Origin of the sequence: Pigmentiphaga sp. NML030171, from assembly GCF_002188635.1 — a bacterium.
GTDB lineage: Bacteria > Pseudomonadota > Gammaproteobacteria > Burkholderiales > Burkholderiaceae_B > Pigmentiphaga > Pigmentiphaga daeguensis.
Genome location: NZ_NINX01000029.1, coordinates 278271 through 332719, shown reverse-complemented (window position 1 = coordinate 332719; position 54449 = coordinate 278271). Strand labels below are relative to the sequence as shown.

Genomic DNA, 54449 nt, shown 5'->3' with positions numbered 1-54449 from the left:
CATGACTGTGCCAGCGCGGGCAACGCCACGCCATTGGCACATGCACCGATTGGCAGACAGCAGGCAAACAATCAGATTCAGAGCACGGTGATGACGCCACCGTCGCCCAGGCGCTGCCAAGGCAGGCCCAGCACCAGAGCGTCGAACTGCGAGCGGCTGAGATTGGCGGTCAATGCCCCCTCACGCGGCCAGACGAATTTGCCGCTGTTCAGGCGCCGCGCCGCCAGCCACACACCAATACCATCGTGCACCAGAACCTTCATGCGGTTGGCTCTCCGGTTGGCAAACAGGTAGGCGTGATGCGGGCGTGCAGCACCGAAGACCGCCACCACGCGGGCCAGGTGGCCTGCCCCCCACCAGCCGTACCACGGTAAACGAGAGAAGTCCGTCAACCCAGGAGAATGACGGACATGAAGAAGAGCAGGTTCAGCGACGAACAAATCATTGGCTTCTTGCGACAGGCCGAGGCCGGCATGGGCATCCCCGAGTTGTGCCGCAGCGGCGGCTTCAGCCAGGCCACGTTTTACAAATGGCGTGCGAAGTTCGGCGGCATGCAGGTCTCTGAGGCCCAGCGCCTGCGCGAGCTCGAGAGCGAGAACGCCAAGCTCAAGAAACTGCTGGCCGAAGCCCATCTGGACATCCACGCCCTCAAGAGCGTCTTCGGGGTAAAGCGCTAGCCCCACAGGCGCGGCGCGATGCCATCCGACAGATGATTGAGCAGCATCACCTCTCGGAGCGGCACGCCTGCCGCCTTGTGGGGCTATCCCGAGACAGCTACCGCCACCCGCCGCAGCCCAGCGAGCTCAACGCCACCCTGGGTGAACAGATTCGGCAAACGGCCTTGGTGCGCCGCCGATTCGGTTACCGGCGCATCCACGACATGCTGCGCCAGCAGTTTCCGGGGGTGAACCACAAGCGCATCTACCGGCTGTACCGGCAGGCCAACCTGACGGTGAAGAAGCGCCGCAAAGTCAAACGCCCAACGCAGGAGCGCGTGCCGCTGCAACTGGCCAGGAACATCAACGAGGTGCTGAGCATGGATTTCGTATCGGACAGCCTGTCCAGCGGACGGCGAATCAAGTGTCTGACGGTGGTGGATGACTTCAGCAAGGAGTCCGTGGACATCACGGTGGACTACGGCATCTCGGGCCAGTACGTCACGCGCGTGCTCGACCAAGTGGCCAGGTTCCGCGGCTACCCGGCAGCAGTGCGAACGGACAATGGCCCGGAGTTCACCAGTCGGGCGTTCCTGGCTTGGACGCACAAGAACGGGATTCGGCACATCCTGATTGAGCCGGGCAAGCCTATGCAGAACGGCTACATCGAGAGCTTCAACGGCAAGTTCAGAGATGAATGCCTCAACGAGCAGTGGTTTGAATCGTTGTCACAGGCCCGGGAGTGCATTGCACATTGGCGGCGGGATTACAACGAGGTCAGGCCGCACAGCAGTCTGGGACGCATCCCGCCGGCACGATTTGCCCAGCAGCACCGCCAGCGCGCTGGCGGTGCTGCTGGCAGTGAGCAAAAACAAAACTTCGATTAACCTTCAACCCCGGACTTCTCCAATCCGTTGGTACGGTCAATGGGGGCAGGTCAATGACGCCCTCATACGTGCTCGCGCCGCCGGACACCCGGGCCGTGTACGTCATGATCGGCGTGACGAACTGCATCTGCTTCTTCATGCCAAAGTCGCCGGCCTGTTTGATGGATATGCGGTTGTCGGCCCCGAAGTTGTTGAAAACCAGGACATCAGGGTTCATCGCCCGAATCCTCGGAAGGAAGGCAGAGTAGTCGCTGGCGCCAAGTGGGTGCTTGACCTCGCCAACCACCACGGCGCCGAGTTGCTTGGCGACGGCCGTGAACCCACGGGTCATCTCATGGCCATAGGCGTAGTCGGCTGTCAGAAACGCCACCTTGGTGCCGCTCTTGAAGGCATACCTTCCCACGGCCTGGGTCGTCATGTGGGGATTGAGCGCTTCATGGAAGGTGTACGGGCTTGCATCGGTCGCTTCATTGATCGCGTCCGATTGGCTGATGGAGATGTACAGCGTCTTGCGTTGCTTCGTCACGTTGTTGATGGACAGTTGCGTCGCTGCGGACAAGCCGCCGACGATGAAGTTCGCACCGTCCTTCTCGATGAGTTCAAGGGCTCGCGTGGCCGCCTCGCCGGGGTTGAGCCTGTCGTCACGCACCAGCAACTCAGCCTTGCGACCCGCCAGGCCTCCAGCGCCGTTGAACTCCTTGACCGCCAATTCGGCATTGCGAACCTGGTCCTGGGCCTCCGCGCCATAGGGTCCGGTCAACGGAACCGGCAACCCGATCTTGATGGACTGCGCCTGAGAGATCCCCGCCGCACCCAGCAGAGCGACTGCAGGGAGTAGCCGGAAGAGGCGAGGCAAGAAAGTGCGTGACAACATGATGGTCTCCAATGGTCGGGAGCGGGAGTGCTCCGGTTGCTGTTTATCGAATGATAACTTTGACTTCGAGCAACTTAGTTGTCAATCGATCAATAGATTGGGTAAACCCTGATCAAAAATCATTGACACCGATGCTTGCCCGTTGCGTCAGCACGGCTTACTATTTATCTTTCGATAACCTAATGTCTGGGGGCTCAGATGCCCATTAGCAAGCTGGCTCACTTCTCGGTACGTACCACGTCGCTCGATGCATCCCGACGGTTCTACACAGAGATCCTGGGGTTCAAGGAAGGCTATCGCCCCGCCTTCAAATTCCCCGGCATCTGGCTCTATCGCGGCGGAGACGAGGCCGACTTCGGCGTCGTCCACATCATCGGGATCGACAAGAACGATCCGAAGGGGCTGCAGGAGTATCTCGGCGACAAGGACGAGTCCAGCCTGCACGGCAGCGCCGCAGTCGACCACCTCGCGTTTCTGGCCACCGACCTCAAGGACATGCGCCAACGCCTGCACGCCGCGCAACTGGAGTTCCGCGAGCGCACGGTGCCCGACCTGGGCCTGCACCAGGTATTCGTTGAGGATCCTTCCGGGGTCACCATCGAGCTGAACTTCCCTGCGGCCGAGGCGCTGGCACTGGAGAATCGCAATGTCTGAATCCCGCAAGGCTGTTGTCGTCGGAGGCTCGCTGGGGGGACTGTTCGCTGCCAATCTACTGCTTCGTGCAGGATGGGACGTGAATGTCTATGAGCGCGTGGCCGAAGAACTGGAAGGCCGCGGCGCTGGCATCGTCACGCATCCCGAGTTGATGGAAGCCCTGGTCGCCGTCGGCATCCCCCCCGATGAAGCCATCGGCGTGGCGGTCGAGGAACGCGTGACCCTGGCGCAGGACGGATCCGTCCTGGCCCGGCGTCCCATGCCCCAGGTGCTCACGGCTTGGGGAAGTCTCTACGGCATCCTCAAGAAAGCGTTACCCAAAGAGCGCTACCACAACGGGTATGCACTGGAGTCGATCACACAGGACGACAACGAAGTCCAGCTCGCCTTCTCCAATGGCCACCGCGATCAAGCCGAGCTCGTCGTCGCAGCCGATGGGCTGCGCTCCACGACGCGGCAGGCGCTCGTGCCGGAAGCCAAACCCGTGTATGCAGGCTATGTCGCGTGGCGAGGCCTGGTCGAGGAATCCGTCCTCAGCGAGCGCGCCCTGACGGAACTCTTTCCCTACTTCGCCTTTGGCATTCCGCCGCAGGAACAGATGATTGCCTATCCCGTCGCCGGACTGGAGAACGGCATGTCGCCAGGCAAGCGCCGATTCAACTTCGTGTGGTACCGGCCCGCCGACGAAGCCACCACGTTCAAGGACATGGTCACCGATGCCAGCGGCCGCGTCTGGATGGACGGCATCCCCCCGCCGCTGATCCGCCCCGAGATCGTGGCCCAGGCACGCCAGGCCGCCCACGACGTGCTGGCACCGCAGTTTGCGGAGGTGGTCGAGAAGACGGAGAACCTGTTCTTCCAGCCGATCTTCGATCTCGAAAGCCCCCGCGCGGCCATCGGTCGGGTCGCCCTGCTGGGGGACGCCGCGTTCGTGGCCCGTCCTCACTGTGGTATGGGCGTGACCAAGGCCGCGGGAGACGCCATGGCCCTCGTCCAGGCCCTCCAGGCGCATGCCAGCGTCCAGGAGGCGCTTGCCGACTACGGACGGCAGCGTGTGGCCTTCGGCACTTTCATCGTCGGGCATGCCCGAGCCCTCGGCGCGTACATGCAGGCGCAACTGCGCACACCCCAGGAGCGGGAGATGGCGGAACGCTATCGGACGCCGGAAGCGATCATGCGGGAAACCGCGGTTGCCCCGTCCAATCACTAAAGGGCAGTGCAGCCATTGGCCGAGAACATGACGGATCCCACGACCGACGCAACCTATGACCACATCATCGTCGGCGCCGGCTCCGCCGGGTGTGTGCTGGCGAGCAGGCTGAGCGAAGACCCTTCGCGACAGGTCCTGTTGCTGGAGGCTGGGGCCGATGTGCCCAGCTTGCATCCGCCCGCCGACATCCAGACCGTCAGCAGCGACGCCTCCTTCGTGGGGTCCTATCGCTGGCCCCTGAAGGGGCGTTATCTCGACGCCGAGAACGCCCCCGATGCGGGCGCTCCCCAGGCGCGCCTGCTCGGCGGGGGGTCCAACATCATGGGCATGGTAGCGCTGCGCGGGCTGCCAGACGATTACGACCGATGGGAATCAATGGGCGCCACGGGCTGGTCCTGGACGTCGGTTCTTCCTTTCTTCCGCAAACTCGAGAGTGATGCCGACTTCAGCGGCGAACTGCATGGCGCGACCGGCCCGACGAAGATTCGGCGCACCCCCGTCGCCGACTGGCCACCGCTGAGTCGCGCGGCGCTGGCGCACGCGCGGGAACTGGGCCTGCCGCTGCGCGGCGACATGAACGGCGAATTCGCCGACGGGATTTTCCCCCTGCCTGCTTCCGCAAGCACCGAGGGACGGCAATCCAGTTCGATCTGCTACCTGCCATTCAGTGCCTCAGGAGGCGCCTTGCTGTTCCACCTGCTGTCAAAGCTGTACGAGCGCACCAGCGTTGTGATCACCACCAACCTGAGCTTCAGCGAATGGGCCAGTGTGTTCGGGGATGCCAAGATGACCACTGCGCTGCTGGACCGGCTCACGCATCACTGCCATATTCTGGAAACTGGCAACGACAGCTTCCGCTTCAAGAACAGTTCCGCCCAGCAACCACCACAGACCACCAAGAAGGAGAAGACCGCCAAGAACTTATCCACAACGTGAGCAGTAAGTTCACGAACCAGGGTGGGTCAGATCGAGATGGAACTGGTGGGTTACGGTTGCATGGAAATCAACAGGATAGCGTCCTGTAGATCAGCAACGCCGGTCTTGCCCGAGTGAGCCCAGGATTTTCAACACTCGCCTTGTTGAAAAGTCCTCCTGCAACTGGGTGGCCTTCGAGCGGTCAATCTCGCAAGTCGCTCGAGTGGTGCGAACCTAGTATCCCAAGCGCGTCATGGGAGTTCAGCCCTGCCGAAACGAGCGAGTAGACTGAGTTGGCAATAGTCGCGGCCATCGGCCGCAGTAGGTACCTGCAATGACGTCCATCATCGATCCCAAGTGGGAGCTATTCCTCAAGGTCGCACAACTGGGTAGCCTCACGCGCGCCGCGGCGAGTCTAGACTGTTTGCAGTCCGTTCTGAGTCGGCAGATTGCGCTGCTTGAAGCTCAATGTGGCAACCGGTTGTTTCACAGAACGGGACGTGGTGTCGTTTTGACCGATTTTGGCGAACTTGTGCTGGCTCGGATCAGACCTCTCATGGTGCAAGCGGAGCAATTCGAGGAAGACATTCGCTCGGTAGCGGGAGAGCCGATGGGAGAAGTTCGTGTCGGCCTCCTTCCTTCGACTGTACGCAGCGTATCAGGCCCCCTATTCCAGGCCGTAAGAGATGCTCATCCGCGCGTCAAGCTTCACTTTACCGATGGGGCGAGTGCTCATCTCGAAGAGTGGTTGAAGCAAGGGCGGCTAGACCTGTCACTGTTGCTGCGCGAGGATAATGAGGATAGGCCTGACGAGCCATGCCTATCTGAAGTTTCACTGCACCTCATTGGCCCGCCTGGTGACCATATAACTGACCGAAAACACGTGCGGTTCGCCAGCTTGCAGGGCTTATCTCTGATATTGCCAGCAGCACCCCACCTACTGCGCGCCCGGCTCGACTTGCTAGCACGTGAGCACGCGGTACAACTGAGCATTGCGATGGAAGCTGACTCCGTGCTTCTTCAGCAAGAACTCGTGGCCGCCGGCGCCGGCTACGCAATCGTCGCATCCACCACCGCACAAGCTGACGTTGCAGCGGGACGACTCAGTTCCTGCCCCATTGTTCAGCCCCGCTTAATGCGGCGCATCGTGCTCAGCAGCACGCCGTTGCGGCCCAGCACCCTCGCCACGCGTGAAGTGGCACGAATGCTCTTTGGGATGCGCAAACTAATCGCTTCTGCCCAGTGATGTCTTCACCTTAGGGAAGGTCTTATATGGGCGCCTCCCGGATCGCAAGGACGTTGATGCGTGATGAAGCAGGAGGCTGGGCTGCAGTCTTATATCCGGCCTGTTGTGCAGGCGGCAAGCCTGCTGGCCCTGATGGCATTCGCTGACGAGGCTCCCATCTGAACATCGAGCTCGAAGCTCAAGTTCCCTACCGGAGTGTTCCCGTCCCGGTTCGACCTGTTTGGCCCATCACACTGTGGCGTCGCTTGCTCTCCTAAACCGTGCCGATCATCCAGCTGCACTGGGTCGAGCCGGACACCGGCAGCATCGAGCGGCTGAAGCTCAAGCGTTCGGAAATGCTCGAATGGTTCGCCGCCAGGCAGCCGGCGGTGGTGGCGATGGAAGCTTGCGGCGGCGCGCACGAATGGGGACGCGAGTTGGTGAGACTCGGGCACGAGGTGCGACTGCTGCCACCGAAGATGGTGCGGCCGTTCGTGCAGCGGAACAAGACGGATGCCGCCGACGCGCAGGCGATCTGGACGGCCGCTCGCCAACCTGGCGTTCGCTTCGTCGCGGTCAAGACGGAGGCGCAGCAGGTAGTGCTTGCGCTGCACCGAGTGCGCGCGCAGTTGATGAAGACGCGCATCATGCAGACCAACGAGCTGCGCGGGCTCCTCTACGAGTTCGGCATCGTGCTGGCCGAAGGACATCAAGCGTTGATGAAGGAGCTGCCGGCGGCCCTGGAGCAAGCGCAACAGCGCTTGCCTTCGATGTTGATCGATAGCCTGCATGAACAAGTGTGACCTTGCCCCTGAAAACCGGAGTGCATAGCCCGATCATCAAGCGGCAGATCTACGCTGCGCCGCCAACCAGCGTTGTTCGAACTGCATCGGACTGAGGTAGCCCAGAGCCGAATGTAGTCGCGAGTGGTTGTAGAAGGCGATCCAGTCCATGACCGCTTGCCGTGCCTGCTGGCGTGTGGCAAACCGTTGGCCATGGACGCAGGCCGTCTTCAACCGCCCCCACAAGCTCTCCGTAGGGGCGTTGTCCCAGCAATTGCCCTTGCGCGACATCGAACTGCGGATGCCCCAGGCGGTCAGTGTGTCCTGAAAGTCCTGGCTGCAATACTGGCTGCCCCTGTCGCTGTGAAAGATCAAGCCCGGGGCCGGTTTGCGTCGAAAGCAGGCCATCAGCAGCGCGTCCTTGACCAGCGCAGTCTGCATGTGCGCCTGCAGGCTCCAGCCCACCACCTGGCGGCTGTGCAGATCCAGCACGGCGGCCAGATACAGCCAACCCTCGTCAGTGGCAATGTACGTGATGTCGCCGCTCCACAGCGCATTGGGCGCAGCCGGCGTGAAGCGGCGCTGCACCAGATCCGGGGCCACCGGCAGGCGATGCGCGCTGTCGGTGGTTACCACGAACTTGCGCTTGCCCTTGGCCCTGATGCCGTGGCGCTGCATCAACCGGCGCACCCGCTCCTTGCCCACACGCAGGCCGCGGGCTCGCAGTTCGCGGTGCATGCGGGGCCAGCCGTACTCGCCGCGCAACTGCCTGTGGATGGCTCGGATGTGGACCAACAAGGCCTCATCACTGTGCAGCCCACGGCCTCCCCCTGCACCGCTGCGTGTCGATGCATCCCAGTGGAAGTACCCGCTGGCGCTGACCTGCAGAACCTCGCACATCAGCACGATCGGCCAGCATCCCTTCATCGACCGTGAAGTTGGGGTCATAGCCGACCAGCGTCAACAGTGAACCGACATAGTAAAGGCCGAACTGGTTCATCAACCAGCGCTCCATCGCCGGGTCGCTTGGCAGCTTACTGTACGGTGGGATTGGGCCGTCGGTGCGAACCTGGCCGCTGGTTTTGCCGGAGATGGAAAAGCTCTTCCAGGTCAGCACGAAATTATTCGACTGTTTCGGCAGCTCCGGCGCGCAAAGCGACAGATTGCTGAAGCGCTCGGAGCGCTTGGCGTCGTGCCAGAGCACGGCGTCAAAGCGAATGCAATCACTGGCTTTGAGCGTGAGGCTACGGGTCAGCGTCATCTGATCCGCCGGAATTTGCAGATTGCTGATCACCACCTTGGGCCACTCCGGGGCGCGACCGTGGTAGACAGATTCTGGCGCAAGGCGTTATGCAGTGGAGTGCCCAGCAAGCTGTTGCGGTTTGCCGCGCTTGCGGGCGTAGCCGCTTGCGACAGACTGGTTCCAATGGAGTGTCCTATTCCGTTCAGGGAGTCCAGCGCCCCCTGCATGTCGGTTGTAGCACAACCTGTCAATACAAAAGGCAGAAGCAGCAAGCTCCGGTAGTGTTTCATCGCAGTTCCTCGCGAGGTCATCCGTTGAAGAGGGCATTGAGCCGGGCACACCAGGTTTCCGCCGCCCGACGGCTCATGGGAAAACTGAGTACTGGTCGTTGCGGATCGGCGGTTTGCAGCTCGATGGCGAAGTCTTTCGCGCGTACCGTGCGCTCGAAGGTCGGCACGCTCATGCCGCTGGCGTTGACCTGACGGCTACCGCCGTTCATCTCCATGCTCTCGACCTCGCGCCAGGTCATCCGCCAACCAAGCAGCCAGGAGAAGTCGTGGATGCGCCAGGCTTCATCCACGACTGAACAGACAGCCAGTTTGCGATGCTGCCGGTCAAACACCAGAAAGGCCGGCGCGGGGTAGCCCAAGAGATGTCCAGCATCGAATGACAGCCCCTGCTGAGCGTTGAGCTTGGCTACAAGTGCCTGACAGCGGGCCTGCAAGCGCGCCAGAAAGCGGAAGGACAACGTGAAGATCGCCAGCGAAATCAGCAGATAGAGCATCAGCTCACTGGTCAGCAGCCCCCACAGCGATGTCTGTGACAGGCGCGCAGGCCCCACGCCGAACATCGCCAGTACAAGAATCAGAGTAAGACCAGCGGCAGCGAGACCTGAAAGCCCAGCCACTGGAACAGCAAGCCCCGCAGCCGCTCCCATCCCAGCAGTCTTCCAGACGCTTGCCATACGTCATGATCTCCATTTTGTTACTCATAGAGGTCATTCTATGGCGCTTGAGTTAAATTGTCACTTATAGTACGGGCACTTATCGGGCGTAGCCCTATAGAGGGGGGACTCATAGAGTCATTTCTCTTTAAGAAGAGAGAAATATGGCCCTTGATCCCCGACTACGCTTCGGCCTGAAGCTGATAGAAATCAGAAAGACCAGAGGGTGGTCGCAAGAACGCCTGGCACTGGAAAGTGGCTTGGCGCGCAGCTACCTAGGGGGTGTTGAGCGTGGGCAACGCAACATCGCCTTACTCAACATCTTCAAGCTGGCCGAGGCACTGGGGGTGGAGCCTTCAGTACTGCTGGAGGCACCGGCTGCTGGACAGGAGCCAGCTCCGTAACATCGTAACGCTACGTTATCGTAGCGTTACGATGGTCACCGCATGATCGCTCGCGGCAGCTATCGCAGCCATCTGCTTTCAAGAATAAGTAAAGTCCACTAAAATGGCACTTACGCAATCTTTTTCGCGATAAGGGTCATAAAAGTGACTTTTCATCTCTCGACTCCCGCTGAGATCCTGCACGCGCTGGGTGCTCGTCTGCGGGAGCAGCGGCTTGCCCAATCGCTTACGCAGCGTGAACTGGCGCAGATGGCCGGGTTGTCGCTGGGGGCGTTGCGCAAACTCGAAAGCGACGGCCAGTGCTCGCTGGAAACGCTGGTCCGCGTTGCGCAGGCACTTGGCTTGCTGGAGGCGCTGGACGATCTCTTCGTGCTCAAACGGCAATCCATCGCCCAGATGGAGCAGGTGGACCTTGTCAGCCGCCGCCAGCGTGCGCCGCGTAAGAGAACATCATGAAGCTGCTTACCGTGCATTATTGCGGCTGGGGAGAAGACTGGCCGTTGGGACGCTTAGCCGATGACGGTCAATCCCTGCTCTTCGAATATTCTCCCGAAGCTCTGTCTCAGGGCTTGGAACTGTCGCCCTTGCACCTCAAGCTGCGTGCGGATGCCTACGGTAGTTTTCCGACCCATTTGCATCGCCTTCCGGGCCTGATCGCCGACAGTCTGCCGGACGGCTGGGGTTTGCTGCTGATGGATCGCTTGTTCCGTCAACACGGCTTGCGCCATCCCGGGCCGCTGGACCGCCTGGCCTTCATTGGTGAGCGCGCGATGGGCGCGTTGCGCTTCGTTCCGGCAAGCGACGCCGGCGCCCACGAGCCCGACTGGTCCTTGCTGGCGCTGGCCGAGCAAAGCCGTCTCGCGCTCGCGGGCGAGGCGGGGGCAGCCCTGCGCGAGCTAGCGCTCATCGGCGGCTCACCGCAAGGGGCCAGGCCCAAGGCCTTGGTGCAGTACGACGCAACGACCGGGCAAGTCAGCACCCGTCCGGATGCGTCCGGCAGTCCCTGGCTGGTCAAATTCCCGGCGCAGAACGAACACAAGGAGGTTTGCGTCATCGAGCAGCTCTATGCCGAACTGGCTCGGGATTGCGGACTGGATGTGCCCGAAAGTCGCTGGTTCGACCTTGGCCCCGAACTGGCCGCCTTCGGCGTCGCGCGCTTCGACCGGGAGGGAGGGCAACGCGTCCCGGTGCACAGTCTGGCGGGATTGTTGCAAGTGGATTTTCGCCTGCCCGGTGCCACCGACTACACCGCCTTCCTGCGGGCTACCCGTTTCCTGACGCGCGACGAGCGCGAAGTGGAGAAAGCCTACGCACGAGTCGTCTTCAATGTGCTTTTCCACAACCGTGACGACCATCCCAAGAATTTCGCGTGGCGTCTCGGGCCTGACCGGCGCTGGCGTCTGGCACCGGCATTCGACCTGACCTTCAGTGAAGGCCCGATGGGCCAGCATCACCTGGACGTTTGCGGCGAAGGTGCTGCCATCGAACGCCGGCATTTATTGCGTCTGGCGGAGGAAGGTGGCATCCCAAGGAAGCGGGTGGAAGAGGTCATCGACCGGATGCTGCCGCAGGCAAGCTCATTGGGTGAGCGATTTGAGCGTGTTCCGATCAGGCAGATGTTGGCGCAGCAGATAAAATCCACCATTGATACCTGTCGCAGGCGTCTGGAAAGTTGAATCCGAGCCGGCGCAACGGCGCCAGATCAGGGTTGAACGTACTCAATGCTGAGTTTTTTGAGTACAAACATGAGTATATTTTTTAATGGAGCAGCATGGTGAACTGTTCATTCAATGACTTGCAGTCACAATCGCTGTTTAACGTCTGAGCGTACGGCAGGATCCCGGCACGGTCATCCGCAGCTACGACCGCCAGAATTTCCAGGCCGGCGAGGCCGTGGGCGGTTGACCGGATTGCTCGGCGTCTTCCTCGACCGCTTCGGTGGGCGCTTCTTGCGAGGCCGGTTCGAGAGCGGTCTTGAAGCGCGAGAAGAACTCGTCGGCCAGTTTCCTGGCCACGCCGTCGATCAGGCGAGCGCCCACCTGGGCGATTTTTCCGCCGACCTGCGCCTGTGCGGTATAGCTGAGTTGCGTCGCGCCCTCGGGCGGTCCGGAAAGGACTACCGAGGCCTGTCCCTTGCCGAAGCCTGCAACGCCGCCGGAGCCGTCGAAGGTAAAGGTGTAGGACGTCAGCGGGACGACATCCGACAGCGGTTTCAACAGCAAGGTGTACGCGGTCGGCATTCTTCACCGCTTCTGAGGCAGGGGCGCGGGATGCAGCCGGGGCTGGGCAGCAGCCGGTTCCCTCTCCCGCCGCGCCCGGATTCGCGCGCCCGGATTCACGCGCCGTGGGTGGTGCACGCATCGGCTCGGACCCCTTTGCCTGACGTGGCGGGACTGAGCAGCAGCCAGGCAGCCAGCGCCGCGGCGACGGTAAGCGCCGCCAGCGCCAGCAGCAACGCCGCCGCTGCCGCCAGCGCCACCGCTTCGCCGGCCAGCCGCATGGTCGAGAAGATGCCGGTCGCCATGCCGGCGCGTTCCTTGGGCACGACGCTGACCGAAAGGTCATCCATCAAGCCCCATGGCAAGCCCGTGCCGATACCTATCAGCAGCATCGGCCAGATGATGGCCATCGATTGCTGCCCCACCGGCATCGTGGCCAGCCAGGCCAGGCCCGCCGCGGCTATCACCAGGCCTCCGGCCGAGAGGGCGCCGGCGGGATACCTGCGCGCCAGCAGCCCGGCCAGGAAGGGGACGATGGCCATGGGCAGCGAGAGCGGAATCATCATCATGCCGGCCTTCAGTTCGGAGTAGCCCTCCACGCCGATGAAGCCTATCGGGAGCAGTATCAGCAGGACGACATAGCACACGGCGGTCGCCAGGGGCAGCAGTTGCACGCCCACGAAGCGCGGATAGCGGAACAGCGAGAGGTCGAGCATCGGGCGGGCCCGCTTCAGTTCGATGGCGACGAAGGCCGCCAGCATGGCGAGCGCCGCGCCCAGCAGCGCGAGCGTGGCCGTGCCGGTCCAGCCGTACTGCGGACCGGTGACGATACCGAAGATCAGCAGGGACAAGGCGACGGTGAAGGTCAGGGTGCCCCAGCCGTCCATGCCTCGCGCGTCGGGATCGCGCGTCTCGCGCATGCGCGGCACGCCGAACAGCAGCACCAGCGCGCCGATGACGGCTCCCGTCAGGAAGATGGACCGCCAGCCGAAGTGTTCGATGAGCAGGCCCGACCAGATGGGGCCGAAGGCCAGGCCGACGCCGAACGTGGTGCCGAGCAGGCTGAAGGCCCGCGTGCGGGCGGGGCCCTCGAACTCTTGCGCCAGCGTGCCGGCCGCCAGCACGAAGCTGCCGAACGCGAGCACGAAGGCGTTCACCACCCACGCCAGGGCGACCGGGCTGCCGCCCAGGTCGCGCGCGATGGCGGGCGTCGCCACCGCGGGGCCCGTGAAGCTCAGGGGCATCATGAGTCCGGCCAGGCACACCGCGGCCAGCACGATGGTCTTGCCGGTATGCGCGGCCTTCATGTTCGCGTCCATGCCCTTGCCTCAGATGTTGTAGCCGCCGTCGATCGTGAGCGCGGTGCCGGTGACGAATCGGCTTTCCGCGCTCGCCAGGTAGGCCACCAGTCCGGCCACGTCCTCGCCCTCGCCGTAGTGCCCCAGCGCCATCAGCGCGCGCAGGCTGTCCGCGCGTTCGCCGTCGGCCGGATTCATGTCGGTGTCGATCGGGCCGGGCTGTACCAGGTTCACCGTGATGCCGCGCGGACCCAGGTCGCGCGCCATGCCCTTGGTCAGGCCGATCAGCGCGGACTTGCTCATGGCGTAAAGCGTCGAGCCCGGGGCCGGCACGCGATCGGCATTGCAACTGCCGATCGTGATGATGCGACCGCCTTGCCCCATGCGCGCCGCCGCGGCCTGGGCGCCGGTGAAGGCCGCGCGCACGTTCACCGCCATCACGCGGTCGAATTCCTCGATGGTGAAATCCTCCAGCGCCTTCCAGTAGCCGATGCCGGCGTTGCTGACCAGGATGTCGAGCCGGCCGAATTCCTCCACCACGCGCGCCACCGCCTGCGCGGGGGCATGGGGTTCGGCGCTGTCGCTGCGCAGGGCCACGGCGCGGCGGCCGGTCTCGCGCAGCGCGCCGGCCACCGTCTCGGCCTTGTCCGGCGAACTGGCGTAGGTGATCGCCACGTCCGCGCCCTCGCGCGCCAGGCGCAGCGCGATGGCCGCGCCTATGCCACGGCTCGCGCCGGTTACCAGGGCCACTTTTCCTGTCAATCGGGACATGCTGTGCTCCATTTCAGTAATGATCGTTATAAAATGATCCATGACCTCTTCGCGGAGCGTCAAGAATTTTTATATCGATCGTTACAAAAAAGGTGAAATATGGCTGAACGGGGACGCCCGCGCGGTTTCGACCGCGACGCGGCCTTGCAGCGGGCCATGGAGGTTTTTTGGGAGCGTGGTTATGAGGGCACGTCGCTGTCGGATCTGACGACGGCGATGGGCATCAACGCGCCCAGCCTGTACGGGGCCTTCGGCGGCAAGGAAGCGCTGTTCCGCGAGGCCGTGGAACGCTACCGCCACACCGACGGCGGGATGACCGACGTGGCGCTGCGCGAGGGCAGGACCGCGCGCGAGGCGGTCGAAGGCATGTTGATGGCCGCGGCGAAGGCGTTGACGCTGCCGGGCAGGCCCAAGGGGTGTTTCGTGGTGCTGGGGGCGACCAATTGCACGCCCGCCAACCAAGGCATGGCGGCCTTCCTGCGAACCCACAGGCTGGCCTCGATCCAGCGTGTGCGCGAGCGCCTGGAGCAGGGGGTGGCCGACGGGGAACTGTCGCCGGCGGCCGACCTGGATACCCTTGCCCGGTATTTCACGACGGTCGTGCAGGGGATGTCGTTGCAGGCCAGGGACGGCGCCAAGCGTGCGGAACTGGAGCGGGTGGCCAGCGCGGCGATGGCGATCTGGCCCAGCTAGGAGGTGGGCTTCCCCGGAAAGGGAAGCCTGGTCCCCTACGCCAGCTCGTACCCGTGCCGCGACAGCGGCAACGAGCGGAGGCGTTCCCCCGTCGCGGCGAACAGCGCGTTGGCCAGCGCCGGCGCCAGGCGCTCGGCGATCTCGCCGCAGACCTGGGTGAGGCCCCAGAGCTCGGCCTTGCCGCCGCGCACGTCGGCCGTGGCATTCATGGGCTCCATCGTGGCGTGCGCCAGGCCTGCATCAGCGTGTCGCCGTCGGGCGGCGGGACGGCTGGTGCGTCCGCTGGCTGCGTGTTTTCCGGCCAGCGTCAATTGCTACATCGTCTGGCGCGGGGACAATCCCAAGCAGGAACTGATACGCCGCTTCGCCCGGTGGCTGCGCAACGCGGCGCTTCCTCCCGGCGCGCCGCTCCCGTCCGATCGCGGCGTGTTCCCGGACCAGGCCTGACGGCCCGGCGCGATATCCGTCAGGCGCGCTCGCTGATCGCGGCGCGCCACGATTCATACAACTGCGGCGCGGGCGAGATCGGATAGTGGACGATGTGGATGGACTGCTCGGACAGGGGCAGGGCCAACTCGCGGTACACGGGCGCGGACGACAGTCCATAGGGTTCGGCGTCGTCGTTCGAGTAGGCGTAGAAGACCTCGCGCATGCCGGTCATGTGGATCGCCGCCAGACACATCGGGCAAGGCTGCGCGCTGGCATACACCACGCACCCGTCCAGCCGCGGCGAGCCCAGCGCGCGGCAGGCCGCGCGGATGGCCGACAGCTCGGCATGGGCGGTGGGGTCGGCGCACGACAGTATCTGGTTGACGCCGGTGCCGATGACCGAACCGTTCCTGACGATGACCGCGCCGAAGGGACGGCCGCCGCATTCCGCGTTCTTGCGGGCGAGATCGACCGCCATGCGCAGGAAATGCTCGGGCATGTTCATGTTGTTGTCTCCCTATGAGGACGGACCGGTGGCAGGACATCGATCTTACGTGACGCCACCAATAAGGTAAAAGACGGATTTATTATCTTTTCGATAATTTCCTCTTATAAGGTCCGTCCATGCTGCTCCGCCCCATCCATTACTTCCTGGCCGTGGCCGAGCACCGCAGCTTCACGCGTGCCGCCGCGGCGCTGCATGTCTCGCAGCCGGCGCTGTCGCAGCAGATACGGCAGCTGGAAGAGATGCTGGAGGCGCAACTGTTCGACCGCACGGGGCGCGCGACGCGCCTCACGGATGCGGGCCACGTCTATTTCAAGCATGCCCGCAAGGCCCTGCAGGACCTGGAAGAAGGCCGGCGCGCGATCCACGACGTGGGCGACCTGAGCCGGGGATCGCTGCGCCTGGCGGTCACGCCCACCTTCGCCTCGTATCTGGTCGGGCCGCTGGTCGAGCGCTTCCACGCCCGCCACCCCAACGTCTCGCTGATCCTGCGCGAGATGCCGCAGGAGCGCATCGAGGCGTTGTTGGCGGACGACGAGTACGACGTGGGCATAGGATTCGAGGAAGTGCGCTCGCCCGAGATCGCATCGCAGCGGCTGCTGGTGGAGACGCTGGCGCTGGTGGTCGGCAGCCGGCATCCCCTGGCCGGAAGGCGGCGGATGGCGCTGAAGGCGCTGGACGCCGAATCCCTGGTGCTGTTGACCGCCGAGTTCGCGACGCGCGAGCAGATCGACCGCTATTGCCGCCGGCACGGCCTGCGTCCCCGTGTCCTGATGGAGGCCAACTCGCTGGGCGCGGTCATCGAGATCGTGCGGCGCACTTCGCTGTCGACCTTGCTGCCGGCCACCATCGCCAGCGGCCGGGACGGCCTCGCCTCCATAGCGCTCACGCCGTCGCTGCTGGAAAGAACCGCGGTGCTGATGCAAAGGCGCGGCGCCTACCAGACGGCGGCGGCGCGCGAATTCGTCCGGCTCGCGCTGGAACACGGTGATGAAGGCGGGGGCGGGCGCAAGCGTGGCTAGACGGCCTCATGGGGGCTTGCATATCGAAAAGAACGCCTATACGATACACACAAACGATATATCGTTTAACTGTATCGAAGGAGTATTCTCATGTTTCACCCTCATAGAATGTGGGCCGCCTGGCCCGCGTGGATGGCGGGCCGGGGCGGCCATCGCGGCCGCGACCCGTTCGACATGGATGGCCGCGGCCGCGGTGGTTTCGGCGATGGCGGCCGCGGTTTCGGCCGGGCCGGACGCGTCTTCGGGCCGGGCGACCTGAGGCTGGTGCTGCTGGCGCTGATCGCCGAACGTCCCAGCTCGGGCTATGAATTGATCAAGGAACTCGAACAGCGCTTCGGCGGCGTCTACGCGCCCAGCCCCGGCTCGGTCTACCCGACCCTGACGCTGCTGGAAGAGCAGGGACACATCCGCGCCGCCGGCATGGAAGGCGCCAAGCGGTCGTTCGAGATCACCGGAGAAGGCCGCGCCTTCCTGCAGGAAAACCGGCCCATGGTCGACGCGGTGCTGAACCGCATGAACATCACCGCCCAGTCGATGTCCGGCCGCGCCATGCCGGGCTCGGTGCACCAGGCCATGCACACGCTGCGCGCGGCGCTGGCCTTCCATTCGCGCGGCTGGGACGAGGCCGAGACGCGGCGCGTGCTGGACGTCCTGGAGAAGGCCGCCCGGGACATCAGCGGGGGTTAGGATGAAGCCCACCCTGGCGCCACGAAGCCCGGTCGCGTCACGGCCGCCTGCGCTGGCCGGGATGCGGGCCACCAAGGGCCGGCAGGCGGTGCTTGCCGCGCTGGACGAGGCCTCCGACCACCCCACGGCCGAAGACCTGCTGATGCGCGCCCGCAAGACGGATCCGGCCCTGAGCCTGTCTTCCGTCTATCGCATCCTGAAGGAATTCCACGATCGCGGCATGGTCCGCCGCCACGTGTTCACCCAGGGGCGGGCCGTCTGGGAACTGGCGCAGCGCGCCCTGCACGCGCACTTGATCGATGTCCATACGGGCGAGATCGTCGAGCTGCCCGGGGCCGATCTGGTGCGCATGTACGAGGCGGCGGCCGAGACGCTCGGCTACCGCCTGCGGGATGTCAGGCTGGAACTGTACGGCGAGCGCATCGACGACGAGCGGGCTTCACCGCATGTCTAGGGCCCATTCCCGGCCTGTGCGAGCCTTCCTTTTATCGTGAACAGACCCTGGGCTGGCTGGCCTGGCCCGTGGCGGCCTGCCTGAAGTTGCCCTCCAGCGCTTCCAGCGTCCGCAACAGCGCATCGAGCTCTTTCTCCGACAGGCCCTGGAGCACTTCGTCCAGAAAAGCGGCTCGCCGCGGCATGGCCTCGTCCACCACCTCCTGTCCGGCCGCCGTCAGGCTGACGTTGGTCTGGCGGTTGTCCTGGGCATCCACCTGACGGGCGATCCAGCCGAGCTGTTCCAGGGCATGGAGCAATCGAGTCAGCGATGCGGGGTCCAGCCGGCAGCGCTCGGCCAGGAGCTTCTGCGGGCAGGTGCCGTGCTCGGCCAGCGTCAGCAGGATGCGCCAGCGCGGCAGGGCGTGGCCGATGCGGCCGCTGAAGCCGGCCTGCATGGCGCGGTAGGTCTGGCCCAGGCGCTGGATGACCTGCAGGCCGCGTTGCTCGCGATTCATGGCGCCTCCTCGGGGGCGGGCCGCTTGCCTCGCTCGGGGCGCACGATCTGGATGGACGGTACGCGCCTTACCAGCCACAGTCCGACCAGGGCGATCAGCACCGCCAGGATCTGGCCGTTGTGGATGCCCGAGACCAGGGCCTGGCGCACGTGTTCGAGCAGTTCGGTGGCGTGGCCGCCATGCAGGGCGAATTGTTCGGCCAGCGTGCGCTGGGCCTGCGGGTCCACCAGGACCTGGGGATTGTGCAGCTGCGGCAGCCACTGCAGCGCGTTCTCCGATTGCAGTACGTCGGTGACGCGCCACAGGTAGCTGTGCGAGACGATGGTTCCGACGATGGCCGTGCCCAGCATGCCGCCCACCATGCGGGTCGATTGCAGCGTGGCGGTGGCGATGCCCAAGTGGGTCCGGTCCGCGGTGTGCTGGGCGAAGATCGTCAGGTTGGGCATGGTGAAGCCTATGCCTATCCCGGCCAGGAACATGTAGAACGCGAAGAGCGCGTGCGGCGTGTCGTGGTGGGTGGTGACGACCCCCAGGCAGGCCAGCGCCAGCGTGGCGAAGCCCGCATACAGCATGCGGTTGGGCTTGTCGATGTGGCTGATGATGCGGCCGTTCAGGATGCTGCCCACGGTGATGCAGGCCGCCATGGGGGTGATGAGCAGGCCCGCTTCCTGGGGCGACAGCCCGAAGCCGCCCTGCAGCAGCAGCGGCGCGTAGAACATCAGCGCGAAGATGATGAAGCCGACCAGTGTCGCCAGCACGAACAGCACCGCCAGCGCCGGGTTGCGGAACATGTCGATGGGCAGCAGCGGCTGCGGGCAGCGCTGTTCCCAGAAATACAGGCCGGCGAAGGCGGCCAGGCTGCCGGCCCCCAGGAGCAGTACCGTGGTCGAGGCGGCGCCCTTGGGCAGCAGCTCCACGACCATCTGCAGGCAGCCGAGCGCCAGCGCGATCAGCAGCGCGCCGGGCCAGTCCAGTTGTATCTTGCCGGCCGTGTGATGGCGGATGCGCGGCAGGAAGCGCGCGACGAACAGGATGCCCAGCAGCCCGACCGGCAGGTTGACGTAGAACACCGAGCGCCAGCCGTACTGCTCGGTCATCACCCCGCCCAGCGAAGGGCCGATGGCGTTGGCGATGCCGAAGGCAGAGCTGACGATGATCTGCCAGCGCAGGCGCACGCGGGGCTCGGGGAACAGGTCGGGAATGCACGCGAACGCGCAGCCCACCAGCATGCCGCCGCCTATGCCTTGCAGGCCGCGCGCCACGACCAGCCACAGCATGCTGGTGGCCGCCCCGCACAGCACCGAGGCCAGCGTGAAGACGAAGATGGCCGCGATCACGAACGGCTTGCGGCCGTAGTAGTCGCCCAGCCGGCCGAAGATGGGCACGGTGATGACGGACGGCAGCAGGTAGGCGGTGGCCACCCACGCATACAGGTCGAATCCCCTCAGCTCGGCCACGATGGTGGGCAAGGCGGTACCCACCACGGTCTGGTCGATGGCGACCATCATCATGACGAAGCACATGCCGAGGACGGCCATCAGCGATTGCCTGAAGGGCAGGACCTGGCCTTCGGAATGCTGGGGAAGCGTGGACATGGGAGGATGCCAGAATCATTGATCGATCAATGATTGTAGTCCTCCCGGCGCGCAGGGACCGCGCCCGTACCTTTTTGTTTAACATGGGCCAGAACCCGCCGGCCCTCGTACCGGTCCCATGCAACCGGACGTCTTTCGAGGACTTTCCATGCCGCTTTCCGAATCCGATCTGCAGGAACTGGCGCGGGCCAGGCACCTGCTGGAGCACCCGGGCATCGCCGCGCGCATCGCGGGGATCGCCGGCAAGCCCATCGAGCGTACGCTGGCCGCGCTGCCGGACCGGGTGTCGTCGATGATCGACGAACTCGCCCGCCGTTCCATCAGCAAGGCCCTGGACGTGGCGGTCAAGACCATGGATCCGACCCGGCCGGCGGCGGCCGCCGACTGGTGGCACAAGCTGGCGGCCGGGGCCTCGGGAGCCGCAGGCGGCGCCTTCGGCATGGCGGGGCTGGCCGTGGAGCTGCCGATCTCGACCACCATCATGCTGCGCTCCATCGCCGACATCGCCCGCAGCCAGGGCGAGGACCTGAAGACGCCCGAAGCGCGGCTGGAGTGCCTGCACGTGCTGGCGCTGGGCGGTTCCTCGAAGGCCGACGACGCGACCGACGCCGGCTACTTCGCCTCCCGCGCCGCGCTGGCGCAGGCCATCGCCTCGGCCAGCCAGTACCTCGCGCAGCATGGCACGGCCAAGGGCAGCGCGCCGGTGCTGGTCCGGCTGATCTCCGAGATCGCCTCGCGCTTCTCGATCGCGGTGTCCGAGAAGGCGCTGGCGCAGGCGGTGCCGATGATAGGCGCCATCGGCGGCGGGGCGATCAACGCGTTGTTCATCGATCATTTCCAGGACATGGGGCGGGGCCACTTCACCGTGCGGCGATTGGAGCGCGTCCATGGGACCGAGGCCGTGCGCGAGGCGTACCTGGCGCTGCCGCGGCGTTGACCCTTGTGCGGGCGTCGGGCGGAAACAATCGGCCCCGTCAGACGTATCAGTCTGTTAACGCCATGCGCGCTCATGCATGGCGAGCTACGATGGCCCCTGGGCCGGCACTGCGCCGGCGTCTTCAGCGAGAATCGCCATGAACGCCTCTTCTTCCCTGTCAGACGAACTGATGTCCCAGCTGCAAGGCGCCCCCTTGCAGCAGCTCGCGCAGCAACTGGGCACGGACACCGCCCAGACCCAGCAGGCCGTGGGCGCCGCGCTGCCCCTGCTGCTGGGCGCGATGGGCAACAACGCGGCCCAGCCGCAGGGCGCGCAGGCGCTGTTCGGCGCGCTGCAGGACCACGGCGGGGGCGGCGGCCTGGAGGGCATGCTGGGGTCGCTCCTGGGGGGTGGCAGCGCGGGTGCCCAATCGGACGGAGGCGCCATCCTGGGCCACATCTTCGGCGCCGACCGGCAGCGCGCCGAGGCCGGGCTGGGCGAGGCCACCGGCCTGGGCGGCGGCAACGCCGCGAACCTGCTGAAAATGCTCGCTCCCATCGTGATGGCCTTCCTGGCGCAGCGCGTGCAGTCGGGCGGCATGTCGGCCGACAGCCTGGGCACCACGCTGGGCCAGGAGCGCGATGCCGCGCGCCAGCAGGGCGGCCTGGGCGGCGGCCTGCTGGGATCCTTGCTCGACCAGAACGGCGACGGGCAGGTGGGCCTGGACGATCTGGTCAAGATCGGCGGCAGCCTGTTGGGAGGCCGTCGCTAGCATGCACACGCTACCGATACGCCAGCATATCGTCGATCGCGTCATCGCCCGGCGCGGCCGCGTGCACTTGCACGACCGGCTCGACCCGACCAGGACCGCCCTCGTCGTCATCGACATGCAGCCGACCTTCGTCGCCCCCGGCAGCCCCGCCGAAGTCCCCGAATCCCGGTCCATCGTCGACAACATCAACGCCCTGGCCCGCATCGTGCGGCGCCGGGGCGGACTGGTCGCGTGGGTCACCCACGCGAACCTGCCGGTGGGGCAGGGATCGGACTGGTCCGGCTTCTACGACCATTTCGTGGCCGCCGACGTGCGCGCCCGCACCATCGAGGCGAACGCGCCGCGCCCGGCTTCCGAGGCGCTGTGGCAGGGCATGGCGCCCGCGCCCGGCGACGTTCATCTGGCCAAGAACCGCTACAGCGCCCTGGCCCACGGTTCGTCCGGGCTGGAGCGGGTGCTGCGCAGCGCGGGAATCACCCATCTGCTGATCGCCGGCACCAAGACCAACATCTGCTGCGAGTCCACCGGCCGCGATGCCATGATGCTGGACTTCTTCCCCATCATGGTGGCGGATTGCCTGGCGGCGCTGTCCGACGAGGAACACCGGGCGGCGCTGGAGACCTTCGTGCAGAACTTCGGCGACGTGCGCGAGGTCAGCGAGATCGAAGGCCTGATGGCCTGAGTACGCGCGAGCGGTCCGTCCGCTCGCGCACGGCCACGCATGCCATCAGCCAGGCCGCGGTGACGGCGAAGGCGGCGATGACGTCGCTCAGGTAGTGCACCTGCAGCATCACGCGGCTGTAGCCGACGCTGGCGATCAGGCCGGCCGCGAACATGGCCATGGCCTGGCGCCACGCCGGCGGCGCCAGGCCAGCCAGCAAATAGGCCAGCATGCCGTACACCGCCATCGCGCCGGTGGCGTGCCCGCTGGGGAAGCTCCAGCCCAGTTCCTGCGTGAACCCGTGCAGGTGTTCGGGGCGGACCCGCTGGAAGGTGCTCTTGAGCAGCACGTTCAGCCCCGCCGCGCCCAGCGTGCCCGCCAGCCAGAGCACCGCGTCGCGCCAGCGGCGGCGCCACAGCAGCACGGCCAGCACGAGGGTGCCCAGTCCCAGCAGGAAGTCCCGGTCGCCGGCCACGGTCAGCATGGACAGGAACCGCAGCCAGGCGGGCGAGGCGCGTTCGGCCAGGGTCTCGGCCAGCACCTTGTCGAAGGCCACCAGCCGTGACTCGGTCACGACGTTGGCGGCGATGAATCCGAACACGGCGACGCCGCCCGCGATCAACCCCGCCATCACGCGCGACCGGCGCGCCGGCGAGGTCCGGCTCGCGTCCAGCAGCCTCCCTACCCACAGGCCGAGCGCGCACGCGCCGGCCAGCCAGGCGAGAAAGGCAAGGCCGGCGTGGCGGCCGGCGATCAGTTCCAGGGTCGTCATCGTTCGGTCTCGTGTCCGCGCGGCATCATCACCTGCCGGCAATGGCCGCATTGCCTCGCGCCTATGGCGGGAGAGGCGCCCGCCTTCTACAGTGCAGCGATCGGGCGACCACGATACATGACAACAACGGAGACGGCACATGATCCGAGCGTTCTGGCACGGCCTGATGGCGGCCATCCTCCTGGCGCCGTTCGCCCCGGCGGCGGCAGGCTACCCGGAACGGCCGATACGGCTCATCGTTCCCTTCGTGGCGGGCGGTTCGATCGACCGCGTGGCGCGCCTGCTGGCCGAGCGCATCCAGGCCCGGGTGGGGCAGCCGGTCATCGTCGACAACCGGACCGGCGCGACCGGCAATATCGGCACCCAGGCCGTCGTGGCGGCCCCGCCGGACGGCTACACGCTGCTGATGCAGACCTCGGCGCTGGCCATCACCCCATGGCTGTCCAGGCTGCCGTTCGACGTGGAGCGCGACCTCGTGCCCGTGACCCGCATCGCGCGTACCCCCTATGCCCTGGTCGTCAGGACCTCCCTGCCGGTGGAATCGTTCGAGGCCTTCGTGGCCTACGCGGCCGCCCATCCCGGCAAGCTGACCTGTTCCAGCTACGGCGTGGGTTCGCCGCCGCACCTGGCCTTGGAGCTGATCAAGCAGGCGGCGTCGGTCGAGATCGTCCACGCCCCGTACCGGAGCTTCTCGCAGGCCGCCCCCAGCCTGGCCTCGGGGCAACTCGATTGCGGCATCGACACCCCGACGAATGTGCAGCCCCTGGTCGACATGGGCACCGTCCGTGTGCTGGGTGTGACCTCGGCCGAGCCATTCTTCCTGTTTCCGTCCGCCCAGCCCATGGCCCGCCGCTATCCGGGCACGGAGATCGAAGGTTTCCAGTTGCTGTTCGCCGCCAGGGGGACGCCGCCGGACGTCGTGGACCGCATCCACGCCGAGTTCGCCCGCGTGCTGCGGGATCCCGACGTGGAGAAACAGCTCCGGGGCATGGGCTTCGTGCCGGTAGGCGACGACCCGCGGTCGGCGGCGGCCGGCTTCGCCAAGGACTACGCCCGCTTCGGCCAGTTGATCAAGGAGCGCGGCATCCGCGCCGAATGATCCGCCCGGCCCAAGGCCCACTCCCGGCCTGTGCGAGCCTCCTTTTAGCGTGAACAGGCCCTAGTGGACGGTTGCCGTCCAGGCCGAGCCGGATCGGGCCACGGCGACGCGCAGGAGGACGATAGGCGAGGCATCCCCCGCTTCGCCGCGCGGCGGGCCCGCATCCACCTGGACGGTGCGCGTCACGCCGTGGGCCGCGGTGGCGATCTGCAGCATCGCCTTCCTGCCGGCGGGCGCCGCGTAGTTGTTCAAGCCCACGCTGAATATGCCGGCTTGCAGGCGCTGCGGATCGCAGGTCGCGTGATAGTGTTCCGGCCCATGGCCCGCCGTGTTGTCCAGGTCTAGGGAGCCGCTGGCGCCCACGCGCGCGCCGTAGTGCACGTGGGCGCCGCCAGGTTCCAGCACGTGCAGGTCTATGTCGCCGTCGCCGTCCCAGGCCAGCGTGGCGGTGAAGAATCCCGGGCTTGCCCGGGGTTCGGCGGCCTTCAGCGCCAGCAGGCGATCGGCCATCAGCGCGCCGGCGGCGGACCGGCCGTTGCGGTCGGCGTCCAGGTAGGTCTCGATCAACTGATGGCCGGAGGGATCCCGGGTCGACGGCGGGATCCAGAGATTGGGCGGCGGCGGGGTGCCCGGTACCACGCCGCGCAGGGCAGCGATGACCATGTCGTTGCCCGACAGCAGGTGGGGACCGCTGGCGCGGGCCGATGCGGGCGCGATGTGGACCACCGCGAGCGCCGCCGGATCGGGTTGTGCGCGATAGGCGCCGTTCAGGAAGAAGTTGCCCTGCGAATGCCCCACCAGCAGGACGCCGCGTCCCAGGGCGTGCAGCGCGCGCAAGCGCAGCCGATGGGCGGCGTAGTCGATTCCGGTGGGCGGGGCGGCGGCGAACGAGGTGGCATGCGCAAGCAGCCGCGCGTTGCGTGCCTCGGTCAGCGCGACGGCGAGGTCGCGGGCGCGAGGCAGCACGGCTGCTATCCGATGCCAGCCTTCCAGGCGGCCATCGACGATTTCCCAGAACAGCTCCCAGCGCTGGCGCACGGCATCGTCCAGTTCCGCGGCCCGCTGCGCGAAGACTTCGACCAGGTCTTCGATGCCCTCGCGCGTCCCGCGTTGCAAGCCGCTGGCGTTGTAGAACACCTCGGCGCCGATGGCGAGCGTCGCGCGTGCGGGGTGTGCGCGCAGCGCTTCGTCCAGCGCCCCGAGCAGGGCCCGCGCGCCGCTGGCTGCGGTATCGGGCGTATTCCAGACGCCGTTGAAGAAGGCCAGGGTGTGGGTATGGGCCGGACACAGATCCGCCGCGTACGCACCTGGCGCCAGCATGCCAGCCATCGCCAGCAGCGTTCGTGTCCATCGGCGCAGCATCCTATTCATCGCAGCCGTCCCCGGCGGGTAGCGACAGGATGGCGCCGTCCAGCGCCGCGGAATAATCGAGATAGGCAAGGACCCGGGCCTTGGTGTTGGCGGACATCTTGCGCATGTCGGCCACCGCGTCGGCGCCCTCGGTGCCGGAGCCGCTGCGCGCCATCACGCATGACACGGCCAGGGTGGTGCGCCACGCGGCCTCCTGCGCGGCGACGGAGTCGCCGCGGACCAGCAAGGCGTCGCGGAACGCGCGGGCCAGTTGCCTGAGCGCGTCCTGCCGCGCCGGCGCTCCGCCCTGGCGCGCGATCCAGGCGTCGATGTCGTCGCGTACGCCATTGCCGTCGGCGTCGGGCCCGCCCAGGTCCTCGGAGCGATCCAGGACGGGAAGCGCGCCCTGGCGTTCCAGGTCTTCGATGGACCGCGCCTGTAACGGAGCGGGGTCTTCCCCGCCGCAGGCGGCAAGCAGGGACAGGAGGGACACGAGCATCCCCAGGTGGCGCGGTGTCATGGCGTTTCCCAAGCGTGGCGTCCTTCGCCTGCATGGCGAGGGCGTCCCGGCCGGCACGGCGCGGGCGAGGTGCCATTAGGCCGGGATCCGGGCGTGTCCGGGGCGCGCGTGCGCATGGTCGTCCGTGGGGGCTTGTGCGTAGGCCCGGCGGCGGGCGCCTTTGCCAAGCGGCGCCGATCGCGCCACACTTGCGCCGGGTCTTGTTTTTCCAGACATGCCAGAACATGAGAAGATCGCATCGCACCTGGCTGGCCATACTGTCCGCGTCGCTGGTGCCGGCAACCGCGGCACACGCCCAGTCGTCCCTCACCCTGTACGGCGTGGTCGACGCCGGCATCTACCGCCTGGCGCGCGGCGCCACCTCCATCGGCAACATCCAGCGCAGTTATTGGGGCATCAAGGGTTCGGAGGACCTGGGCAGCGGCTATGCCGCCATGTTCCACCTCCAGTCGCGCTTCGAGATCGACACCGGCCGCCTGGAGGCCAGCGGCGGCGCGCCCCTGTTCTACGGCGAATCCACCGTGGGCGTGAAGGGGCCCTTCGGCCAGCTGCGGCTGGGACGGGCGATGACTCCCATGTGGGCGCTCGATTGGCAGTTCGACCCCTGGTACAACTTCGATCGCGTGGCTTCCATCGCCTGGCAGATCTACCATCCGGCGTACCGGACCGACCCTTATCGCAACGGGCCGGCGGGCGACTACAACCGCGCGAACAACGGCGTGTTCTACGACTCGCCGGTCGCGCGCGGCTGGTCGGTGCACCTGGCGGCCAACGGCGAGCGCAGCAAGGTGCCCGATGCCAACGGCACGGTCGAAAGCAAGCGGGGGCTGGCGGCCGGAATCAACTACGACGACGGCTCGGCGACCTTGCTGGTTTCCGCCGAACGCAACAGCGTGAACGACAAGACCTATTTCGTCGGGCTGGCCTACGGCTCGGGCCCGACGCGGGTGATGGCCTCCGCCAGCCTGACCGAGCTGACGACCGCCAGCCAGGTGTTCCTGGGCGAGGCCCGCCGGCGCCGCACCAGCGCCATGCTGGCCGCGACCCACCGCATCGGCGCGGCCACGCTCAAGATCGGCGTGGGCCGGGACTTCCAGGGCTACGGCCGCAGCGGCGCGACCGACTATGTCAGCGCCGGCGTGTCGTATGCGCTGTCCAGGCGCACGCAGGTCTACGCCGGGGTGGGCCACGGGCGGCCATCCAACGACGGCAGCCGGACCAACGTGGGCATGGGCGTGAACCACAGTTTTTGAAGACCGCGCTGTCGCTACGCGTTACAGACGTTGCGCCTCGGCGCCTCTACCATGGCAGCGACGTTCGAGGAGCCATGATGGCAGGAAGCAGCTTTTTCGCCTTGCTCGACGATATCGCGTCGGTCCTGGACGACATCTCGTTGATGACCAAGGTTGCCGCCAAGAAGACGGCGGGCGTGCTGGGCGACGATCTCGCGCTGAACGCCCAGCAGGTGACCGGCGTGTCGGTGAACCGCGAATTGCCGGTCGTGTGGGCCGTGGCCAAGGGCTCGCTGCGCAACAAGGCCATCCTGGTGCCGGCGGCGCTGATCATCAGCGCCTTCGCGCCATGGGCGATCCTGCCGCTGCTGATGGTGGGCGGCGCCTTCCTGTGCTTCGAGGGCGCCGAGAAGCTGGCGGCGAAATTCCTGCCCGCGCATGACAAGGCGGCCCGGCACGACGAACGGCGCAAGGCCCTGGAGGACCCCGGCGTGGACATGGTGGCCTTCGAGCGGGACAAGATCCGCGGCGCCGTGCGGACCGATTTCATCCTGTCCGCCGAAATCGTCGCGATCGCGCTGGGGACCGTGGCCGGGGCGGACTTCGGCACGCAGGTGGCCGTGCTGGTGGGCATCGCGCTGTTGATGACGATCGGGGTCTACGGCATCGTGGCCGGCGTGGTGAAGCTGGACGATGCCGGGGCATATCTGGGGGCGAGGCGGTCCGCGGTGGCGCGCGCGGTGGGAAGGAGCATCGTCGGCGCCGCGCCGTTCCTGATGCGCGGCCTGTCGGTCGTCGGCACGGTGGCCATGTTCGCAGTGGGCGGCTCCATCCTGACGCATGGGCTCGAAGCCGTGCACGGTGGCATCGAACGCCTGGCGCATGGGGCGGCCAGCCTGCCCGTGATCGGCGCGGTGGCGGCGGCGGTGCTGCCCGTGCTGCTCAATATCGCGTTCGGCGTGCTGGCCGGCGCGGCGATCGTGTTCGTGGTCGAACTGGCCCGCAGGCTGCTGCGCAGGCAGGGGTAGGCTAGGGCGCCGCGGCCGGTTCCTGGTCGCCTTCCACGCGAAAGCGCAGCGTGCCTATCATCTGGCCGGTGTCCGTCACCACCTTGACCTGCCAGCGGCCGCCGGAGTCGGCGGGAAAATTCTGCTTGTGGGTCCAGGCCCGGTAGCCTTCCTTGCGGCCGCCGCGGATGTCCAGCGCGATGCGGTCGACCTCGCGTCCGTCGTGCAGCCAGACGTGGTAGATGTGTTCCTCCAGGCCCAGCGGGGCATTGATCGCGGTATAGGCATAGATGCCCTGATCGCGCATCTGGGCGGGCGTCACGGCGCGAAGGCGTTCGCCCGCTTTCATGTTGAGGCTGTCCATGCTGGTCGAGATGGCGACCTCGGTCAGCCACAGCGTGGCGGGCGGTACCCACAGGCGCAGCAGCCATCCCACCGAGCCGAGCGCCAGCATCAGTCCCACGACCGCCCACCTGCGCCAGCGGGCATCCAGCGAAACCAGCTCGGCCAGCGTGGGGAAGGACAGCAGCACCGCCACGCCCAGCGCCAGCTTGTAGCTATTGCCCGTCGGGATGTGCAGGACCAGTGGCAGCGCGGTCAGCAGCACCACGAACAGCGTGAAGGTGTGGTAGGTCAGGAACACCCACCTGCGGGTCGACAGCCACCGGAAGTACAGCGGATCGACCAGCGCTATCAGCGCCGCGGCGCCAACGAGCCCGGTGAACAGCGCCTGGCCGCTGTTCCAGGTGGTGGCGGTGTACAGGAAGGGCAGCACGAAGAACAGGCCTTCCTGGTGGATCATCTGCGTGCCGTAGCGCAGCACCGGTATGGGTATGGTCCACCCGAAGCGCTGTGCGATGCGCCGTCGCAGCGCGCGCTCGAGCATCAGCCAGATCCAGCTCAGCAGCATGACCGCGGCAATGACGCGGGCAAAGGACTCGTGGCGCTCGACGGTGAAAAAGCTGACCACCCCGGAAGCGAAGCCGAAGGCCGCGATGGTGCCGGGGTAGCGCTGGGCCAGCGCGAGGAGGCGAAGAGGGATGGTTTTCCAGATAGGCACGACAGGCCGGCCGGGCATGCAAAAAGTGCCGGGCGCCGCACCTGCGGGAAGCGGGCCTTGAGCAGACCGGTGCGTGAATCTTAGCACCGGGCGGGACGGGGCCGGCATGGCGCGGCTGGGCATGAAACTTGTTGACGCGCCCCCCTCTGTCCAGCCCCGAGGAGGCTCCCATGCCAGCTCCACCGCGTTACGGACTCCTGATCGCCACCGGCGCCGTGCTCGTCCTGCTCGGGATTGCGCTGATGGTGGGAGGAGCGTGGCTGATCTATCTGGACGGATCCTGGTACTACCTCGTGGCGGGGATCGTGATGGCGGTCTGCGGGGTCCGCCTGGCCGCGGGCCATGTGTCGGCGATCTGGCTCTACGCCGCGCTGGTGCTGGGCACGCTGGCCTGGGCGCTGTGGGAGTCGGGGCTGGACTGGTGGCCGTTGGCCGCGCGCGGCGACGTGCTGTTCGTGCTGGGCCTGTTCCTGTTGACGCCCTGGATACGTCGCAGGCTGGAGCCCCCGAGCCTGGAGACCGGGGCGCTGCTGTCGCCGTCGGGACCGCTGTTGCGTGCCCGTGCTGGGCTGGCGGTGGCGCTGGGGGCGTTTCTGGCGGTCGGCGTCGTCTCCTGGTTCGTCGACCTGCATCAATTGCGCGGCAGCTTCACGGAAGAAGCGCCCGCCGCCGCGCCGGGGCCGGTGGCGGGCGAGGAATGGACCGCCTATGGCGGAACCGGCCGCGGGCAGCGCTATTCCGCGCTGGGGCAGATCACGCCCGCCAACGTCGGGCGCCTGGAGCAGGCCTGGGTATTCCGCACCGGCGACGTCCGGGGCAGGGAAGGCGATCCCGAGGAGACGACCTTCCAGGCCACGCCGCTCAAGATCGGCAATCGGCTCTTCCTTTGCACGCCTCACCAGTCGGTTATCGCGCTGGACGCGACCACCGGTCGCGAACTGTGGCGATACGACCCGCACGTGCAGGACAGGCTGGCGCTGCAACACCTGACCTGCCGCGGCCTGTCCTACTATCCCGGCGATGCCGCGCAGCCGGATTCCGCTCCGGCCGCCGCCGCGCCCTCGCCCCCGGCGCCGGCGAACGGACCGGCTCCCACCGCCGGCCAACCGGTGGCCGCGAACGATGGCAGGACCTCCGCCCGCTGTCCGGCCAAATTGTTCATGCCGACGGCGGACGGCCGCGTCATTGCGCTCGATCCCGACAGCGGCGGCGTCTGCACCGACTTCGGCGGCGGCACCGGGCAGATCGACCTGTGGCGCAACATGCCCAACGTCCGCCCGGGCTCCTATTACTCCACCTCGCCCGTGGTGGTCGCCCGAGGACTCATCATCGTGGGCGGCACGGTGCTGGACAACGTCTCGGTGAACGAGGCCTCGGGCGTGATCCGCGCATTCGACATACGCACGGGCCGGCTCGTGTGGAACTGGGATTCGGGCAACCCCGAGGACACCGAGCCCATTGCCGAAGGGCGTACCTATACGGCCAATTCTCCCAACAGCTGGTCCATCTCCAGCGTCGACGAGGAGCTGGGCATGGTCTACGTGCCGCTGGGCAACCAGCCGCCCGACCAATGGGGCGGCAACCGCAGCGAGGGCGCGGAGAAATTCTCGTCGTCGGTGGTGGCGCTGGACCTGGAGACGGGGCGCGTGCGCTGGTCGTTCCAGACCGTGCACCACGACTTGTGGGACTACGACGTGCCGGCGCAGCCCACGCTCATCGACCTGACGATGGGGGGCGCGACCGTCCCGGCCCTGGTCCAGCCGACCAAGCAGGGCGAACTCTACGTGCTGGACCGCCGCACGGGGCGTCCGCTGCTGCCCGTTACCGAGAAGCTGGCGCCCCAGGGCGCCGCGCGGGGAGACCGGGCCGCGCCCACGCAACCGGTATCGGCGCTGTCCTACGACCCGCCGCCCTTGACCGGCGCCAGCATGTGGGGGGCGACGATGTTCGACCAGCTCGCCTGCCGCATCAGGTTCCATCAACTGCGCTACGAGGGCCGGTACACGCCGCCGTCCACGCAGGGCTCGCTGATCTATCCGGGCAACTTCGGCGTCTTCAACTGGGGCGGGATCGCCGTCGATCCGCGGCGCCAGATCGCCTTCACGACACCCACCTATCTTGCGTTCGTCTCGCAACTGGTCCCGCGCAAGAACGACAAGAGCCTGTACGTGCAGGGCTCGGAGCGGCCCAATGACAGCCTGCCTGCCCTGAACGAGAACTTCGGCGCGCCGTTCGCCGTCAAGCTGAGCGCCTTCACGTCGCCGCTGGGCCTGCCGTGCCAGGCGCCGCCCTGGGGTTACGTGGCCGGAGCCGACCTGCGTACCGGTGAAATCGTCTGGCGACACAAGAACGGCACCGTGCGCGACAGCTCGCCCTTGCCGTTGCCTTTCCGGATGGGCGTGCCCAACCTGGGCGGTCCCATCATGACGGCAGGAGGCGTGGCCTTCCTGTCGGGAACGCTGGACAACTACGTGCGCGCCTATGACGTGCGCGACGGCAGGCAACTGTGGGAGGCCCGCCTGCCTGCGGGCGGCCAGGCCACGCCCATGACCTACGCGGGTGCCGACGGCCGCCAGTACCTGCTGGTGGTGGCCGGCGGCCACGGTTCACTGGGCACCAAGGCGGGAGACTACGTGATCGCCTACGCCTTGCCCGGAGACGGGAGGTAGCGGGGCCGGCCTCAGGGCGCGACCTGTACCATCCAGGTCACGCCGAAGCGGTCCGTCACCATGCCGAAGCGCGACGAGAAGAAGGTGGGCGTCATCGGCGCGATCACGGTCCCGCCGTCGCCCAGGGCCGCGAACTTGCGTTCGGCATCGGCGTCGTCGGCCACGCTGAGCGCCAGCGAGACACCCTTGAATTCGGCCGGGCCCTTGCACATGCCGTCCGATCCCATCACGACGGCATCGCCGATCTGCAGCGACATGTGCATGATCTTGTCTTCCGACCCGGGCGGCGGCGCGCAGTTCTCGTTGTCGCCCGAGGCCGGAGGGCCGTCCTTGAAACGCAGCATCATCGTGACCTGGGCGCCGAGCGCCTTGGCGTAGAACTCGGCCGCTTCCTCGGCCCGGCCTTCGAAGAACAGATAGGGCTGGATGTGCATGACGGTCTCCTCGTCTGACTGCTGGATGAAGGGGATGGGTTTGTGGACGCTGTACACATAAGTTATCAGAGATAATGTACAGTGTCCACATGGAGTTCCCATGACCAGCGCCGTCACCCCGCCCGCCTCGCGCAGCACCTACCGCCACGGCGACCTGCGCCGCGCCCTGCTGGAAGCGGGCATCGAGCTCGCCCGCCAGGGCGGCCCGTCGGCGATCGTGCTGCGCGAAGCCACCCGCCGCGCCGGCGTCGTTCCGAACGCCGCCTACCGCCATTTCGCCAGCCGGGGAGACCTGCTGCTGGCGGTGCGGGCCGCGGCGCTGTCCGCGCTGGCGACCGCCATGGAAGCCGAGCTCGACAAGCTGGACGGCGACAGCCCGCCCGCCGACTACGCCCGCGCCAGCCTGCGCGCGGTGGGCACGGGCTACCTGAGCTTCGCCAGCAAGGAGCCCGGCCTGTTCCGCACCGCGTTCGCCCCGGCCGACGGGCCGCTGAACGTACCCCCGGCCGACAAGGCCGGCCGGGGCGGACTGGATCCGTTCCAGCTGCTCAGCGCCGCCTTGGATCGCATGGCGGCGGCGGGCCTGCTCACGCCGGAGCGGCGCCACGCCGCCGAATACCTCGCGTGGTCGTCCGTCCATGGGCTGGCCATGCTGGTGATAGACGGGCCGTTGCGCGGCTTCAGTCCCGCGCAGGTCGAAGTGGTGGGGCAGCGGCTGCTGGAGATGGTGGAGAAGGGGTTGTAGGAGACTCGCTTCAGTAACCGGGCAGGCTCAGGCTGCCCTTGTCCGAAAAGCGCGTCGTGCCGAACATGCCGCCCGACAGCTTGCCGCGGACCACATAGGGAATGTTGTCCAGGCTGGAGCCATCGGCCAGGCCCAGTGCCTGCCGGATGGCGCTGAGCGCGGACACCGATACCGGTACCGTCAGCACGGTCTCGCCGAAGCGGGGCACGCTGCCGCGTTCGTTGCTGACGCCCGTCGCGAAGCGCTTGCCGTTCAACTCCAGTTCCAGCGCGGCGCCGTCGTAGTCCACCGCGGAGTCGTTGGGGTTCTGGACCCGCAGCTTGACCGCCATCCGCATCTCCAGCCCCTGGCCTTCCAGGGGTTCGATGCCGGCGACCTGCACGTTGAGCGGATCGCGGCCGGGCAGGCTGGCGCAGCCGGCCAGCGCCACCGCCAGCAGGCCGGCCAGGGCGGCCCGGCGCGGCGACGAAAATCCGGGGGAAGGAAGATGCATGATCGTGCCCATGAAAGCTGTGCAGCCTTCATCTTAGGAACGTGGCGCGAGGTCCGCAAAACTTGTTACCTCTTGCCGCAAGGCCTGCAAGAGCCGCCTCACAGGCCCTGGAATCGGGCGAGCTTGTCCGGGTTGCGCATCAGGTAAATATTGGACACCGCGCCGTTTTCGCCGTAGGCGAAGGTCAACGCGCCGATGATTACGCCGTTCTCGCGCAGCAGCACGCCCCTGGCGCCGCTGATGTCGGCCACGATCCAGTCCATGCCCCGCCAGAACCGTATCAGGCCGCGTTCGACGAAGCGCATCACCGACATCTTGCCCATCAGTTCCTGCTGCAGCGTGATGGCCTTGCCGCCGCCGTCCGACGAGAAGCGGACATCGTCCGACAGCAGGGCAGCCAGCGGCCCCGTGCCATGGCCATTGATGGCGTCCTGGAAGGCCGACAGCAACTGCTCCTGGCGTTCGGCCGGCGTGGCGTGGCGGACCTTGCTGGACTCGACCGCCTCGCGCGCCCGCGAGACCAGCTTGCGGCAGGCGCTTTCCTGCATGCCCAGCGTGGCCGCGATGTCCGGATAGGGGGTGTCGAAGATCTCGTGCAGCAGGTACGCGGCGCGCTCCTTGGGCGTGAGCCGCTCCAGCACCAGCAGGAAGGCCGTGGTCAGCGACGAGGCCAGTTCCAGCCGCGACTCCGGCGTGTCGTCCTCGCGGGTATGGATGGGCTCGGGCAGCCACGAACCCACGTAGTCCACCCGCGTCCGGTGCGCCGCGCGCAGCATGTCCACGCACAGGTTGGTGCAGATGCTGGTCAGCCACGCCGCGGGATTCGCGATCGCGCCGCGATCCGCGTGCATCCACTTGATGAAGGTCTCCTGCACGGCATCCTCGGCATCCGCCCGCGTGCCCAGCATGCGGTAGGCCAGCCCGAACAGGAACCGCCGCCGTGCTTCGAAGATCTCCGTCCCATCACCCGTCATCATGTCCATGATTCATTCCCGAGCGGACCCATCAGTGCATCGATACCTGGAGCCGGCTCCAGAGGTTGATATCGCCGCGATCGCGCTGGTCGGCGCCGCGATCTCCTTGTGACGAACGAGCCCGCCGGTTTGTGACGTCCCGTGCGACACCGTCCCGAACGCCGGATCGGATGGTTTAATTGTCCTATTGACAGGTCAATAGAATAAATGTGAAATGGCTCGAAAAGCGTCGATAACCGAAACGAGGTAGCGTGTGAGCACCGGGACCCCCGAGCAGGTCATTATTGTAGGCGGCGGCCCCGTGGGCCTGGTCGCGGCGATGCGGCTGGGCCATTACGGCATTCCGGTCGTGGTCGTGGAAGCCGAGGAACAGGTGTCGCGCGCCTTGAAGGCCTCGACCTTCCACCCCCCGACGCTGGAGATGCTGGACGAGTACGGTATCACGCCCGGGTTGATCGAAGCCGGGCTGGTCGCCCCCACCTGGCAGGTGCGCATGCACGAGACGAGCGAATTCGCCGAATTCGACCTGTCGGTGCTCAAGGACGAGACCCCGCATCCCTATCGCCTGCAGACCGAACAATGGAAACTGTCCGAGCTGCTGCTGGCCCACATCCGGGAAAAGCTGCCGGCGGTGCGGGTGCTGATGGGACACCCGTGCGTGGAGGTGTCGCAGGACGCGGACTCGGTGCGCGTCACGGTGGAGCGGCCCGGCGGCGAGCGGCAGGAACTGACGGGGCGCTACCTGATCGCGGCCGACGGCGCCCGCAGCATGGTGCGGGCCGCGCTGGACCTGAGCTTCGAAGGACTGACCTTTCCCGAGACCACGGTGCTGGCCACCACCCGCTTTCCGTTCCACGAGCACATTCCCACGCTGTCCTACATCAACTATTGCTGGGCCTCGACCGGCACCTTCAGCCTGCTGCGGCTTCCCGGCCTCTGGCGGGTCAGCCTGTACCCGTGGGAAGGCGAGTCGATCGACGACGCCCTCCAGCCCGAGTCCATCCAGAAGAAACTGCAACACGTCCTGCCGCGCGAACAGGCCTACGAGGTGATGGAGATCCGGCCCTACCGCATCCACCAGCGGGTCGTGAACACCTATGTCAACGGCCGCATCGTGCTGGCCGGCGACGCCGCCCACATCAACAGCCCCAGCGGCGGCATGGGCATGAACGGCGGCATCCACGACGCCTTCAACCTTACCGACAAGCTGCGCCGCATCTATGCGGGCGAAAGCGATGCGCTGCTGGGGCAATACGAGCGCCAGCGCCGCCCGATCGCGATCAAGCACGTATTGCAGCAGTCCGGCCGTAACCGCGCCCGCATGCAGGAGCGCGGGGAGGCGCAACGCCGCGCGACGCTGGAGGACTTGAAGCGCAAGGCGGACGATCCGCGCCTGGCCCGCGAGTACCTGCTCGAAACCTCGATGATCCTGAGCCTGCGCGAAGCGGCCGCGATCGAATAGCACGGAACGACATGAAGCAACCCGCGCCGGCCGAATTCCCCATCCGCGAGCAAGTAACGAGTTTCATCGACGGCCGCTGCACGCGTTCGGCCGGATACGAGCTGCCGGTGATCTTCCCCGGCGACGCGCGGCGCATCTCGACCCTGGTCGAGGCGCCGGCGGACGAGGTCGATGCGGCGGTGCGGTCCGCCCGGGCCGCTTTCGAGGACGGGCGCTGGCGCAGGCTGCCGGTCGAGGCCCGGCAGGCCGTGATGCGCAGGGTGGCCGACCTGGTCGACCTGCATCGCGACGAACTGGCCTACCTGGAGTGCATGAACTCCGGCATTCCCATGCGCCACCTGCAAAAGGGCCAGATTCCCCGTACCGCCTATAACTTCCGCTTTTTCGCGGAGTTCCTGGGCCAGCATGCCGAGAAGCTGCACGGCCAGACGGACGGGTACCTGACGCTGGTGCTGCGCGAGCCGGTGGGCGTGGCGGCGCTGATCGGCCCGTGGAACGCGCCGCTGGCCCTGACGTCGATGAAGATCGCCGGCGCCATCGCGTTCGGCAACAGCTGCGTCTGCAAGCCGTCCGAGGTCACGCCGCTGGCGGTCGCGCGCTTCATGGAACTGCTGGTGGAAGCAGGCGTGCCGCCGGGCGTCGTCAACCTGGTCAACGGCCGGGGCGGCGTCACGGGCGAAGCCCTGGTGGCGCATCCGCAGGTGGACCTGGTGTCGTTCACGGGCGGCACGCAGACGGCACGGCGGATCTCGGCCAGCGCCGGCGAAGGGCTCAAGCCCCTGTCGCTGGAACTGGGCGGCAAGTCGGCCAACATCGTCTTCGAATCGGCCGACCTGGACCGCGCGTTGGACGGCGCGCTGGTCGGCATTTTCTCGAACAACGGCCAGCAGTGCCTGGCCGGTTCGCGCATCCTGGTACAGCGGGCGGTGCTGGACCGCTTCGTCGACGCCTTCGCGCAGCGCGCCCGCCGGCTGCGCATAGGCAGCCCGCTGGACCCGGCCACCGAGATCGGGCCGCTGGCGTTCCAGGCGCACCGGCAACGAGTGGCCGGCTACGTGGACATCGCCCGCGCCGATGGCGCGCAGCTGCTGTGCGGCGGCGCGACGGTCGAGGAACTGGAACCGGGCTTCTATTTCCAGCCGACGGCGGTATTGGCGCGGGACAACACGGCGCGTGTCTGCCGCGAGGAGATCTTCGGACCCTTCGCGACCATCGTCCCGTTCGATACGCAGGACGAGGCCTACGCCATCGCGAACGACAGCGAGTTCGGCCTGGTGTCGTATGTATGGAGCGACCACCAGCCCACGGTGATGCGCGCGCTGTCGGAGATCCGGGCCGGCATGGTGTGGGTCAACACGCCCATGACGCGTGACCTACGCGCGCCCTTCGGCGGCATCAAGGCATCGGGCTACGGCCGGGAGGGCGGCGAGTCCAGCATGAAGTTCTATACCTTCGAGAAGACGGTCATGCTGCCCACGGTGCCGCCGTCCATCCCACGCCTGGGGACATGAAAAATGTCCGCTGTCAAGTCTTTTGTGAGGTCATGCAGCGGCGCAAAAGGTCTTATGGGGCAATAGGTTAGCCTAGATTCGGGCTGCGGCGCGCGCTTGCTGCATTTCTGGCTAGGTGCCACATGGGCGCTTTGCGGTGGCAAACGCAGGGGCGCCGCAGCGGGCAAGATCGCATAGCCATCTTATGCCCCGGCCTGTCGCAATCCATCCCCAGAAAGCGAAAGCGCAACCCGAGGGCTGCGCTTTCATCGTGAGTGGGTGGTGGATGCGTCCACATCGTCAACCCGACTTCGGCGGTGCGGCCTTGCCCCTGCTTCCCTTTCTGAATCCCCGATCCCCCGCCATGAACGTCTCCAGCATGTGCGGGATCAACGTCGTTGCATCGACGGCCTCGCCATACGTCTGCGCGTGCAGTGCGGCGTAGGCGTCCAGGTCGGCTTTCAGGCTGGCCGGGCAGGTGAACGTCAGCTTCGTGCTACCGCTGGACGGCAACGGGCCGAGGCGGAGTTTTCGGGCGGTACTCATCGCGCACCTCCAAGCTGATAGAACATGGGTTGGTAAGGACGCAACACGAGGTCGCGCGCCACGATCACCCGAACCGGCAAGCCCGGTCGTGCTGTCAGCGTCGGCTGGATGTTCATGTTGCGCCGAGTGATCTCCTGGCCGACCTGATTGATGCTGTCCTGTGCGCTGTCGCGCCCGGCGATGACGATGCGGTTGCCGTCCTGGCGGTTCTCCGGCGCGGCCAGCTCGGCGCCCACGCCCAGCAGCGTCGTCAACACGGCGCCGGCGAAGACGCGGTTCCAGTGCCAGTCCACGTCGTCTTCCAGGCCGGCGTAGCCGGCCGGGTCGGTGCCCACGAGGTTGTCGAGCGTCAGCGATGACGTGTCGGGCAGGATGACCCGGTTCCATACCACCTGTACGCGGCTCTGCCCGTAGCTGACCTGGCTGTTGTAGCGCCCGAGGATGCGCGATCCCTGCGGGATCAGCAGGAACTTGCCCGTGGCCGTGTCATAGACGGGCTCCGTGACGGTGGCGATCACATCGCCCGGAAGATCGGACTTGATGCCTGTGACCAGCGCCCCGGCGATCACCGTACCGGCCATCACCTGATACGGCGACGCCGGCAGCGCCAGGTTGCCGGAATTGCGGGTTTCCGTAGAGCCGCCTTTCAGGAACGCCTCCTTCTGGTCTTGCCGGTTCTGCGTGGCGGTCGGGTCGGCGGGCTGGGCCGCCGTCGAGGCCGGCCCGGCGGCGAGCGGGTCGAAGGCTGCGAGCGCGCTTGCAGCACCCGGCGCACCCGGCGCCGCCTGCGCCACCGTTGCGGCCTGGCCTTGGCCCTGGCCGCCGGAGCGGAAGAACACCGACGAAGCCGCAGCGGCTTCCGCCTCTTTGCGCAAAGCGTCATTCGGATCGTGGCCGGGGGCCGCGTAAGCGGCTACGGCCGGCTGCTGCGAAGCGACGATGGCGGGGCCAAGATCGCCCGGCAGCGGCGGCCCCAACTCGGGCACCTTCCGCAGCTTCGAGTAGTCGGAAGGCAGGCCATCCAGCCCCTCGGACTTCGATACGCGATCCACGTTGTAAAGCTCGGTCTGTTCGCCAGTGCCGCGCCGATGCGGCTGCAATGACCAGATCGTGGCCCCGAGCACGGCGACCGACAGGCCGCCGACGAGGACGGCCAGCGTGCGCCGGTTCAGGCGCGTGACCGGACGCGGCTGGGCGCGTAGCGCCACCGCCTCGGGCGCGACCTTGCCCGCCTGCGGCGTGGTGAGGTCGGGGGTGTCGTCCTGGCTCATGGTCAGTTCCCCCGCGTGCCGTCGGTGCGCTCGATCCGCACCACGTCGCCCTTGTCCCCGCCCAAGCGCAACTCGGCAGCGCCGAACAAGCGATCAACGATGAAATACGGCGAGCGGAAGCGGTAGTTCACCAATTGCCCGTCGCCCTGCGCACCGATCACGAACAGCGGCGGCAACTCGCCCTGGGCGATGCCGGCGGGAAACTGGATATATACCTTCTCGCCGTCATCGAAGGCGCGCAGCGGCTTCCACGGCGGATTGCTGCCACTGATGGCATAGCGGAAACGGATCTTCTCCAGCGACAGCCCGGTCTCGACCGGCGCGGCGGCGCTGGCCGCCTGCGCCTGCCGCTGCAAGGCGAGCATCTTGTCCTTGGGGTACTCCCAGGATATCGACGCCATCCATGTCTTCTCTGTCGAGGTCAGTTCCAGCAGATAGGTGCGTCGGCTGGTGGTTACAACGAGATTCGTCTTGAGGCCCGAGCGGATGGGCTTGACCATCACGTTCACGCGCAGCGCATCCCCGCTGCCGCTCGATGTGTCGCCCACGATCCAGCGCACCGTGTCGCCAGCGGCCACCGTCACCAGTTCCTCACCGGGCTGGAGCGCGATCACGGTCACGCGGCCCACGGCCGCATAGACCTGATACAGCGCGCCGTCCGTGAAAGGCCACACCTGAATCGCGTTGACGTAGCCCTCGCGCGTGGGCGCGACGCGCGCCTCGGTATTGGCCCGTGAGACGCGCACCTTCTCGTCGACCGGCTCCGGCGCCGGCTTGGCTTCTTCGCCCTCGGGCGCTGGCTTCAACTGTGCCGGCATCGGCAGCACCTCGGGCACAGCGACCGCCTCCACAGGTGCAGGCGGCTCCGGCAGCGGCTGCGCCTGCACCGGCTCATCGAGCGAGATGGTCGGCGGCGGCTTGCCCTGGGTGGCGCAGCCCGCCAGGGCCGCGAGCGCCAGCACGGAAACGTAAGTACGGAAAGACGGGTTCATGGCTTGGCTCCTTCGGAAGAATCCAGTTCGCGGCTCCACGACAGGCCGTTGACGTAGATGCCCAACGGGTTCTTGCGCAGGCGCTGTTCGGTGCGCGGGGTCTGCTGCACGATGGAAATCACCGCGTTCCAGCGTTCGGTGCCAGCAGGAGCGCCGTTGACGAAGCGTTGTTCCGTCCAGCGCACGTTGAAAGAGGCGTCGCTGGCGCGGGTCACGCTGGTGATCTGCACCGTCACCGACTCCTTGCCGATGCGCGCGAACGGATCGTTCACGCGGGCGTACTCGTTGAGCACCACGGCGCCCTTGTCGGTGGTGTAGTCGTAGGCGTCCAGCCAGTTCTGCCGCACCACGATCGGGTCGATGGACAGCGAGCGCACCAGGCCGATGAAGCGGCCCAGGTGGTAGGCGATCTGCGCATCGCTGGGCCGGTACGGCGTAGCGGCCTCGCCCACGGCGCGCACTTGGCCCGCGTTGTCCACCTCGATGACATAGGGTGTCACGATGGATTGCGCCGAGCGCCAGACCAGGCCCCCGGCCATCAGCACGGCCAGCGTGAGACAGCCGAAGGCCATGAAACGCCAGTTCTTCGCCTGCACGCGGGCCGAGCCGATGCGCTCGTCCCACACCTGTGCGGCGGATTGGTACGGAGTAGCAGGCTGCGGCGTGTCGGCATAGCGCACCTGCGGTCGTTTGAATCGCATGGGTGTTCTCCTTGAAGATCAGGAATCGGAATCGCGCAGACTCGGCCCCTGGCTGGAACTGCCGCCGTCGCCCCCGCGCAGCGTGTGGGCGGCGGTGGTTGCGGCATGGGTGAGTTGCTGGCGGCGATGCAGGCGTTTGGCCCAGGCGGGTTGCTCCTGCGGCGCGGTGGAGGGCGTATCACCACCAGACGCTGGGCCGCCCGATGCGGCGGCTGTACCGCCTCCCGCCGAAGTCGTGCCTTCCTGGCGGAAAGCTGCGGCGGCACGTTCCTTCATCGAACGCGCGCCATCGGCCACCTTCTGCCCGGCTGCCTGAGCGCCTGTCTTGGCGACATTGCCGAAGCCCGCAGCGGCACCCTTGAGGCCGCCGCCGGCCGAAGCGGAACCGGCCTGGAACGCCGACCGTGCACTGCTGGCAGCCCCAGCGGCAGCCCGCGCGCCGCTGCCGGCCAGCTTGGCGGCAGCGGGCGCCATGCGCGCTCCAGCAGCTACCGCGCCGCCGACGCCCGTGGCTGCGGCGCCGACGGCAACGGCAGCGCCCGCAGCGCCCAGCGCAGCACCGGCCATCGCACCCGCGCCAAGCTGCGGCCCGCCAGACACCAGCCCGGTTGCAATGCCTGGCCCGAAGATGCCCAAGGCCAGCAGGGTCAGCGAGGCCAGCATCACGACCACGGAGTGGTCGATGGATGGCTCGGCGGGATGTACCTGAAACTCGGCGAACAGCCCCGAGCCGATGCCCACAATGACGGCGAGCACCAGCACCTTGATGCCGGACGACACCACGTTGCCCAGCACCTTTTCGGCGAGGAACGCGGTCTTGTTCCACAGCGCGAACGGCACCAGCACGAAGCCGGCGAGCGTGGTCAGCTTGAACTCGATCAGCGTGATGAAAAGCTGGATCGCCAGCACGAAGAAGCACAGGATGACGATCAACCACGCGAGGAACATCACGACGATGGGCGTGATGTTCACGAACACCTCGGGGAAGCCCGCCATGTTGCCGATCTGCTCAAGGATCGGCGCACCGGCGTCGATGCCGACCTTGGCCAGCCGCCCAGGGTGTAGGAAGTTCTCCATGCTCAAGGTCGAGCCGCTGGCCGTTAGGCCCAGCCCGGCGAAGGAGCGGAACAGGATGCCGGCCAGCGTGTTGAAGTTGCCGATGATGTAGGCGAAGGCACCGACGTACAGCACCTTGCGGATCAGCTTGGCGATCACGTCCTCGCCCTGGCCGACGGCATGGCCCATCGCCCAGAACAGCCCGGCGATCGTCATGTCGATGACGATCAGCGTGGCGGTCAGAAACGCCACCTCGCCATGCAGCAGTCCAAAGCCCGAGTCGATGTAGCGCGAGAAGGTATCGAGGAAGCGGTCGATGATCGTTACGTCGTTCATGGTGAGTCCTCCTGCCCAGGCGCATCGGCATCGGCGGGTTCATCGAAGCTGGGCGGAATCGGCGGCAGGTCGGCTAGCGTCTGATACTCGCTCGGCCCGGTCTGGCCGGAGAGAAAGCGCCGCAGGTCGGCCTGGGCCACCTGCGCGCAAAACGCGCCGTCGTGCGCGCCCGTGCGGCACTGCGCGCGCAGCGTGTGCAACCGGGATGGATCGGCGGCCAGTGAAGCCACCGACAGCGGCTGATCGCAGCCGGACAGCAGGAACGCGAGAGCGAACACGACAGGCGCGTACTTCATGGCCGCACCTCGTCAGTGGTTGTAGAAATCGACGGCTTGCGGCGTGTACGGCGTGCCACTGCCCAGGAAGCGGCGCGTCATCTCACGTCCGCGCTCCGTGGCCGCCGCCTGCCGCGCCAGTTCCAGCGCGGCAGCGCGATCCTGCGTGATCTGGAGCCGCTGCGACTGGATCGACTGCTTGGCCTGCAAGGCCAGCAACTGGTTCATGGCCTGCATCGCCTGCAACGCACCTTCGGCTGACTGGCTCTTGCCCACGAGGTCGGCGAGCACGCTTTCGTCTTCGCCCAGGTTCTGCGAAACCTGGGCCTGCATCCGCATCGTGGTCTGCAAGCCGTTGAGCGTGTTCTTCCATCGCTCCTGCGTGTCGCGGTACATCTGGTCGCCGCTCACCGTGGCGGCGTACTGCTCGGGATACAGGCGCTGAAACTCCCGATCCAGATTCGTCACGTCGTAGGCCAGGCCGCGCGCCTGGTCGATCAGCCGCTGCGTGGTCGCCAGATTGGCGCGCAACTGGCCGACCACGCTGGATGGCAGGCTGGCGAGATTGCGCGCCTGGTTCATCAGCATCTGCGCTTCGTTCTGAAGCTGCTGGATCTGGTTGTTGATCTGCTCCAGCGTGCGGATCGCGGTCAGCGTGTTCTGCACGAGGTTGGTGGGATCGACCACGACCCATTGCGCATGGGCGGTGGCGGTGCAAAGCATGGCCGCGATTGCGGCGGCGACAAGACGCTTTTTCATGACAGGTTCTCCAGGGGTTGATCAGCGAGGGAACCCGGCGCAAGGCCGGGGAACGAGGGCAGCAGGTCGGCCGCCCAATCGAGGCCGCGATGGCGCAGCCAGGCGCCCGCGAAGCCGGGTACGCCGGCGTCCAGCAGCACGCGGTCTATGTCGCGCTGGTCTTGCGGCGTGGAAGCGCCCGCAAACGCCAGCGCGGCCGGCCCCAGGTCGAGGTCGAACAGGCGGTTGCCGAGGCGGGATTGGTAGTAGTAGTCGCGCTTGGGCTGCGCGGTGGCGACGATCTCGATCTGCCGGCTGTTGAGGCCGAAGCCTTCGTAGATCGTGCGAATCTGCGGCTCAGTCGCCTGCGGGTTCGGCAGGAAGATGCGGCTGGCGCAGCTTTCGATAATCGCGGGGGCGATGCTCGAATCCTTGATGTCCGCGAGCGACTGCGTGGCGAAGATCACCGACACGTTTTTCTTGCGTAGCGTCTTGAGCCACTGGCGGATACGCGCGGCAAACACCGGGTCATCGAGGAACAACCACGCTTCATCGAGGATCAGCAGCGTGGGCGATCCGTCGAAGCGTTCATCGAAGCGCGCAAAGAGGTAATGCAGCACGGCCATGACGGCGGCCTTGCTGTGCATCAGCTCCTCCATCTCGAAGCACTGCACGTCGGCCATGCCGAGCCGGTCGTGGTCAGCGTCCAGCAGCTTGCCGTGCGCACCACCGAGCACGTAGGGCGCGAGCGCCTGGCGCAGCGCGTTCGATTGCAGCAGCACCGACAGGCCGGTCATCGTGCGCTGCTCCACCGGCGCACCGGCGAGGCTTCCAAGCGCCGACCAGATAGCCGCCTTCTCGTCGGGGCCGACCGCCACGCCTTCGTGCAGCAAGCGGCCTTCGACCCATTCTGCGGCCCAGGTGCGGTAGCCCTCGCGGTCGATGCGTGCCAAGGGCTGGAAGGCGATTTCGCCATCCGTGCCCAGGTCGTAGTGTTCGCCGCCCAAGCCCAGGATCGTGGCCCGCATCGAGCGGCCCATGTCGAAGGCGAAGATGCGCGAACCGCGATAGCGACGGAACTGCATCGCCAGCGTGGCGAGCAAGACCGACTTGCCCATGCCGGTCGGGCCTGCGACCAGCGTGTGGCCCACGTCGCCGATGTGCGTCACCAGCCGGAACGGCGTCGCGCCATCGGTGCGCGTGACGATCAGCGGCGGGCCGTCGAGGTGGTCGTTCTTTTCCGGCCCCGCCCATACTGCGGACACCGGCATCATGTGTGCTAGGTTCAGCGTCGAGACGATGGGCTGGCGCACGTTGGCGTAAGCGTTGCCCGGAATGGATGACAGCCACGCATCCACGGCGTTGAGCGTTTCCGGGATGGTGACGAAGCCGCGCCCCTGGATGACCCGCTCCACCATGCGCAGCTTCTCGTCGGCTACGGCCGGGTCGGCATCGAGCACCGTCACCGTGGCGGTGAGATAGCCGAAGGCGACCTGATCGCTGCCCAGCTCCTGTAAGGCGGCATCGGCGTCGGTCGCCTTGTTGCTGGCGTCAGTATCGACCAACGGGCTTTCCTGCTGGAAGATCGTTTCGCGCAGCAGCGCGATGACGTTCTTCCTTTTTGCAAACCACTGGCGGCGCAGGCGGGTGAGTTCCTTTTCCGCCTCGGATTTGTCGAGACAGAGAAAGCGCGTACTCCAACGATATGCAAAGCCCAAGCGGTTGAGGTCGTCCAGAATCCCCGGCCAGGTCGAGGTCGGAAAACCGCGCACCGACACCACGCGCAGGTGCTGGTCGCCCAGCATGGGCGCCAGGCCACCGACCAGCGGCGAGTCGGTCAGCAGGGCGTCGATGTGGAACGGCACTTCGGGCACACCGACGCGGTAGCGCCGCGTCGAGATGGTCGTGTGCAGGTAGGTCAGCGTCTGGCTGTCATCCAGCCAGACGATTTCCGGCATCACGCCGTCGAGCAGGTCAAAGACGCGATCCGTTTCCGCGACGAAGGCTTGCAGCCGCTCGCGCCAGTCCACGCCATTCGTCGGTGTGTTCTCGTAGAGCATCTTGGCTGCACGGGCGCGGGATTCTTCCGGCGGCAGGTAAAGCAACGTCAGGTGATAGCCGCTCTCGAAGTGATGGCCCGATTCCTCGAAGGCGGCCCGGCGTTCTTCCTCCACCACCCACGAAAGCGGCTCGGGAAACTCCGAGTGCGGATAGTCGGCCGCAGGCCGGCGCTCGGCTTCCATGAACAGCGCCCAGCCCGATCCCATGCGGCGCAGCGCGTTGTTCAACCGCGCCGACGTGGCGATCAGCTCGCCTTGCGTCGCGCTGTCGAGGTCAGGCCCGCGAAACCGGGCCGTGCGCTGGAAACTGCCGTCCTTGTTCAAGACGACGCCCGGTGCGACCAGCCCGGCCCAGGGCAGCCAGTCGGCAAGCAAGGCCGGGCGCTGGCGGTATTCGGCGAGGTTCAGCATCGCGGCGTCCTCCCCTCACACGTCCAGCAGCGGGCGGTGCTTGATGTGCCGGGCGAAGACCTGCATGAACTGCGGATCGACGCGCGCACCCCACACCGCCAGCGAATGGCCGACGATCCAGAGCACGACGCCCGGAATCCACAGTTGCAGGCCCAGGCCGACAGCGGCGGCCAGCGTGCCGTTAGCGATCGCTACGGTGCGCGGCGCACCGCCCAGCAGAATCGGCTCGGTCAGCGAGCGATGCAGCGGCACCTCGAAGCCGTCCGCGAAGGTGTCAGGGGCACTCATACGACCGCCCCGCCGGAGAAGCTGAAGAACGACAGGAAGAAGCTCGAAGCGGCGAACGCGATGGACAGACCGAATACGATCTGGATCAGCTTGCGGAACCCGCCGGACGTGTCGCCGAACGCGAGCGCGAGGCCCGTGGCGATGATGATGATGACCGCGACGATGCGCGCCACCGGCCCCTGGATGGATTCGAGGATGGATTGCAGCGGGCCTTCCCACGGCATCGAGGAACCGGCGGCCTGCGCGGCTCCGGCCAGGAACAACAGCAACGCGGCCAGCAGCAGCCCTTGCCCCGCAGGACGGGCCAGGCAGCGCAGCCGCGCAAGACGCAAAGCCGGATTTGCAGAAAAACGGAAAGCAGGAATGGTCATCTGCGTCATGGCAGTTCTCCAAGTGAGTCAAGGGATGAGGAAGTCGCCGCAGCGGGTACGGCATCGGGGTTTGGCGACAACTCGGGAAACGGCGTGTCCAGCGCGTCCGCCTCCCAATCCGCCAATCGGTAGCCCACGCCGTCAAAGCCGACGACGCGGGCGATGCTCTCGATGCGGCGCTTGCGCCCGCGCCCGGCGATATGGATCACCACGTTGACCGCCTCGGCGATCAGCGCACGCGGCGGGTTCACCGCCACTTCGAGAATCAGTTGCTCCAGGCGCAGCAGCGCGCCGAGCGCGGAGCCGGCGTGGATCGTGGCGATACCGCCCGGATGGCCGGTGCCCCACACCTTGATGAGATCCAGCGCCTCGGCGCCGCGCACCTCGCCGACGACGACGCGATCAGGCCGCAGGCGCATGGACGACCGCACCAGTTCGGTCATGGACACGACGCCGGCGCGCGTGCGCAGCGGCACATGGTCGCGGGCCGCGCATTGCAACTCGATGGTGTCTTCGAGCACCAGTACGCGGTCGCCCGTGGCGGCGATCTCGGCCAGCAGCGCATTGGCGAGCGTGGTCTTGCCGCTGCTCGTGGCTCCTGCGATCAGGACGTTCTGGCGCTCGCGCACGGCGCGAACGAGAAAGCCCGCCTGCTCGGCGGTCATCATTCCGTCCTCGATGTAGCGCGACAGAGGGATGACGCCGATGGCGCGCTTGCGCAGCGCGAAGGCCGGCCCCGGCGCAGCGGGCGGCAAGATGCCCTCGAAGCGTTCGCCGGTTTCGGGCAACTCGGCGGACAGCAGCGGTTGCCCGCGATGGACTTCTGCGCCAACGTGGGCCGCGACCAAGCGGATGATTCGCTCGCCGTCCGTCTCCGGCAACTCCGCGCCCATCGGCGCGCGCCCACTGGAAAGCCGATCCACCCAAAGGGTGCGATCGGGGTTCAGCATCACCTCCACCACGTCCGGGTCTTCGAGCGCGGCGGCGATCAGCGGCCCCATCGCCGTGCGCAGCATCTGGATGCGGCGGTCGAGCGAGGTGGTGAGGGATGAAGGCGCGGCGCTCATGAGGCACGCTCCTGCGCTTGCGCGGCTGCCGCCGCGTCTTCCATCCGCATTGGGTCGGGATGCAGTTCCTCCACCACGTCGCGCACCAGGCTGCGGCCCCGCAGCAGGTGGCGGCCAAGCTGCTCGGTGAACTGCTCGAAGCGCGCCTTGCCTTGCGCGCGTGCCGCGTCTTGGTGCGCCTCGGGAACCGGAGTGCTCACGGTCAGGTAGTAGCGGATGAACAGCGCCAGCGTTTCGATGGCGATGTTCTGGTCGCGCTCCATGCGATCGGCCTGGCGCGAGAGGCGATCCAGCCGCTTGGCAATGGCCGCCTCGCGCTGGTCGGCGGCATCGGGCGACAGCCATGATGCGAGCGCCGCCGCGACGATGGACGACTTGGACACGCCTTTCTTGGCGGCCAGCTCATCGAGCCGCTTGGCGTGCTCCGGCTGGATGAACAGGTTGAGGCGATAGTGGCTCATAGCTCGATTCCGTCGTTGGGGTCGAGGGAAGCCAGCCGGGCGCTGCGCTGCATGGCCGGATCAAGCTGGCGAGGAAGGGGAAGCGGCAGGTCGTCGTCGTCATCGAGCAGCGCGAGGTCGGCCGTGGGAGCGGCCAGCTCGGAGTCGTAGGCGACGGTTTCGGAGAGTTCGGGCTGACGGCGCGGGCCGCCGTCGTCGGCCGAACCCAAGTTCTCCAGGCCATCAGCGGACGCGGCGGCCAGTGCAGCGGGCACGGACGGAATCGCCAACCCGCTCCAGTCGTCGGGCCGCAATGGCGGCGCGTCGGCGTACTGCCCATCCGCCAGCGCGGGCGGTGGCAGCACGCGACGCTTGAAATTGGCGTCCGCGTAGTAGCGCAGCTTCTTCGCCTTGATCGGCGCCACGCTGGACACCATCACCACGGCCTCGTCAGGCGGAAGCTGCATGACTTCGCCCGGCGTCAGCAGCGGGCGCGCGGTTTCCTGGCGCGACACCATCAGGTGGCCCAGCCACGGCGCGAGCCGATGGCCCGCGTAGTTGCGCTGCGCGCGCAGCTCGGTAGCGGTGCCGAGCGTTTCGGAAATGCGCTTGGCCGTGCGCTCGTCGTTCGTGGCGAACGTCACGCGCACATGGCAGTTGTCCAGAATCGAATGGTTCTGGCCATAGGCTTTGTCGATCTGGTTGAGCGACTGCGCGATGAGGAAGCTGCGGATGCCGTAGCCCGCCATGAAGGCCAGGGCCGTCTCGAAGAAGTCGAGCCGCCCCAGCGCCGGGAACTCATCGAGCATCAGCAGCAGCTTGTGGCGGCGCTGAATGCCGTCGGAGCCGTCGAGCGATTCGGTGAGGCGCCGGCCGATCTGGTTGAGGATCAGGCGAATGAGCGGCTTCGTCCGCGAAATGTCCGAAGGCGGCACCACGAGGTACAGCGATACCGGATGCTCGGCAGCGATCAGGTCAGCGATGCGCCAATCGCAACGCGAGGTGACTTCGGCCACCGTGGGATCGCGGTACAGGCCGAGGAACGACATGGCCGTGGACAGCACGCCCGAGCGTTCGTTATCGCTCTTGTTGAGGACTTCGCGCGCAGCGGATGCCACCACGGGATGTGGGCCACCACCTTCCTCGTTCACGAGGTGCGGCGTAGTCATCATCCGATGCAAGGTCAGCTCGAACGGACTGGCCGGGTCGGAGAGGAAGTTGGCGACGCCGCGCAGAGTCTTGTCTTCGCCTGCGTAGAGCACATGCAGGATGGCCCCAACCAGTAGCGCGTGCGAGGTCTTTTCCCAATGGTTGCGCTTCTCCAGCGCACCTTCGGGATCAACCAGAATGTCCGCGATGTTCTGCACGTCGCGCACCTCATGCGCGCCGCGCCGTACCTCCAGCAGCGGGTTGTAGGCCGCTGACTTCGCATCGGTCGGGTTGAACAGCAGGCAATGCGAGAAGCGCGAGCGCCAACCGGCGGTGATCTGCCAGTTCTCGCCCTTGATGTCGTGGATGACGGCCGAGGCTGGCCAGGAAAGCAGCGTCGGCACCACCAGGCCCACACCTTTGCCCGAGCGCGTGGGCGCGAAGGTCAGGACGTGTTCCGGGCCTTCATGCCGCAGGTACTGGCGGTCGTGCTGGCCGAGGAACACGCCGGCCGGCTGCGTGAGGCCAGCCTTGCGAATGTCATCCGCGTTCGCCCAGCGTGCCGAGCCGTAGGTCGTAACCAGCCGCGATTGGCGCGAGCGCCAGATCGACATACCGATGGCGACCACCACCGCCAGCAGGCCACTGCCGCCCGCGATGGCGCCGCCGGTATCGAACACGCGCGGCGCGTAGGCATCGAAGAAGAACCACCACTCGAACAGTTTCCACGGGTGGTAGATCGGTGTGCCGAGAAGATCGAACCAGGGCGAGCCAAGGCGTAGCTGGTAGCCAAGGGCTGCTGCTGTCCATTGCGTGGCGCTCCATACGCCAGCGATCACGATGCCGAATACCACGGCGATCTGACCGAACAGCACGTTCGTCCCTTGCATAACCTCGCCTCCGATCACGGCACACAGAGGTGCCGCAGCACTGAGGATCAAGGCGTTCGCGCAGGTCGGTCAAAGGCCGATGTGGCGGCAATTTAGGCCCAAAAAGTCAGATTTCCTTTAGTGGCGAAAGCAATAAAAACGCCGCAAGCGCGAGCGCATTGCGGCGTAGTGAGGTAACAGCGAGAACTTCGTCGCAGCGAAGCGACCGAGAGATAACCTACTTGGATTTTTGCTCGGGCCGATCACCGAAAAATCGCCGTTTGGCGGCTTCGGCAGCACGCAGACATAGTTCGTCGCCAACCTTCGCGCGGTCTTCCTTGCATTGACGTTGAATCTCTTTGATGCGTTCGGGATTGGCTACGAGCGCATCCACGGTTTCCGAAGGTTGAGAAGGACCGCATGCAGGCAGTGCAGTGACCAATATCAGCAATATCACTTTGTTCATAGCCTTATTCCTACTATCGGTCGCGTGGAAGGTCTTCGGGGATGCCGAGTTCATCAGCCGAATCAATAAAATCTACTCGTTCGATAAATCGAGCCAGCATTTCGGACGGCTCCGTATCGCGGCGCAGCAGATAGGTCATGAGCATAGTCGGCTTGCCCGCCAAGCGCCGGGCCACGACTCCCGGCTCGCGGCTGGAAGCAATGTGCGCCTCGCCCGCCAAGCCCAATGCTAAGCCGGCGGAGACTAAAGTCATCATCACGTCGAAGGTCGCCACGCGCTGCGCGATCAGCGGCTCTTGTCCGCATGTGCGTAGGAACCGATCGACCTGGCGCGCGTGGCCTTCGCACACTGCTGGGTCGCCCAGCGCCAGCGGATGGCGCAACACCTCCTTCAGCGGGATCTGTTTGAAGGCAAGCACCGGATGGCGGGCTGGTACCGCCACCATCAATTCGTCTTCCCATGCAGGAGTGACGATGATGCCATCACCTGCATCCTCTGCCATCGAGAAGCCCGCGTCATACAGGTCGCTATGAAGCCCCTTGATCTGCTGATCCAAAGGCACCTCGAACAATCGGATTTCCACCTCGGGGTCCTCTTCGCGGCTGCGCGCCAGCAATGCCGGCAGGCGCGAAGGCGTGACGCCATCGGACAAGGCAATACGCAACTGGCCGCAAAAGCCGTTGGCGGCGGACTTGACACTATCGCGGGCCTGCTCCAGCACTGTAAAGACTCGCTGAACGTGCTCCAGAAACAGCCGTCCAGCGCGGGTCAGTTGTGTGCTGCGAGTGGTGCGGACAAACAGGCGTGCGCCGAGTTCTTCCTCCAACTCCTTGATGGTGCGAGATAACGGAGATTGGTCGATGTGCAACCGCTCGGCAGCGCGGGCAAAGTGAAGCTCCTCTGCTACAGCGAGGAAACACCGTAGATGACGAAGCTCCACAAATCAATCTCCTATTAAGTGTTATTTGAACCTACACATTGAATCTTCTGTCCGGGGTAGTCACCGAAGGCCATGCGCCTATCCGAATCGGACAGGCGCTGGGACTTCTTTCTGACGCCATTGGGAGGCATCAGCAGATCGCGCGAATTACCCGCCGTGCTCCTGTTCAAGCAGCGAGCTGAGGCGAGCAACTTCATTGCTGGTAATGGCAATGTTCCGCCCGTCCTTCGTCGCCACTGAGGCGCCGATGGATTGATACACGGCGCGTCCGAAGCGACTTTCCTGTGCCATCTTTCCATCCTTGAAGACGTACAGCGTTCCCCCGTCAGCCAGCGGAACCATCTCCTTGGCTGCCTGGGCTGCTGCATGACCGGCGAAGGCAGGCACGGAGAGGGCGCTCAACAGGGCGGCAATGACAATTTGCGATTTCATGATCGACTCCTTTGTGAAAACGACGACAACTTGCGCCGCGCCGTTAAATGTAGAAGCGCGCGATCTACAGATCGCTTACCCGTGCATTACATTCAATTCATGTGCTGTCATTTGGTGCCAGTCAAGGATTAGGTGCCGTTGGGAGAAAGGATGCCAAGCCACGCAACGCTCGCCAAAACCAGAACGGCTAATGTCGCCTCCGTGAACAGACTCTGCCGTAGCTTGACGACCGCGTGTGCGTGGTTGCCTGTTCTCAATGCCGCCTCCAGACTTGGGCTCAGTCGAAACCGATTGGCTGCCGCCAGCGCGAGCATTCCTCCGAACAACAGGAGTTTTCCTACGAGCAGGCGGCCATAGAGCGTTGAGAAGAGCGGATCAAGCGATGGCCCAGCGATCAACAGGTAATTCAGGGCTCCGGTCACGACGAGTGCCGCCACGATCACAGTACCTATCCGAGCGAAACCATTGGATGTTCGGCTCAGGATCTCTACTGAGCCTTGCCCGGTATTTGGTTTGTTCGCCGCAAGCACCAAGAACGCGATCAATGCGCCTACCCAGGCACCGGCCGCCCAGAGGTGCGTGATGTCCGAAGCGAGATGAATGTATCCGCGCACGCCGTCATCCATGGCGCCATGTCCCGCCCATGCAAGGGTCGCCAACGCCACACCACTGGAAGCGGCCATCGCTGCAAAACGCAGTGTTGAATTCATGCGCAACACTGCGATGAGCACACACGTCACTAACGCCAGGATGCGAATGCACCAGGCGATGCCCATGTGCGTGCCCGTAATGAGCATGTCGAAAACGTGCGTTGACAGCTCCGCGTAGCTTTGGGCGCCGGACATGGCCTTGGCCATGACCGTCATGCCCCACATCGACAGGACAATGCCGATGGCGGCGGATGCGCCAATGAGTACGCGATAGCGGCGCGAGATCGTCGAGGATCGCTCGTCGTTGCCCAAAGCATAGAGTCCGAACATGGCGACGCCAAACGCCGCCGCCAGGTCCAGATAAAGCGCCAGGCGCAGGACGATGGTCAACCAATCCCCGGCCATGGGCTTACTTCACCTTGAAGGTGACGTTACCCGTGATCGGATGCGTGTCCGAGGAGACGGCACGCCATTCGACGCGATAGTCGCCCGGCTGGAGCGCCTGTGCCGGCGTGATGACCATGGTCTTGCCGTCGCCGGCACCCGCGACGCTGGCGTTGATCTTCATCGGGCCATGGCTCGCCATTCCCGGCATGCCCGTCATGACAAGGCTTGCGGCGGAGAACTGCGGCACCAGCGTTTCGGAGAACTTCAGCTCGATGGTGGCTGGCGCGGAAACCTGCGACTTGTCGGCCGGCGTTGAAGACACCAGCGAAGGATGCGCGAATGCGGCGGTGGCGAACAGGCCAGCAGCGATCGGCGCGACGAGCTTGGCGATGAAATGTGAACGGGTCATAGAAGTTTCTACCTGGATGTGTGAGGTGTGGTTTAAGAACGAAATGCCGAGATAAGGCTTGCACCTTCGCAACGGCGTGGAACGAAAGAAACGGTTCGCTGGGCGATAGCAGACTCCTGTTGGTTCTGAAAGATGTTTCGGTCACAGTCGGCTCGCTCTCAGCCGCAAGGCGTTGCCCACGACCGATGCCGAACTCAGGCTCATCGCCAATGCTGCGATCAGGGGCGACAGCAACCAGCCCGTGAGGGGATAGAGAACCCCGGCGGCGATGGGGATGCCCAGCGCGTTGTAGAGGAAGGCGAACATGAGGTTCTGCTTCATGTTGCCCACGGTACTCACCGAGAGCGTGCGAGCGACAGCAATGCCACGCAGGTCGCCCTTGACCAGCGTGACCTGAGCGCTGTTCATCGCCACGTCGGTTCCCGTTCCCATGGCGATGCCCACGTCTGCCTTCGCCAAGGCCGGCGCGTCGTTGATGCCGTCTCCGGCCATGGCGACGATGCGGCCTTCTTTCTGCAGCCGCTCGATCAACATGAGCTTGTCCGCCGGCTTGACCTCACCATGCACCTCGTCGATGCCTAGGCGTGCACCGACGGCTTTGGCGGTGGTCTGCCCGTCCCCGGTGGCCATGATGACCCGCAGGCCCGCAGCCTTCAACGCGGCCAGGGCCTCGGGGGTGCTGCCCTTGACCGGGTCGGATACGGCGAGCAAACCCGCGAGTTGCCCGTCCACAGCCAAGTACATGACGCTGGCCCCTTCGCCGCGCAGAGTTTCGGCCTGGGGTACGAGCGGTTCCACCGATACGCCAGACTGTTCCATCAGCACTGTGTTGCCCAACGCCAGTTGCCGGTGCTCAACCTTTCCGCGCACGCCGATGCCGGTTCCCGATTCAAAGCTCTGAGGCTTCACGAGTTGGAGGCCCTGGGCACGCGCGGCCTGCACGATGGCGTCGGCCAGGGGGTGTTCACTGCCCTGGT

At 66.2% G+C, this 54449-nt stretch carries 58 protein-coding genes and 3 pseudogenes (1 of these 61 only partly in view); 24 read left to right on the top strand and 37 right to left on the bottom strand.

Annotated features, from left to right (window positions below; all coding sequences use genetic code 11):
* Window positions 1-77: 77 nt before the first annotated feature.
* Complete coding sequence (tnpB, locus tag CDO46_RS28345) at window positions 78-329, bottom strand: IS66 family insertion sequence element accessory protein TnpB (protein WP_254914583.1); 252 nt, start codon at window positions 327-329, stop codon at window positions 78-80.
* An 81-nt stretch (window positions 330-410) separates the two neighbouring features.
* Between tnpB and CDO46_RS10955 the strand changes: the two genes are divergently transcribed.
* Window positions 411-1543 (top strand): IS3 family transposase gene (locus CDO46_RS10955; RefSeq protein WP_087838504.1). Its coding sequence is split into 2 segments (ribosomal slippage): window positions 411-672 and window positions 672-1543, totalling 1134 coding nucleotides; the frame shifts between segments, so codons are not numbered across the junction.
* Here the strand turns inward: CDO46_RS10955 and CDO46_RS10950 are convergent.
* Window positions 1434-2417 (bottom strand): ABC transporter substrate-binding protein, encoded by a 984-nt coding sequence (locus tag CDO46_RS10950; RefSeq protein WP_254914581.1) that lies wholly within the window; start codon window positions 2415-2417, stop codon window positions 1434-1436. The two genes, CDO46_RS10955 and CDO46_RS10950, sit on opposite strands and share 110 nt — an antisense overlap.
* Window positions 2418-2615: 198 nt before the next feature.
* Here CDO46_RS10950 and CDO46_RS10945 point away from each other — a divergent pair, with 198 nt between their 5' ends.
* The 5 genes and pseudogenes from CDO46_RS10945 to CDO46_RS10925 form a co-directional block, all read left to right on the top strand.
* On the top strand, window positions 2616-3071 hold the full coding sequence (locus CDO46_RS10945; protein ID WP_087838483.1) for a VOC family protein: 456 nt from the start codon (window positions 2616-2618) through the stop codon (window positions 3069-3071).
* Window positions 3064-4281 carry an FAD binding domain-containing protein gene (locus tag CDO46_RS10940; protein ID WP_087838482.1) on the top strand — a complete coding sequence of 406 codons (1218 nt, stop codon included), beginning with the start codon at window positions 3064-3066 and terminating at the stop codon, window positions 4279-4281. Before CDO46_RS10945 ends, CDO46_RS10940 begins: the two co-directional genes overlap by 8 nt.
* Before the next feature lie 27 nt (window positions 4282-4308).
* Window positions 4309-5217: an ATP-binding protein gene (locus CDO46_RS10935; RefSeq protein WP_087838481.1), complete on the top strand. Its 909-nt coding sequence runs from the start codon at window positions 4309-4311 to the stop codon at window positions 5215-5217.
* 313 nt (window positions 5218-5530) lie between these two features.
* Window positions 5531-6442, top strand: coding sequence for a LysR family transcriptional regulator (locus CDO46_RS10930; RefSeq protein ID WP_087838480.1), 912 nt, complete (start codon window positions 5531-5533; stop codon window positions 6440-6442).
* Window positions 6443-6702: 260 nt separating this feature from the next.
* Window positions 6703-7218: pseudogene (locus CDO46_RS10925) on the top strand (IS110 family transposase); the annotation flags it as partial.
* 42 nt (window positions 7219-7260) lie between these two features.
* On the opposite strand, the pseudogene CDO46_RS10920 reads toward CDO46_RS10925, so the two are convergent.
* Both CDO46_RS10920 and CDO46_RS10910 read right to left on the bottom strand, forming a co-directional pair.
* Window positions 7261-8130, bottom strand: a pseudogene (locus CDO46_RS10920) (IS3 family transposase); the annotation flags it as partial.
* 623 nt (window positions 8131-8753) lie between these two features.
* Window positions 8754-9410 (bottom strand): hypothetical protein, encoded by a 657-nt coding sequence (locus tag CDO46_RS10910; RefSeq protein WP_087838478.1) that lies wholly within the window; start codon window positions 9408-9410, stop codon window positions 8754-8756.
* Window positions 9411-9553: 143 nt separating this feature from the next.
* Between CDO46_RS10910 and CDO46_RS10905 the strand changes: the two genes are divergently transcribed.
* The 3 genes from CDO46_RS10905 (at window position 9554) to CDO46_RS10895 (ending at window position 11469) form a co-directional block, all read left to right on the top strand.
* Entirely contained in the window at window positions 9554-9793 is a 240-nt protein-coding gene (locus CDO46_RS10905; RefSeq protein ID WP_011806687.1) for a helix-turn-helix domain-containing protein, read from the top strand.
* Window positions 9794-9937: 144 nt separating this feature from the next.
* Entirely contained in the window at window positions 9938-10249 is a 312-nt protein-coding gene (locus CDO46_RS10900) for a helix-turn-helix domain-containing protein (protein ID WP_087838477.1), read from the top strand.
* Complete coding sequence (locus CDO46_RS10895) at window positions 10246-11469, top strand: type II toxin-antitoxin system HipA family toxin (RefSeq protein ID WP_087838476.1); 1224 nt, start codon at window positions 10246-10248, stop codon at window positions 11467-11469. The genes CDO46_RS10900 and CDO46_RS10895 overlap by 4 nt, the downstream gene beginning before the upstream one ends.
* 294 nt (window positions 11470-11763) lie before the next feature.
* Here CDO46_RS10895 and CDO46_RS28645 read toward each other — a convergent pair.
* The 3 genes and pseudogenes from CDO46_RS28645 to CDO46_RS10880 all read right to left on the bottom strand — a co-directional run.
* A pseudogene (locus tag CDO46_RS28645) lies at window positions 11764-12000 on the bottom strand (CoxG family protein); the annotation flags it as partial.
* Between the two features lie 128 nt (window positions 12001-12128).
* Window positions 12129-13331, bottom strand: a complete 1203-nt coding sequence (locus CDO46_RS10885; RefSeq protein ID WP_087838474.1) for an MFS transporter — start codon at window positions 13329-13331, stop codon at window positions 12129-12131.
* Window positions 13332-13340: 9 nt separating this feature from the next.
* Window positions 13341-14081 (bottom strand): 3-oxoacyl-ACP reductase family protein, encoded by a 741-nt coding sequence (locus CDO46_RS10880; protein WP_087838503.1) that lies wholly within the window; start codon window positions 14079-14081, stop codon window positions 13341-13343.
* Window positions 14082-14180: 99 nt separating this feature from the next.
* Between CDO46_RS10880 and CDO46_RS10875 the strand changes: the two genes are divergently transcribed.
* A complete protein-coding gene (locus tag CDO46_RS10875) occupies window positions 14181-14774 on the top strand; it encodes a TetR/AcrR family transcriptional regulator (protein WP_087838473.1) in 594 nt (197 codons plus the stop codon).
* Between the two features lie 35 nt (window positions 14775-14809).
* Here the strand turns inward: CDO46_RS10875 and CDO46_RS27975 are convergent, their stop codons facing one another.
* Window positions 14810-14992, bottom strand: coding sequence for a hypothetical protein (locus CDO46_RS27975; protein WP_165963131.1), 183 nt, complete (start codon window positions 14990-14992; stop codon window positions 14810-14812).
* A gap of 55 nt (window positions 14993-15047) precedes the next feature.
* On the opposite strand from CDO46_RS27975, the gene CDO46_RS10870 reads away from it, so the two are divergent.
* The gene (locus CDO46_RS10870) at window positions 15048-15221 is read left to right on the top strand and encodes a hypothetical protein (protein WP_243724512.1); all 174 of its coding nucleotides are present in this window, start codon (window positions 15048-15050) and stop codon (window positions 15219-15221) included.
* 19 nt (window positions 15222-15240) lie between these two features.
* On the opposite strand, the gene CDO46_RS10865 is transcribed toward CDO46_RS10870, so the two are convergent.
* The gene (locus tag CDO46_RS10865; RefSeq protein WP_087838472.1) at window positions 15241-15708 is read right to left on the bottom strand and encodes a nucleoside deaminase; all 468 of its coding nucleotides are present in this window, start codon (window positions 15706-15708) and stop codon (window positions 15241-15243) included.
* A gap of 119 nt (window positions 15709-15827) precedes the next feature.
* On the opposite strand from CDO46_RS10865, the gene cynR reads away from it, so the two are divergent.
* From cynR to CDO46_RS10850, 3 genes are all read left to right on the top strand, one after another.
* Window positions 15828-16730, top strand: a complete 903-nt coding sequence (gene cynR, locus CDO46_RS10860; protein WP_087838471.1) for a transcriptional regulator CynR — start codon at window positions 15828-15830, stop codon at window positions 16728-16730.
* 90 nt (window positions 16731-16820) lie between these two features.
* Window positions 16821-17417: a PadR family transcriptional regulator gene (locus tag CDO46_RS10855; protein ID WP_087838470.1), complete on the top strand. Its 597-nt coding sequence runs from the start codon at window positions 16821-16823 to the stop codon at window positions 17415-17417.
* 1 nt (window position 17418) lies between these two features.
* Window positions 17419-17871, top strand: coding sequence for a Fur family transcriptional regulator (locus tag CDO46_RS10850; protein WP_087838469.1), 453 nt, complete (start codon window positions 17419-17421; stop codon window positions 17869-17871).
* A 31-nt stretch (window positions 17872-17902) separates the two neighbouring features.
* Here the strand turns inward: CDO46_RS10850 and CDO46_RS10845 are convergent, their stop codons facing one another.
* On the bottom strand, window positions 17903-18367 hold the full coding sequence (locus tag CDO46_RS10845) for a MarR family winged helix-turn-helix transcriptional regulator (RefSeq protein ID WP_087838468.1): 465 nt from the start codon (window positions 18365-18367) through the stop codon (window positions 17903-17905).
* Window positions 18364-19962: an MDR family MFS transporter gene (locus CDO46_RS10840; protein WP_087838467.1), complete on the bottom strand. Its 1599-nt coding sequence runs from the start codon at window positions 19960-19962 to the stop codon at window positions 18364-18366. Before CDO46_RS10840 ends, CDO46_RS10845 begins: the two co-directional genes overlap by 4 nt.
* A 148-nt stretch (window positions 19963-20110) precedes the next feature.
* Between CDO46_RS10840 and CDO46_RS10835 the strand changes: the two genes are divergently transcribed.
* From CDO46_RS10835 to CDO46_RS10825, 3 genes are all read left to right on the top strand, one after another.
* Entirely contained in the window at window positions 20111-20899 is a 789-nt protein-coding gene (locus CDO46_RS10835) for an EcsC family protein (RefSeq protein WP_087838466.1), read from the top strand.
* Window positions 20900-21035: 136 nt separating this feature from the next.
* Window positions 21036-21650 carry a DUF937 domain-containing protein gene (locus CDO46_RS10830; RefSeq protein WP_087838465.1) on the top strand — a complete coding sequence of 205 codons (615 nt, stop codon included), beginning with the start codon at window positions 21036-21038 and terminating at the stop codon, window positions 21648-21650.
* A 1-nt stretch (window position 21651) separates the two neighbouring features.
* Complete coding sequence (locus CDO46_RS10825) at window positions 21652-22332, top strand: isochorismatase family protein (RefSeq protein ID WP_087838464.1); 681 nt, start codon at window positions 21652-21654, stop codon at window positions 22330-22332.
* On the opposite strand, the gene CDO46_RS10820 is transcribed toward CDO46_RS10825, so the two are convergent.
* Complete coding sequence (locus CDO46_RS10820) at window positions 22304-23083, bottom strand: phosphatase PAP2 family protein (protein ID WP_176400706.1); 780 nt, start codon at window positions 23081-23083, stop codon at window positions 22304-22306. The genes CDO46_RS10825 and CDO46_RS10820 overlap by 29 nt on opposite strands.
* Before the next feature lie 139 nt (window positions 23084-23222).
* On the opposite strand from CDO46_RS10820, the gene CDO46_RS10815 reads away from it, so the two are divergent.
* Window positions 23223-24182 (top strand): tripartite tricarboxylate transporter substrate binding protein, encoded by a 960-nt coding sequence (locus tag CDO46_RS10815; protein WP_087838462.1) that lies wholly within the window; start codon window positions 23223-23225, stop codon window positions 24180-24182.
* A 60-nt stretch (window positions 24183-24242) separates the two neighbouring features.
* Here CDO46_RS10815 and CDO46_RS10810 read toward each other — a convergent pair whose 3' ends face one another.
* Complete coding sequence (locus CDO46_RS10810; protein WP_132979769.1) at window positions 24243-25553, bottom strand: YfaP family protein; 1311 nt, start codon at window positions 25551-25553, stop codon at window positions 24243-24245.
* Window positions 25546-26052, bottom strand: a complete 507-nt coding sequence (locus tag CDO46_RS10805) for a hypothetical protein (protein WP_087838460.1) — start codon at window positions 26050-26052, stop codon at window positions 25546-25548. Before CDO46_RS10805 ends, CDO46_RS10810 begins: the two co-directional genes overlap by 8 nt.
* 224 nt (window positions 26053-26276) lie before the next feature.
* On the opposite strand from CDO46_RS10805, the gene CDO46_RS10800 reads away from it, so the two are divergent.
* Both CDO46_RS10800 and CDO46_RS10795 read left to right on the top strand, forming a co-directional pair.
* Window positions 26277-27305, top strand: coding sequence for a porin (locus CDO46_RS10800; RefSeq protein ID WP_176400705.1), 1029 nt, complete (start codon window positions 26277-26279; stop codon window positions 27303-27305).
* A gap of 77 nt (window positions 27306-27382) precedes the next feature.
* On the top strand, window positions 27383-28312 hold the full coding sequence (locus tag CDO46_RS10795) for a DUF808 domain-containing protein (protein ID WP_087838458.1): 930 nt from the start codon (window positions 27383-27385) through the stop codon (window positions 28310-28312).
* A gap of 1 nt (window position 28313) precedes the next feature.
* Here the strand turns inward: CDO46_RS10795 and CDO46_RS10790 are convergent, their stop codons facing one another.
* Entirely contained in the window at window positions 28314-29351 is a 1038-nt protein-coding gene (locus CDO46_RS10790) for a DUF5924 family protein (protein ID WP_217896301.1), read from the bottom strand.
* 170 nt (window positions 29352-29521) lie between these two features.
* Between CDO46_RS10790 and CDO46_RS10785 the strand changes: the two genes are divergently transcribed.
* Window positions 29522-32020: a glucose/quinate/shikimate family membrane-bound PQQ-dependent dehydrogenase gene (locus CDO46_RS10785; protein WP_087838456.1), complete on the top strand. Its 2499-nt coding sequence runs from the start codon at window positions 29522-29524 to the stop codon at window positions 32018-32020.
* Window positions 32021-32031: 11 nt separating this feature from the next.
* Here CDO46_RS10785 and CDO46_RS10780 read toward each other — a convergent pair whose 3' ends face one another.
* Window positions 32032-32454 carry a VOC family protein gene (locus CDO46_RS10780; RefSeq protein WP_087838455.1) on the bottom strand — a complete coding sequence of 141 codons (423 nt, stop codon included), beginning with the start codon at window positions 32452-32454 and terminating at the stop codon, window positions 32032-32034.
* A 100-nt stretch (window positions 32455-32554) separates the two neighbouring features.
* On the opposite strand from CDO46_RS10780, the gene CDO46_RS10775 reads away from it, so the two are divergent.
* Window positions 32555-33199, top strand: coding sequence for a TetR/AcrR family transcriptional regulator (locus CDO46_RS10775; RefSeq protein ID WP_087838454.1), 645 nt, complete (start codon window positions 32555-32557; stop codon window positions 33197-33199).
* Between the two features lie 10 nt (window positions 33200-33209).
* On the opposite strand, the gene CDO46_RS10770 is transcribed toward CDO46_RS10775, so the two are convergent.
* Entirely contained in the window at window positions 33210-33692 is a 483-nt protein-coding gene (locus CDO46_RS10770; protein WP_087838502.1) for an LEA type 2 family protein, read from the bottom strand.
* Between the two features lie 98 nt (window positions 33693-33790).
* Window positions 33791-34675: an RNA polymerase sigma factor SigJ gene (gene sigJ / locus CDO46_RS10765; RefSeq protein WP_087838453.1), complete on the bottom strand. Its 885-nt coding sequence runs from the start codon at window positions 34673-34675 to the stop codon at window positions 33791-33793.
* Window positions 34676-34919: 244 nt separating this feature from the next.
* Between sigJ and CDO46_RS10760 the strand changes: the two genes are divergently transcribed.
* Entirely contained in the window at window positions 34920-36128 is a 1209-nt protein-coding gene (locus CDO46_RS10760) for an NAD(P)/FAD-dependent oxidoreductase (protein ID WP_217896300.1), read from the top strand.
* A gap of 11 nt (window positions 36129-36139) precedes the next feature.
* Window positions 36140-37639: an aldehyde dehydrogenase gene (locus CDO46_RS10755; RefSeq protein WP_087838452.1), complete on the top strand. Its 1500-nt coding sequence runs from the start codon at window positions 36140-36142 to the stop codon at window positions 37637-37639.
* A gap of 279 nt (window positions 37640-37918) precedes the next feature.
* Here the strand turns inward: CDO46_RS10755 and CDO46_RS10750 are convergent, their stop codons facing one another.
* From CDO46_RS10750 to CDO46_RS10660, 19 genes are all read right to left on the bottom strand, one after another.
* Window positions 37919-38164 carry a DUF2274 domain-containing protein gene (locus CDO46_RS10750; RefSeq protein ID WP_012202365.1) on the bottom strand — a complete coding sequence of 82 codons (246 nt, stop codon included), beginning with the start codon at window positions 38162-38164 and terminating at the stop codon, window positions 37919-37921.
* Window positions 38161-39435 (bottom strand): TrbI/VirB10 family protein, encoded by a 1275-nt coding sequence (locus CDO46_RS10745; RefSeq protein WP_016451557.1) that lies wholly within the window; start codon window positions 39433-39435, stop codon window positions 38161-38163. The genes CDO46_RS10750 and CDO46_RS10745 overlap by 4 nt, the downstream gene beginning before the upstream one ends.
* 2 nt (window positions 39436-39437) lie before the next feature.
* Window positions 39438-40427: a P-type conjugative transfer protein TrbG gene (trbG, locus tag CDO46_RS10740; RefSeq protein WP_012202367.1), complete on the bottom strand. Its 990-nt coding sequence runs from the start codon at window positions 40425-40427 to the stop codon at window positions 39438-39440.
* Window positions 40424-41128, bottom strand: coding sequence for a conjugal transfer protein TrbF (trbF, locus tag CDO46_RS10735; RefSeq protein WP_012202368.1), 705 nt, complete (start codon window positions 41126-41128; stop codon window positions 40424-40426). The genes trbG and trbF overlap by 4 nt, the downstream gene beginning before the upstream one ends.
* An 18-nt stretch (window positions 41129-41146) precedes the next feature.
* Window positions 41147-42520, bottom strand: coding sequence for a P-type conjugative transfer protein TrbL (gene trbL / locus CDO46_RS10730; protein WP_012202369.1), 1374 nt, complete (start codon window positions 42518-42520; stop codon window positions 41147-41149).
* On the bottom strand, window positions 42517-42816 hold the full coding sequence (locus tag CDO46_RS10725; RefSeq protein ID WP_012202370.1) for a hypothetical protein: 300 nt from the start codon (window positions 42814-42816) through the stop codon (window positions 42517-42519). Before CDO46_RS10725 ends, trbL begins: the two co-directional genes overlap by 4 nt.
* A gap of 12 nt (window positions 42817-42828) precedes the next feature.
* The gene (gene trbJ / locus CDO46_RS10720) at window positions 42829-43554 is read right to left on the bottom strand and encodes a P-type conjugative transfer protein TrbJ (RefSeq protein ID WP_012202371.1); all 726 of its coding nucleotides are present in this window, start codon (window positions 43552-43554) and stop codon (window positions 42829-42831) included.
* Complete coding sequence (trbE, locus tag CDO46_RS10715; protein WP_016451558.1) at window positions 43551-46004, bottom strand: conjugal transfer protein TrbE; 2454 nt, start codon at window positions 46002-46004, stop codon at window positions 43551-43553. The genes trbJ and trbE overlap by 4 nt, the downstream gene beginning before the upstream one ends.
* 15 nt (window positions 46005-46019) lie before the next feature.
* Window positions 46020-46292, bottom strand: coding sequence for a VirB3 family type IV secretion system protein (locus CDO46_RS10710; protein WP_003103993.1), 273 nt, complete (start codon window positions 46290-46292; stop codon window positions 46020-46022).
* Window positions 46289-46672 (bottom strand): TrbC/VirB2 family protein, encoded by a 384-nt coding sequence (locus CDO46_RS10705; protein WP_012202373.1) that lies wholly within the window; start codon window positions 46670-46672, stop codon window positions 46289-46291. The genes CDO46_RS10710 and CDO46_RS10705 overlap by 4 nt, the downstream gene beginning before the upstream one ends.
* A complete protein-coding gene (gene trbB, locus CDO46_RS10700; protein WP_012202374.1) occupies window positions 46669-47730 on the bottom strand; it encodes a P-type conjugative transfer ATPase TrbB in 1062 nt (353 codons plus the stop codon). Before trbB ends, CDO46_RS10705 begins: the two co-directional genes overlap by 4 nt.
* Window positions 47727-48191 carry a ribbon-helix-helix protein, CopG family gene (locus CDO46_RS10695; protein ID WP_012202375.1) on the bottom strand — a complete coding sequence of 155 codons (465 nt, stop codon included), beginning with the start codon at window positions 48189-48191 and terminating at the stop codon, window positions 47727-47729. The genes trbB and CDO46_RS10695 overlap by 4 nt, the downstream gene beginning before the upstream one ends.
* Entirely contained in the window at window positions 48188-50209 is a 2022-nt protein-coding gene (locus CDO46_RS10690; protein ID WP_012202376.1) for a conjugal transfer protein TraG, read from the bottom strand. Before CDO46_RS10690 ends, CDO46_RS10695 begins: the two co-directional genes overlap by 4 nt.
* A 217-nt stretch (window positions 50210-50426) precedes the next feature.
* Window positions 50427-50654 carry an EexN family lipoprotein gene (locus CDO46_RS10685; RefSeq protein WP_016451559.1) on the bottom strand — a complete coding sequence of 76 codons (228 nt, stop codon included), beginning with the start codon at window positions 50652-50654 and terminating at the stop codon, window positions 50427-50429.
* Window positions 50655-50667: 13 nt separating this feature from the next.
* The gene (locus CDO46_RS10680; RefSeq protein ID WP_012202378.1) at window positions 50668-51594 is read right to left on the bottom strand and encodes a LysR family transcriptional regulator; all 927 of its coding nucleotides are present in this window, start codon (window positions 51592-51594) and stop codon (window positions 50668-50670) included.
* 147 nt (window positions 51595-51741) lie between these two features.
* Window positions 51742-52026 carry a CopK family periplasmic copper-binding protein gene (locus CDO46_RS10675; RefSeq protein ID WP_016451563.1) on the bottom strand — a complete coding sequence of 95 codons (285 nt, stop codon included), beginning with the start codon at window positions 52024-52026 and terminating at the stop codon, window positions 51742-51744.
* Window positions 52027-52154: 128 nt separating this feature from the next.
* A complete protein-coding gene (gene copD / locus CDO46_RS10670; RefSeq protein ID WP_008063304.1) occupies window positions 52155-53081 on the bottom strand; it encodes a copper homeostasis membrane protein CopD in 927 nt (308 codons plus the stop codon).
* 4 nt (window positions 53082-53085) lie between these two features.
* Window positions 53086-53472, bottom strand: a complete 387-nt coding sequence (gene copC, locus CDO46_RS10665) for a copper homeostasis periplasmic binding protein CopC (RefSeq protein WP_008063308.1) — start codon at window positions 53470-53472, stop codon at window positions 53086-53088.
* A 141-nt stretch (window positions 53473-53613) separates the two neighbouring features.
* Window positions 53614-54449, bottom strand: partial view of a heavy metal translocating P-type ATPase gene (locus CDO46_RS10660; protein ID WP_232357027.1) — the 3' portion only. 1471 nt of this gene lie beyond the right edge of the window; only the last 836 of its 2307 coding nucleotides appear in the window; its start codon lies off the right edge, out of view — the gene reads right to left on this strand; its stop codon occupies window positions 53614-53616.

Bases quoted from the DNA above. Each gene is read 5' to 3' on its own strand.
- trbJ (WP_012202371.1), bottom strand. From the start codon at position 43,554: ATGAAAAAGCGTCTTGTCGCCGCCGCAATCGCGGCCATGCTTTGCACC.
- CDO46_RS10800 (WP_176400705.1), top strand. From the start codon at position 26,277: ATGAGAAGATCGCATCGCACCTGGCTGGCCATACTGTCCGCGTCGCTG.
- CDO46_RS10880 (WP_087838503.1), bottom strand. From the start codon at position 14,081: ATGTCCCGATTGACAGGAAAAGTGGCCCTGGTAACCGGCGCGAGCCGT.
- CDO46_RS10685 (WP_016451559.1), bottom strand. From the start codon at position 50,654: ATGAACAAAGTGATATTGCTGATATTGGTCACTGCACTGCCTGCATGC.
- CDO46_RS10795 (WP_087838458.1), top strand. From the start codon at position 27,383: ATGGCAGGAAGCAGCTTTTTCGCCTTGCTCGACGATATCGCGTCGGTC.
- CDO46_RS10875 (WP_087838473.1), top strand. From the start codon at position 14,181: ATGGCTGAACGGGGACGCCCGCGCGGTTTCGACCGCGACGCGGCCTTG.
- trbE (WP_016451558.1), bottom strand. From the start codon at position 46,004: ATGCTGAACCTCGCCGAATACCGCCAGCGCCCGGCCTTGCTTGCCGAC.
- CDO46_RS10850 (WP_087838469.1), top strand. From the start codon at position 17,419: ATGAAGCCCACCCTGGCGCCACGAAGCCCGGTCGCGTCACGGCCGCCT.
- CDO46_RS10785 (WP_087838456.1), top strand. From the start codon at position 29,522: ATGCCAGCTCCACCGCGTTACGGACTCCTGATCGCCACCGGCGCCGTG.
- CDO46_RS10840 (WP_087838467.1), bottom strand. From the start codon at position 19,962: ATGTCCACGCTTCCCCAGCATTCCGAAGGCCAGGTCCTGCCCTTCAGG.
- CDO46_RS10940 (WP_087838482.1), top strand. From the start codon at position 3,064: ATGTCTGAATCCCGCAAGGCTGTTGTCGTCGGAGGCTCGCTGGGGGGA.
- CDO46_RS10690 (WP_012202376.1), bottom strand. From the start codon at position 50,209: ATGCAAGGGACGAACGTGCTGTTCGGTCAGATCGCCGTGGTATTCGGC.
- CDO46_RS10905 (WP_011806687.1), top strand. From the start codon at position 9,554: ATGGCCCTTGATCCCCGACTACGCTTCGGCCTGAAGCTGATAGAAATC.
- CDO46_RS10705 (WP_012202373.1), bottom strand. From the start codon at position 46,672: ATGACGCAGATGACCATTCCTGCTTTCCGTTTTTCTGCAAATCCGGCT.
- trbG (WP_012202367.1), bottom strand. From the start codon at position 40,427: ATGAACCCGTCTTTCCGTACTTACGTTTCCGTGCTGGCGCTCGCGGCC.
- cynR (WP_087838471.1), top strand. From the start codon at position 15,828: ATGCTGCTCCGCCCCATCCATTACTTCCTGGCCGTGGCCGAGCACCGC.
- CDO46_RS10775 (WP_087838454.1), top strand. From the start codon at position 32,555: ATGACCAGCGCCGTCACCCCGCCCGCCTCGCGCAGCACCTACCGCCAC.
- trbL (WP_012202369.1), bottom strand. From the start codon at position 42,520: ATGAACGACGTAACGATCATCGACCGCTTCCTCGATACCTTCTCGCGC.
- CDO46_RS10830 (WP_087838465.1), top strand. From the start codon at position 21,036: ATGAACGCCTCTTCTTCCCTGTCAGACGAACTGATGTCCCAGCTGCAA.
- trbF (WP_012202368.1), bottom strand. From the start codon at position 41,128: ATGCGATTCAAACGACCGCAGGTGCGCTATGCCGACACGCCGCAGCCT.
- CDO46_RS27975 (WP_165963131.1), bottom strand. From the start codon at position 14,992: ATGGAGCCCATGAATGCCACGGCCGACGTGCGCGGCGGCAAGGCCGAG.
- CDO46_RS10845 (WP_087838468.1), bottom strand. From the start codon at position 18,367: ATGAATCGCGAGCAACGCGGCCTGCAGGTCATCCAGCGCCTGGGCCAG.
- CDO46_RS10755 (WP_087838452.1), top strand. From the start codon at position 36,140: ATGAAGCAACCCGCGCCGGCCGAATTCCCCATCCGCGAGCAAGTAACG.
- CDO46_RS10950 (WP_254914581.1), bottom strand. From the start codon at position 2,417: ATGTTGTCACGCACTTTCTTGCCTCGCCTCTTCCGGCTACTCCCTGCA.
- CDO46_RS10695 (WP_012202375.1), bottom strand. From the start codon at position 48,191: ATGAGCCACTATCGCCTCAACCTGTTCATCCAGCCGGAGCACGCCAAG.
- CDO46_RS10910 (WP_087838478.1), bottom strand. From the start codon at position 9,410: ATGGCAAGCGTCTGGAAGACTGCTGGGATGGGAGCGGCTGCGGGGCTT.
- CDO46_RS10805 (WP_087838460.1), bottom strand. From the start codon at position 26,052: ATGACACCGCGCCACCTGGGGATGCTCGTGTCCCTCCTGTCCCTGCTT.
- CDO46_RS10675 (WP_016451563.1), bottom strand. From the start codon at position 52,026: ATGAAATCGCAAATTGTCATTGCCGCCCTGTTGAGCGCCCTCTCCGTG.
- CDO46_RS10810 (WP_132979769.1), bottom strand. From the start codon at position 25,553: ATGAATAGGATGCTGCGCCGATGGACACGAACGCTGCTGGCGATGGCT.
- CDO46_RS10865 (WP_087838472.1), bottom strand. From the start codon at position 15,708: ATGAACATGCCCGAGCATTTCCTGCGCATGGCGGTCGATCTCGCCCGC.
- CDO46_RS10825 (WP_087838464.1), top strand. From the start codon at position 21,652: ATGCACACGCTACCGATACGCCAGCATATCGTCGATCGCGTCATCGCC.
- CDO46_RS10725 (WP_012202370.1), bottom strand. From the start codon at position 42,816: ATGAAGTACGCGCCTGTCGTGTTCGCTCTCGCGTTCCTGCTGTCCGGC.
- CDO46_RS10750 (WP_012202365.1), bottom strand. From the start codon at position 38,164: ATGAGTACCGCCCGAAAACTCCGCCTCGGCCCGTTGCCGTCCAGCGGT.
- trbB (WP_012202374.1), bottom strand. From the start codon at position 47,730: ATGAGCGCCGCGCCTTCATCCCTCACCACCTCGCTCGACCGCCGCATC.
- CDO46_RS10885 (WP_087838474.1), bottom strand. From the start codon at position 13,331: ATGGACGCGAACATGAAGGCCGCGCATACCGGCAAGACCATCGTGCTG.
- CDO46_RS10710 (WP_003103993.1), bottom strand. From the start codon at position 46,292: ATGAGTGCCCCTGACACCTTCGCGGACGGCTTCGAGGTGCCGCTGCAT.
- CDO46_RS10930 (WP_087838480.1), top strand. From the start codon at position 5,531: ATGACGTCCATCATCGATCCCAAGTGGGAGCTATTCCTCAAGGTCGCA.
- CDO46_RS10835 (WP_087838466.1), top strand. From the start codon at position 20,111: ATGCCGCTTTCCGAATCCGATCTGCAGGAACTGGCGCGGGCCAGGCAC.
- copC (WP_008063308.1), bottom strand. From the start codon at position 53,472: ATGACCCGTTCACATTTCATCGCCAAGCTCGTCGCGCCGATCGCTGCT.
- CDO46_RS10820 (WP_176400706.1), bottom strand. From the start codon at position 23,083: ATGACGACCCTGGAACTGATCGCCGGCCGCCACGCCGGCCTTGCCTTT.
- sigJ (WP_087838453.1), bottom strand. From the start codon at position 34,675: ATGGACATGATGACGGGTGATGGGACGGAGATCTTCGAAGCACGGCGG.
- CDO46_RS10945 (WP_087838483.1), top strand. From the start codon at position 2,616: ATGCCCATTAGCAAGCTGGCTCACTTCTCGGTACGTACCACGTCGCTC.
- CDO46_RS10745 (WP_016451557.1), bottom strand. From the start codon at position 39,435: ATGAGCCAGGACGACACCCCCGACCTCACCACGCCGCAGGCGGGCAAG.
- CDO46_RS10780 (WP_087838455.1), bottom strand. From the start codon at position 32,454: ATGCACATCCAGCCCTATCTGTTCTTCGAAGGCCGGGCCGAGGAAGCG.
- CDO46_RS10935 (WP_087838481.1), top strand. From the start codon at position 4,309: ATGACGGATCCCACGACCGACGCAACCTATGACCACATCATCGTCGGC.
- CDO46_RS10855 (WP_087838470.1), top strand. From the start codon at position 16,821: ATGTTTCACCCTCATAGAATGTGGGCCGCCTGGCCCGCGTGGATGGCG.
- CDO46_RS10815 (WP_087838462.1), top strand. From the start codon at position 23,223: ATGATCCGAGCGTTCTGGCACGGCCTGATGGCGGCCATCCTCCTGGCG.
- copD (WP_008063304.1), bottom strand. From the start codon at position 53,081: ATGGCCGGGGATTGGTTGACCATCGTCCTGCGCCTGGCGCTTTATCTG.
- CDO46_RS10895 (WP_087838476.1), top strand. From the start codon at position 10,246: ATGAAGCTGCTTACCGTGCATTATTGCGGCTGGGGAGAAGACTGGCCG.
- CDO46_RS10770 (WP_087838502.1), bottom strand. From the start codon at position 33,692: ATGCATCTTCCTTCCCCCGGATTTTCGTCGCCGCGCCGGGCCGCCCTG.